This window comes from Imbroritus primus (assembly GCF_964332355.1).
GTDB classification, from domain to species: domain Bacteria; phylum Pseudomonadota; class Gammaproteobacteria; order Burkholderiales; family Burkholderiaceae; genus Imbroritus; species Imbroritus primus.
The window spans coordinates 797785-854307 of sequence record NZ_OZ201293.1 but is presented as its reverse complement, the minus strand read 5'-3'; the positions used below and the strand labels follow the sequence as shown (position 1 = coordinate 854307).

Below are 56523 nucleotides of genomic sequence, written 5' to 3'. Positions count from 1 at the left end.
AGCCATGGAAATGTTCCTTGAGGGTCGCCATCGCACCATGGCTGTCGGCCACGAAGATGACATCCTTGAAGGCCACGCCGTTCTTGAAGAACTCGCCGAAGAGCATCGGCTCGATGGCCCAGGCGCCAATGAAGATCGACGGAATCGCCAGCAGCACCAGCGGCAGCGTCACGACCCATGGCGACTCGTGCGGCTTCTCGCCCGGTGCCAGGCCATGGTGGTGATCGTCGCCTGCGTCTTCCTCAGTCTCGTGATGCGTGTCTTCCGGATGCGCATGCGGCTTGCCGAAACGCTCTTCGCCGTGGAATACGAGGAAATACAGGCGGAACGAGTAGAAGGCCGTGACGAACACGCCAGCCATCACCGCGAAGTACGCAAAGCCCGAGCCAGGAATGGTCGAGTGCTTGACGGCCTCGATGATCAGATCCTTCGAATAGAAGCCCGCGAAGAACGGCGTGCCGATCAGTGCCAGCGAACCGATCAGCGAGGTGATCCAGGTAATCGGCATGTACTTGCGCAGGCCGCCCATATTGCGCATGTCCTGGTCATGGTGCATGCCGATGATCACGGAACCTGCGGCGAGGAACAGCAGCGCCTTGAAGAAGGCGTGCGTCATCAGGTGGAACACGCCGATCTGGTAGGCCGAAGCGCCAAGTGCCACCGTCATGTAGCCGAGCTGGGACAGCGTCGAGTACGCGACCACGCGTTTGATGTCGTTCTGCACGATGCCCAGGAAGCCCATGAACAGCGCGGTGATCGAACCGATGACGATGATGAACGACAGTGCCATGTCCGACAGTTCGAACAGCGGCGACATGCGGCCAACCATGAAGATACCGGCGGTCACCATGGTGGCAGCGTGGATCAGTGCGGAAATCGGCGTCGGGCCTTCCATCGAATCCGGCAGCCAGACATGCAGCGGGAACTGTGCGGACTTGCCCATCGCGCCGATGAACAGGCAGATGCACGCCACCGTCAGCATCATCCAGTCAGTGCCCGGGAAGATCACGGTCGCCAGCTGTTCGCGTGCGGCGAACACGTCGGTGTAGTTCAGGCTGCCGCTGTAGGCCAGCAGCAGGCCGATACCGAGAATGAAGCCGAAGTCGCCGACACGGTTGACGAGGAACGCCTTCATGTTGGCGAAGATGGCGGTCGGGCGGGTGTACCAGAAACCGATCAGCAGGTACGACACCAGGCCCACGGCTTCCCAGCCGAAGAACAGTTGCAGGAAGTTGTTGCTCATGACCAGCATGAGCATCGAGAAGGTGAACAGCGAGATGTACGAGAAGAAGCGGTTGTAGCCCGGATCGTCCTGCATGTAGCCGATGGTGTAGATATGCACCATCAGCGAGACAAAGGTCACCACGCACATCATCATGGCCGTGAGCGAGTCGACCAGGAAACCGATCTCCATCTTCAGCGAACCGACCGTCATCCATTCGTAGATGGTGGCATTGAAGCTGGCGCCGTTGAGCACGTCGAGCAGCGTCATGACCGACAGCACGAACGAGATCGCCACGCCGAGAATGGTGGCGCTGTGCGAGATGGTGCGTCCGGCACGACCTTCGCTCAGCGACAGGCTGAGGAACTTGGTGCAGAACAGGCCCGCGATGATCGCGCCGACGAGCGGCGCCAGCGGGATCGCCAGCAACAGGGTGGGGTTGAGCGTGTTGGACATAGGACGCTTATTGACTCACGGTTGGCGCGGATTGCGATGTTCGGAACATGACCCGGTCAGCCCTTCAGACTGTCGAGATCGTCAACGTTGATGGTGTCCAGGTTACGGAACAGCACCACCAGAATCGCCAGACCGATCGCGGATTCGGCCGCGGCCACGGTCAGGATGAAGAAGACGAAGATCTGTCCGGCCAGATCGCCCAGATAGTGCGAAAAGGCCACGAAGTTCATGTTCACGGCCAGCAGCATCAGTTCGATCGCCATCAGCAGCACGATGACGTTCTTGCGATTCAGGAAGATGCCGACGATGCTGATGGCAAACAGGATCGCGCCGAGAACCAGGAAATGGGCAAGCGACAACATGACGGACCTCAGTTCTTCGAGTCGGCCGCGGCATCGCCGGAACCGGTGGATTCGGACGGCATCGACACGATGCGGATACGGTCCTTGGCCCGCACGCGCAGCTGCTCGGACACGTTCTGGGACTTGGCATCCTTGCGCTTGCGCAGGGTCAGCGCCACGGCGGCGACGATCGCCACCAGCAGGATGATGCCGGCCACTTCAAAGGCATAGATGTAATCGGTGTAGAGCACCTTGCCGAGTTCGGCGGTATTCGAGTAGTTCGCGCCCTTGTCGACAGCATGGACCGGCGAGGTGCGGCCGATGAAGCTGCGCACCAGCACGATGGCCATTTCCAGGATGATGATCGCGCCGACCACCGAAGCCATCGGTACGTACGTCCAGAAATCGCGGCGCAGGTGAGCGATGTCGATGTCGATCATCATCACCACGAACAGGAACAGCACCATCACCGCGCCGACATAGACGAGCACCAGCAGGATGGCCAGGAACTCGGCCTGCAGCAGCATCCAGATGGCAGCGGCTGTGAAGAACGACAGCACCAGGTACAGGGCTGAGTGCACCGGGTTCCGCGCGGTAATGACCTTCAGCGCGGCCAGCACCAGCACCGTCGCAAAGGCATAGAAAATGATTGTGATCGGTTCCATGTTTCTCTTTAGTTCCTACCCGCCCCGCAATTGCGGAGCGTCATGGCTTAAGACGCAGGAGTTCCCCGGTACGCAGCCTGCTACCGAAGCAGCCGGCTGCAGTCGACATCAGCGATACTTGGCATCCGCCGCACGGCGTTCCGCGATTTCCGGTTCGTACCGGTCGCCGACTGCCAGCAGCATGTTCTTGGTGAAGTACAGGTCGCCCCGCTTCTCACCGTGGTATTCCAGAATATGCGTTTCGACGATCGCGTCGACCGGGCACGCTTCCTCGCAGAATCCGCAGAAGATGCACTTGGTCAGGTCGATGTCGTAACGCGTGGTCCGGCGCGTACCGTCGTCGCGCTGGTCCGATTCGATGGTGATGGCCAGCGCCGGGCAGACAGCCTCGCACAGCTTGCAGGCAATGCAGCGCTCCTCGCCGTTCGGATAACGGCGCAGCGCGTGCAGGCCGCGGAAACGCGGCGACTGCGGCGTCTTTTCCTCGGGGAACAGCACTGTCACCTTGCGGGCGAACAGATACCGGCCGGTCAGCGCCATGCCCTTGAAGAGTTCCCTCAGGAGCAGGCTGTTAAAGAATTCCTTGATGGCAAGTAGCATGTCTTTACACCCAGATGTTCCACGGTGACTTGATCCAGATGGCGATGATCACCACCCAGGCCACGGTCAGCGGAATGAAGATCTTCCAGCCCAGGCGCATGATCTGGTCATAGCGGTAGCGCGGGAACGATGCGCGGATCCAGATGAAGACGGACAGCAGGAAGAAGACCTTGATCAGCAGCCAGAAGAATCCCGGAATGGCGTTCGTGACCACGCTGTCGAACGGTGCCGACCAGCCGCCCAGGAAGAAGGTAGCGGTGAGCGTCGAGATCACGATCATGTTGATGTACTCGGCCAGGAAGAACATGGCGAAAGCCATGCCCGAGTACTCGATCATGTGACCGGCCACGATTTCCGATTCGCCTTCCACCACGTCGAACGGATGACGGTTGGTTTCGGCCACGCCGGCGATGAAGTACACACCCAGCATCGGCAGCAGCGGCAGCCAGTTCCACGACAGGAACGTCAGTCCCATGTCGGCAAAGTAGCCGCGCTGCTGGGATTCGACGATGGCGCTCATGTTCAGGCTGCCCGACACCATCAGCACCGTCACCAGTGCAAAGCCCATGGCGATCTCGTACGACACCATCTGTGCCGCAGCGCGCATCGCGCCGAGGAAGGCGTATTTCGAATTGGAGGCCCAGCCAGCCAGGATCACACCGTACACGCCAATCGAACTGATAGCGATGACGTATAGCAGGCCGGCATTCACATCAGCCAGCACGGCCTCTGCCTGAAACGGGATCACCGCCCAGATCGCCAGCGCCGGCATCAGCACCATCAGGGGCGCAACGATGTACATGCCGCGGCTGACCTGGTTCGGGACCATCACTTCCTTGAGCAGCAGCTTCAGCACGTCGGCAATCGGCTGCAGCAGGCCGAACGGGCCGACGCGGTTCGGGCCGAGACGCACGTGCATCCAGCCGATCAGCTTGCGCTCCCAGAGAATCAGGTAGGCCACCGACAGCAGCAGCGGCAACACGATGCAGACGATCTTGACGAGCATCCACAGGTACGGCCACGCCGCGCCGAAGATGCCCTGACCTTGTGTGCTAATCCATTCGAGCATGTCTGTTCCTTACACCGCCTGCGACTGGACTGCGCCAGCGCCTGTAACTTCCACGGCCTGCACTTGGATGGCGCCATGCAGGCTGCCCAGGCGGGCGGCTGCCTCGGTGCCTGCCGGGATTCGCACCACGCCTTCCGGCAGGTTGGCATCGAGCTGGGCCGGCATGGTCACGGCATGCGCGCCCTGCTGGATACGCACGGCGCCGCCCTTGGCCAGGCCCAGCTGAGCAAACAGCCCAGGCGGCAGCGAGGCGAACGCGGCCTGGCGACCCAGCGTCGTCAACTGCAGCGCATCGGCGCGGCGCACCAAGGCATCGGCATGGTAGATGGCCACATCGGAGTAGCGCTCGATCCCGCCTTGTGCAGCGCCGGCCGTGGCACGTGTGCCATCGAGCATCGCGCCATTGTCCAGACGGCTCGCGATCTCGCCACCGAGGATGGCGTCGCGCACCGCTTCCGAGGTGTCGTAATCGAAGCCCGGCAGCTCGAACATATTGCCGAGCACGCGCAGCACCTTCCAGCCCGGACGGCTGTCGCCGAGGGCTCGGACCACGCCGTTGAAACTCTGTGCCGTGCCTTCGCTGTTGACGAAAGTCCCGGAGGTTTCGGTGAACGGGCCGATCGGCAGCATGACGTCGGCATACTGCATGGCAGCTTCCGAGCGGAAGGCCGACATGACCACCACCGTGCTCGCCTGCGACAGCGCGGCGAGCGCGGCCTGCGGGTCGATGCTGTCGAATTCGGGCTCGGTATTCAGCAGCACATAGGCCTTGCGCGGCTGCGCGAACAGCGCGGCTGCCGGCAATCCGGTCGTCTGCGGGAAGGCACGGGCGAGGTAGCCACCGACGGCATTCGCGCCGTCGCCGAACACGCCGAGGCGCGCGCCGGTGGCATCGGCAATCCACTGTGCCTGCGCCAGCAGGGCGCCGAACTGCGGATGCGCGGTCGCGCCATTGCCGAGGAACACGGCCTTGCGTTCGCCCGACAGCAGGCTCTTGGCCACCGCCTTCAGGCTGTCGTTGATGGCGGCCTGTGCGGCAAATGCCGGCACGGCCACGCCCTGCGCTTCGGCAACCGCACGCGCGATGCCGGCCAGTTCCGTCGTCCACGCAGACGGGGCGGCGGTAATGTAGGCAACGTTCGGCATCAGCAGATCGTCGCGCAGCGCGTTCAGCACGGTGATCTGTGCGCCCTTCTTGGCTGCACCGCGCAAACGCGCGGCCAGCAGCGGCTGTTCCTTGCGCAGCAGGCCGCCCACCACCAACACGCGTTGCAGGTCGGAGACTTCTGCGATCTTCATGCCAAGCCACGGGGCACCCTTGAAGACCACCGAGGCATCGCTCTGGCGCAGGCGGAAATCGATGTTGTCGCTGCCGATGCCGCGCACCAGTTCCTGCAACAGGAACAGTTCCTCGAGCGTGCTGTTCGCACCGGCCAGCGCGGCAATCTGCTCCGCACCATGCTCGCGGCGGATCGCGGCGAGGCCGTTGACCACATATTCCAGCGCGGTCTGCCAATCGGTTTCCTGCCATTGTCCGCCCTGCTTGATCATCGGACGGGTCAGGCGATCGTCGCTGTTCAGCGCTTCGTACGAGAAGCGGTCGCGATCGGAGATCCAGCATTCGTTGATAGCTTCGTTTTCGAGCGGCAACACGCGCAGCACACGCTGGTTCTTGCTCTGCACCACGATGTTCGAGCCGAGGCTGTCGTGCGGCGCCACCGAACGGCGGCGCGCCAGTTCCCAGGTGCGCGCGGCGTAGCGGAACGGCTTGCTGGTCAGCGCGCCGACCGGGCACAGGTCGATCATGTTGCCGGACAGTTCGGAGTCGACCGTATTGCCCACGAAGGTGGTGATCTCCGAATGCTCGCCGCGGTTCAGCATGCCGAGCTCCATCACGCCGGCCACTTCCTGGCCGAAGCGGACACAGCGCGTGCAGTGGATGCAGCGGCTCATTTCTTCCATGGAGATCAGCGGGCCGACGTTCTTGTGCAGCACGACGCGCTTCTCTTCCTTGTAGCGCGATTCCGACGCACCGTAACCCACGGCCAGATCCTGCAGCTGGCATTCACCGCCCTGGTCACAGATCGGACAATCCAGCGGGTGGTTGATCAGCAGGAATTCCATGACGGACTTCTGCGCCTTGACCGCCTTCTCGGACTGCGTGAATACCTTCATGCCGGCAGTTACCGGCGTGGCGCAGGCTGGCAGCGGCTTGGGCGCCTTTTCCACCTCGACCAGGCACATGCGGCAGTTGGCCGCGATCGACAATTTCTTGTGATAGCAAAAGTGTGGGATGTAAGTGCCAGTCTGGCGCGCGGCTTCGATTACCGTCGTGCCTTCGGCCACTTCTACCGGCTTGCCATCGATGTGAAGTTCAACCATATTCGCCACTCAGGAGTAGGTAGGCACCATGCACTGCTTGTGCTCGACGTGATACTCGAACTCGTTCCAGTAGTGCTTGAGCATGCCGCGCACCGGCATCGCCGCGGCATCGCCGAGCGCGCAGATGGTGCGACCCATAATGTTTTCGGCCACGTTGTTGAGAAGATCGAGATCTTCCTGGCGGCCCTGTCCGTGTTCGATACGGTCGACCATGCGGTACAGCCAGCCTGTGCCCTCACGGCACGGCGTGCACTGGCCGCACGATTCCTCGAAATAGAAGTACGACAGGCGCAACAGCGATTTCACCATGCAGCGCGTTTCGTCCATGACGATCACCGCGCCGGAGCCCAGCATCGAGCCGGCCTTGGCGATGCCGTCGTAGTCCATGTCGGTCTGCATCATGACGTCGCCAGGCACCACGGGCGCCGACGAGCCACCGGGAATCACGGCCTTGATCTTCTTGCCGCCGCGCATGCCGCCTGCGAGGTCCAGCAGGGCCGCGAACGGCGTGCCAAGCGGAACTTCATAGTTGCCCGGACGCTCGACGTCGCCCGAGATCGAGAAGATCTTGGTGCCGCCGTTGTTGGGCTTGCCCATCTGCAGGTAGTTTTCCGGGCCCACGGCCAAGATGAACGGCACCGCGGCAAAGGTTTCGGTGTTGTTGATGGTGGTCGGCTTGCCATACAGGCCGAAGCTCGCCGGGAACGGCGGCTTGAAGCGTGGCTGGCCTTTCTTGCCTTCGATCGATTCGAGCAGCGCGGTTTCCTCGCCGCAGATGTACGCGCCGAAACCATGGTGCGCATGCAACTGGAAGGAAAAGCCGGAACCGAGGATGTTGTCGCCGAGATAGCCAGCGGCACGTGCCTCTTCCAGCGCGGCTTCGAAGATCTTGTATTCGTTCCAGATCTCGCCGTGGATATAGTTGTAGCCCACGGTGATGCCCATCGCGTAGGCGCCGATGGCCATACCTTCGATCAGCGCGTGCGGGTTGTAGCGCAGGATGTCGCGATCCTTGAAGGTACCCGGCTCGCCTTCGTCCGAGTTACAGACGAGGTATTTCTGCCCCGGGAACTGGCGGGGCATGAAGCTCCATTTGAGGCCGGTCGGGAAGCCCGCACCACCGCGCCCGCGCAAGCCCGAGGTCTTGATGTCGGCGATGACCTGCTCCGGCGTGATCTTCTCTTCGAGGATGCGGCGTAGCTGCGCGTAGCCGCCACGCTTCACGTAGTCTTCCAGATGCCAGTTGTCACCGGTCAGCCCGGCGAGGATCAACGGCTTGATGTGGTTGTTGTGCAGACAGGTCATTTACTTGCCCTCGCCTTGCTGTGCCGCCTTGGCGCGCAGGTCGGCCACGAGCGCGTCGAGCTTGTCGTTGCTCATCCAGCTGCACATGTTGGCGTTATTGACCAGCATGACCGGCGCATCGCCGCAGGCGCCCATGCACTCGCCTTCCTTGAGGGTGAAGGTGCCGCACGGCGTGGTTTCGTTGAAATCGATGCCGAGGGTTTTCTTCAGGTGATCGGCCGCCCGCTCGCCGCCGGACAACGCACACGGCAGGTTGGTGCAGACCGTCAGCTTGAAGCGGCCGACCGGCTTGGTGTCGTACATGTTGTAGAAGGTCGCGACCTCCTGCACCCACACCGGCGGCATGTCGAGGTAGCTGGCGATGAACTGCATCGCTTCCGGCGACACCCAGCCGAGTTCCGCCTGCGCGACCTGCAGTGCCGACATCACGGCGGACTGCTTCTGGTCGGCGGGGTACTTGGCCACCGCGCGGTCGATTTCCTTGAGGGCTTCAGCTGATAGCATGGTCGTTACACTGGTTAGCGATCGATCTCGCCAAAAACGATGTCTTGGGTACCGATGATGGTGACGGCGTCGGCGATCATGTGGCCGCGTGCCATCTCGTCAAGCGCGGCGAGGTGGACAAAGCCGGGAGCACGGATCTTCAGCCGGTACGGCTTGTTGGCGCCATCCGAGATCGCGTAGATGCCGAACTCGCCCTTGGGATGTTCCACCGCTGCATAGGTCTCGCCTTCCGGCACGTGAATACCTTCGGTCGCCAGCTTGAAGTGGTGGATCAGCTCCTCCATGTTGGTCTTCATGTCGACGCGCGATGGCGGCGCAACCTTGTGGTTGTCGCTGATGACCGGGCCCGGATTCTTGCGCAGCCAGTCGATGCACTGGCGGATGATGCGATTGGACTGCCGCATCTCTTCCACGCGCACCAGATAGCGGTCGTAGCAGTCGCCGTTGACACCAACGGGAATGTCGAAATCGAGCTTGTCGTATACCTCGTACGGCTGCTTGCGGCGCAGGTCCCACTCGATGCCGGAACCGCGCAGCATGGCGCCCGTGAACCCCATCTGCAGGGCCCGCTCGGGGCTGACCACGCCGATGCCAACCAGGCGCTGTTTCCAGATCCGGTTGTCGGTCAGCAAGGTCTCGTATTCGTCGACGTACTTCGGGAAACGATCGGTGAACGCCTCGATGAAATCGAGCAGCGAACCCTGGCGCGTCTCGTTCATTTCCTTCATGGCGCGCTCGTTACGCACCTTGGAAGGCTTGAACTGCGGCATCGTATCCGGCAGGTCGCGATAGACACCACCTGGGCGATAGTAGGCCGCGTGCATGCGCGCGCCCGACACCGCTTCGTACATGTCGAACAGGTCCTCGCGCTCGCGGAAGGCGTAGAGGAAGACGGCCATGGCGCCGACGTCGAGACCGTGGCAGCCGATCCACAGCAGGTGGTTCATCAGGCGCGTGATTTCATCGAACATCACACGGATGTACTGGGCGCGGATCGGCACGTCGATGCCGAGCAGCTTCTCGATGGCCATCACGTACGCATGCTCGTTGCACATCATGGACACGTAGTCGAGACGGTCCATGTACGGCACGCTCTGAATCCACGTCTTGTGCTCGGCGAGTTTTTCGGTGGCGCGGTGCAGCAGGCCGATGTGCGGGTCGGCACGCTGGATGACTTCGCCGTCCAGCTCGAGCACGAGGCGCAACACGCCGTGTGCCGCGGGGTGCTGGGGGCCAAAATTAAGCGTGTAATTCTTGATATCTGCCATTGCCGCTTACTCCGCCACCGTGTCCGACCGAAGCCACTCGACACGCTTAATTTCGGTGAAGGCTAACCGTGGCACAGCCACGGTTAAGCCCGCAGGGCGGCCGGAGCCAAAGTTCAGCGTGTAGTTCTTGATATCTGCCATGGTGCGTCCTAGTGCTTGATGCCGCCGTACTGCTCTTCGCGGATCACGCGCGGCGTGATCTCGCGCGGCTCGATCGTCACGGGCTGGTAGATGACACGCTTCTGCTCGGGGTCGTAGCGCATTTCGACATAGCCCGACAGCGGGAAGTCCTTGCGGAACGGATGGCCGATGAAGCCATAGTCGGTCAGGATGCGGCGCAGGTCAGGATGGCCCTCGAACACCAGGCCGTAGAGATCGAATGCCTCACGCTCGAACCAGTTGGCGGCATTCCAGACCGGGATGACAGAAGGCACGACGGGCAGGTCATCATCCGGGGCGAACACGCGCGCGCGCAGACGCCAGTTGTTGGCAACCGACAGCAGGTGCAGCACTGCGGCAAAGCGCGGGCCGTTCCATGCGCCATCGGCATAGTCGCGATAGTCCACGCCGCACAGGTCGATCAACTGCTCGAAGCGCAGCGTGGCGTCATCGCGCAGCTTGGTGGCGACCGCCAGGTAGTCGGCAGCCTTCACGACCAGCGTGAGCTCGCCCACATCTTCGGTCAGCGACTGGATCTGCGCGCCCAGAGCCTTCTGCAGCGCGGCTTTCAGCGTTTCGATACGACTCGACATATCAACCCTTGCGCGCGATGGTGTTGGTGCGGCGGATCTTGGCCTGCAGCTGGATAATGCCGTAGATCAGCGCTTCGGCTGTCGGCGGGCAGCCAGGCACATAGATGTCGACGGGCACGATGCGGTCGCAGCCGCGCACCACGGAGTAGGAATAGTGGTAGTAACCACCGCCATTGGCGCACGAGCCCATCGAGATGACCCAGCGCGGCTCGGCCATCTGGTCGTACACCTTGCGCAGAGCGGGGGCCATCTTGTTGCACAGCGTGCCGGCCACGATCATCACGTCGGACTGGCGCGGCGAGGGGCGGAACACCACGCCGAAACGGTCCAGGTCGTAGCGCGCCGCGCCGGCGTGCATCATTTCCACCGCACAGCATGCCAGACCGAACGTCATCGGCCAGAGCGACCCGGTGCGGGTCCAGTTGATCAGTTTGTCGGCCGAGGTGGTGACAAACCCTTCTTGCAGAACGCCTTCGATTGCCATGTCACGTCACTCCCAGTCCAGAGCGCCTTTTTTCCAGATGTAGACAAAGCCCACAATGAACTCGAGCAGAAAAATTCCCATCGCGAAGAATCCGGGCCAGCCGATGTCCTGCAATGCCACGCCCCACGGGAAGAGGAAAGCGGTTTCGAGGTCGAACAGGATGAACAGGATGGCGATCAGGTAGTACCGCACGTCGAAACGCATGCGGGCGTCTTCGAATGCTTCGAAGCCGCATTCGTACGGCGAAAGCTTCTGGGGATCGGGATTGTTCGGACCGAGAAGCCGGCCGATGGACATCAGGGCGAGGCCAAGGAGAACGCTGACTGCCATGAACAGCAGTACAGGGAAATAGGCTTCGAGATTCACGGGGGACGCCTGCCTTATTTGATAGCAGCGGGTAGCTGCGGAAGAACCAACCTTCCTGTAACAAGCGGCGCTGCGCTGCTCACTCAAGAAACGCACTCCGCATGCATCATGCGGCGCCGCCTTGCGGGACTTGCGGACACCTGATGGCGTCCGTGAAAAATGTTTGGTGCCGACGGCGAGACTCGAACTCGCACAGCTTGCGCCACTACCCCCTCAAGATAGCGTGTCTACCAATTTCACCACGTCGGCAGGGAAACTCGAGACCGGACGGCATGCCATCCAGCCTAGCCAGATGGACTATCCGGGCATACCCGGATGGACTGTCAGGCTTTTTGTTCCAAGCCCTGCATTCTAACTTGAATGCAGGCTTTGTTCAATGCAAGTGCAGCAAAATTGTTGCCGCAAGTGCATGTAAATCGGACGGGCTTCGCGCCCCTTACTTCGGCACGGCCGGCGCAGCCGGAGCCGAGGCGCCTGCGTCCGCTGCCGGGACGCCGGACGCGGCTGCCGGAGCTGCCGCAGGCTGCGAAGTCGTCATCGAGCCCATGACGCCCGCGCCTGCTGCGGGACGGTGCGAACCCAGCATGGTCAGGCCCAGTGTCGAGAGGAAAAACACCGTGGCCAGCGCTGCGGTGGTGCGCGACAGGAAGTTGGCCGAGCCGGCGGCGCCGAACAGGCTGCCGGAGTTGCCGGAGCCGAACGCGGCGCCCATATCCGCGCCCTTGCCCTGCTGCAGCAGCACCAGCCCGATCACGCCCAGCGCCGAGCCGATCTGCAGCACGAGAAGAAGAGTCTTGAAAATACTCATTGATGATCCCGATGACTTAAACGTAAATACTCTTGGGCATCAGGCGCGGCCTGCCGCGCCGATTGCCAGGAAATCTTCCGCCTTGAGCGACGCGCCGCCGATCAGGCCGCCGTCGATGTCGGGCATGCCGAACAGCTCGCCTGCGCTTTCCGGCTTCACGCTGCCGCCGTACAGGATCTGCATGCGTTGCGCCACGCCGGCATCGCGCGAGGCAACGAGTCCGCGGAGATAAGCGTGCACATCCTGCGCCTGGGCGCTGCTAGCGGTCTTGCCGGTACCGATCGCCCAGACGGGCTCATAGGCAACGACGATGCGCCCGAGTTGCTCGACGGACAGCGCATCAAGCAAGGCTTGCAGCTGGCGGCCCACGACCTGCTCGGTCTGGCCGGCCTCGCGCTGGGCGAGGGTTTCGCCGACGCAGACGATCGGCGTGACACCATGCTCGAGTGCGCGCAGCGCCTTGGTGGCAATGACCGAATCCTGCTCGGCATGGTAGGTCCGGCGCTCCGAGTGGCCGACGATCACGAACTGGCAGCCGAACTCGGCGAGCATGGAAGCGGCCACTTCGCCGGTGAACGCGCCGCGCGCTTCGGCGGACACATCCTGCGCGCCCCATTGCACCGGGCTGCCGGCCAGCAGCGACTGGCACTGCGCCAGATATGGAAATGGCGCGCACACCGCCAACTGAACCGGTTGCAACGCTCCTGCGCCGGCTGCCACGGCCTTCAGCAATCCGCCATTGGCCTCGAGGCTGCCATGCATTTTCCAGTTTCCGACTACCAGCTTCTGTCTCACGCGCGTCCCTTCCATCGGCTGCAGGTTCAAAATCAACCCGCGATTGTACCCCGTGGAGAACGCAAGCGCCATCAACCGGCGGGGTACCTACTCCGTACTGTGATTCGGCAGAACCGCCAAGGTTGCGGAAAGCGCAATCAGATGATAATGAATCTCGTTTTAATTCGTCCCACCTCGGCAATCCGCCCGGCCCGCCCGGCCCGCTCGGCCTTTACCAGGCCAGCATGATCTTGCCTATATGCTGGCTGGACTCCATCAGCGCGTGCGCCTCGGCCGCCTGGGCGGCGGGCAGCGTGCGGTAGATCACCGGCTTGATGGTGCCGGCCTCGAGCAGTGGCCACACATGCCGCTTGAGGTTGGCGGCAATCGCTGCCTTGAACGCAATCGAGCGCGGGCGCAGCGTCGAGCCGGTGACCGTGATGCGGCGGCGCAGGATGTCGCTGAGTGGAATTTCTGCCTTGGCGCCGCCCAGCAAAGCGATGATCACGATACGGCCGTCATCGGCTACGCCACGGATCTCACGGGCCAGATAGGCGCCGCCGACCATGTCCAGAATGACATCTACGCCACGCCCTGCGGTAAGCCCCTGCGTGACCTCAACGAAATCCTCGGTCCGGTAGTTGATGCCACGTTCCGCGCCGAGCGCCTCGCAGGCCCGGCACTTCTCATCGCTGCCGGCCGTCGCGAACACGCGGTAACCCAGCGCGCGGGCGATCTGGATGGCTGTGGTACCGATGCCGCTCGAACCGCCCTGTACCAGCAGCGTTTCCTGCTTGCCCAGCGGACCCTGGCCGAGAGCGCCCCGGTCGAAAACATTGCTCCAGACCGTGAAGAAAGTTTCCGGCAATGCCGCGGCTTCGACATCGGACAAGCCCGTAGGCACCGGCAGGCACTGGCCGATAGGCGCGACGCACAACTCGGCATAGCCGCCACCTTGCACCAGTGCACAGACGCGATCTCCGACCTTGAGGCCCCAGACATTGTCAGCATGCGCGAGATCGCCGCCGATGATCTCGCCGGCCACTTCCAGCCCTGGCAGATCCGATGCGCCCGGCGGCACGGGGTAGTTGCCGGTGCGTTGAAACACATCGGGCCGGTTGACGCCGGACGCGGCCACGCGGATCAGCACTTCTCCATTACCGGCGACGGGATCGGGCCGTTCGGTCAGTTTCAATACTTCGGGGCCGCCATAGGTGGTGATTTCGATTGCTTTCATCTGATTGTCCTGTCACTGCCTGTACTGTCATGTGAATCGGCAGTGTAAACAAAAATCGCCGGCGGCGACGTCCGCTCTCCTGACACCCCGGCAGGGATGGCCGGACGGCCGCAGCCGCTGCCAAACATAAAAAAACGGCTGGACGCTGCCAGCCGTTTCGATTGCAGGTGGATGCCCAAGGCATCCGTACCGCTGCCTTATTCAGGCTGGCGACCCTGCTCTGCATCCTGCTGCTGTTGCTGCTGGCTGGCATCGCTGCCACCCGGCTGCGCGGCGGGCGCACCTTCCGCCGGCGCCTGCGGAGTCAGGCCACCGCCTTCGTCCGCCACGGCTGCCTTGATCGACAGGCGCAGACGACCCTTCTCATCAGCCTGGATCAGCTTGACGCGGACCTGCTGGCCTTCCTTCAGCCAGTCCTTGATGTCCTTGACGCGCTCATTGACGATCTCGGAGATGTGCAGCAGGCCGTCCTTGCCCGGCAGGATATTGACGATGGCGCCAAAGTCCAGCAGCTTGAGCACGGTACCGCCATAGATCTTGCCGACTTCGGCTTCGGCCGTGATGCCTTCGATGCGACGCTTGGCTTCTTCCATGCCCTCGGCCGAGGTCGAGGCGATGGTGATGGTGCCGTCTTCCTGGATGTCGATCGACGTGCCGGTTTCCTTGGTCAGGGCCTGGATGGTCGAACCGCCCTTGCCGATCACTTCGCGGATCTTGTCCGGATGGATCTTCATGGTGATCATGCGCGGCGCGTGGGCCGACAGGCCGACTTCCACGCCTTCCATGGCTGCGGCCATCTTGCCGAGGATATGCAGGCGACCCTCCTTGGCCTGGGCCAGCGCGACCTGCATGATTTCCTTGGTGATGCCCTGGACCTTGATGTCCATCTGCAGCGCGGTGATGCCGTCGGCAGTACCGGCCACCTTGAAGTCCATGTCGCCGAGGTGATCCTCGTCACCCAGGATGTCGGTCAGCACGGCGAACTTGTTGCCGTCCAGGATCAGGCCCATGGCCACACCGGCGACGTGCGCCTTGAGCGGCACGCCGGCGTCGATCATCGACAGGCAGCCACCGCACACCGACGCCATCGACGACGAACCGTTCGACTCGGTGATTTCCGACACGACACGCACGGTGTAGGCGAATTCTTCCGGCGTCGGCAGTACCGGTGCGAGCGCGCGCTTGGCGAGGCGGCCGTGGCCGATTTCGCGGCGTTTCGGCGAACCAACGCGGCCGGTTTCGCCAGTCGCGAACGGAGGCATGTTGTAGTGAAGCATGAAGCGGTCGCGGTACTCGCCCGAAAGCGCATCGATGATCTGTTCGTCACGGCCCGTGCCGAGCGTGGCCACCACCAGCGCCTGCGTTTCGCCGCGCGTGAACAGCGCGGAACCGTGGGCGCGCGGCAGCACGCCGTTGCGGATTTCGATCGGACGCACGGTGCGCGTGTCGCGGCCATCGATACGCGGCTCGCCCGACAGAATCTGGCCACGTACGATCTTGGCTTCCAGATCGAAGATCATGTTGCCGACGTCGACTTCGGTGGCTTCGATACCGGCTTCCGCCAGCTTTTCCATCACGGCCGGCGCGACCAGCTTCAGCTTCTGGCTGCGCGCCTGCTTCTCGCGGATCTGATAGGCTTCGCGCAGTTGTGGCTCGGCCACTTCGGCAACCTTGGCCAGCAGCGCTTCGTTCTTCGGCGCAGGCGCCCAGTCCCATTCCGGCTTGCCGCCTTCGCGCACGAGGTCGTGAATGGCATTGATCGCCGTCTGCATCTGCTCATGGCCGAAGACCACGGCACCCAGCATGATTTCTTCCGATAGCTGCTGCGCTTCCGATTCCACCATCAACACGGCTGCCTCGGTACCGGCAACGACCAGGTCGAGCTCCGACGTGGCTTGCTGGGTGCGAGTCGGGTTCAGCAGGTACTGGCCATCTTTGTAGCCGACGCGGGCAGCGCCCACCGGGCCATTGAACGGCAGGCCGGACACGGCCAGCGCGGCCGAGGCGCCGATCAGGGCGGGGATGTCGGCCGGCACGTCAGGGTTCAGCGACACGACATGGATCACGACCTGCACTTCGTTGTAGAAGCCTTCCGGGAACAGCGGGCGCAGCGGCCGGTCGATCAGGCGCGAGGTCAGCGTTTCGAACTCGGACGGACGGCCCTCGCGCTTGAAGAAGCCACCGGGGATCTTGCCGGCGGCATAGGTCTTCTCGAGATAGTCGACCGTCAGCGGAAAAAAGTCCTGGCCCGGCTTGGCTTTCTTGGCGCCAACGACGGTCGCCAGCACCACGGTTTCATCGACGTTCACCAGCACGGCGCCGCTGGCCTGGCGGGCGATTTCGCCCGTTTCCATGCGGACGGTATGGCCGCCCCACTGGAATTCCTTCACGATTTTCTTGAACATGTATTCTCTCCTTCATACGCGTCCGCGCACTCAGCCGCGGACATGCTGCCGGTACTGGCCAGGCGCAGTTGCAGAGAAGTGTTATGCCATTCCACGGATACGCCCCGCACTGCTGGGACATGCCTGTGGAATGACACAAAGCTCTGGTTCCTTGCCGGACCCCGGTCGTACAACCTGTTACTGCACTTCCCGCAATATCGTGACGCCCAGTCACTCGAACGACGATACCGCGGGAAATCTCGCTCGCAGTCGGCTGCCGCTTCAGCGGCCGACCACAAAAAACAAAATGCCTGCTTCAGCGCACCGAGGCAGGCATTCGTGCATCAGAACGATGCGTATTCTGTTCCTGACGCAAATCGCGCCATGATTACTTGCGCAGACCGAGGACTTCGATCAGGGCACGATAGCGGTCGGCATCCTTGCCCTTGAGGTAGTCGAGCAGACGGCGACGACGGCTGACCATCTTCAGCAGGCCACGACGGCTGTGGTGGTCCTTCATGTTGGCTTTGAAGTGCGGGGTCAGTTCGTTGATGCGGGCGGTCAGCAGGGCGACCTGGACTTCCGGGCTGCCGGTATCGTTGGCGCCGCGGGCGTGTTGCTTGACGATGTCTTGCTTGTTGATGTTGGCAAATGCCATGATGCACCTTTTTTTACTTGCGAACGCCGCAGCCGTGATGACCGCTGGCGTCGTGTTGGACAAAAATGGGGAACCCCCGGTTTGCCGCCGCCACCGCCGAAAAACCGGCGAGTACGCATTTGGCAAGGGGTGGAGTATAACTGAAACACAAACCGCCCGCCAGTCCGGCGACCCTTGCGGGCACATGCGGACCTCCCAGCGTGCGCCGCTCATTGCCAGATTCGACAGGACCGGCGGCCCGAGCCATCAGAGGTTCACAACACAATACGGCAAAATGATGCAAAAACGTCACTTTTCAAGTTACCGTCGCACCGCGATCATCGCGGCCTTGGCCGCTAGCCTGGCGGGCTGCGCCTGGATGGTGCCGCGCGAGGAGCGCGCCCAGGCATTGCTGGGCGGTACGGAGGCCGATGTGCGGGCCGCCCAGGGCTCGCCCGCGGAAATCTATCGGCTCAAGAACGGGCATACGCGCTGGCTGTATCCAACCCAGCCGTTTGGGCAATTCACCTACGCTGCCGAATTCGACAGCAACGGCAAGCTGATCTCGTTCCGCCAGGTCCTGCGCACACTTGAGTTCGCGCGCGCGGAAATCGGCAAATGGACGCGCCAGGACGTGCTGGAACAATTCGGCCGGCCGCTGGAAACCGCCTACTTTCCCCTGATGCAGCGCGAGACGTGGAGCTATCGCTTCAAGCACGAGGACGTGTGGCCGTCGCTCTATCATTTCTACTTCGATCCGACCGGAATCCTGCGGCTGACGCAGGTGAGTCCCGATCCGATGTATGAGCCGCGCGAGCGTCCGGGCTGGTAGCCCGGACGCCAATCGACGTGCCTGGCTTGCGATTGTGTCGCCGCCAGACCAACGGCTGCGCGCCAGATCACGCGCAGCCGCACTCTTACGAGATCAGATCTGCGGGTTGAGCTTTTCGCTCGACTTGTCGTGCAGCTTGTTCAGCGCCGCGAGATACGCCTTGGCCGAAGCAGCCACGATATCCGGATCCGTGCCAACCCCATTGACGATGCGGCCGGACTTGGACAGGCGGACGGTCACTTCGCCCTGCGCCTGCGTCCCGGTGGTGATGGCATTGACCGAGTACAGCAGCTGCTCGGCCCCGCTGGCGACCTTGCTCTCGATGGCATTCAGCGTGGCATCCACCGGACCGTTGCCCTCGGCTTCAGCCGACACTTCCTTGCCATCGCACTGGAACACGACGCGTGCACGCGGACGGGCGCCAGTCTCGGACTGCTGGGCCAGCGATACGAAACGGAAATAATCGTTCGCGGTATGGGACTCATCGGACACGATGGCGATGATATCCTCGTCGAAGATCTCGGCCTTCTGGTCAGCCAGTTCCTTGAAGCGCACGAACGCGGCCTGCACTTCGGCATCGCTTTCGAGCTCGATGCCGAGTTCCTGCAGGCGCTGCTTGAAGGCATTGCGGCCGGAGAGTTTGCCGAGCACGATCTTGTTGGCCGTCCAGCCCACATCTTCGGCCCGCATGATCTCGTAGGTGTCGCGCGCCTTCAGCACGCCATCCTGGTGAATGCCGGAGGCATGGGCAAAAGCGTTGGCGCCAACCACGGCCTTGTTGGGCTGCACCACGAAACCGGTAATCTGCGACACAAGCTTGGAAGCCGGCACGATCTGCGAGGTTTCCACGCCCACGTCCACGCCGAAATAGTCACGGCGCGTGCGCAGGGCCATCACCACTTCTTCGAGACTGGTGTTGCCGGCGCGCTCGCCAAGACCATTGATCGTGCACTCGATCTGGCGCGCACCGGCCTGCTTGACGGCGGTCAGCGAGTTCGCCACGGCCATGCCGAGGTCGTTGTGGCAGTGCACCGACCAGATGGCCTTGTCAGAGTTGGGAATCCGTTCGCGCACCGAGCGGATCATCGCAGCGTAGCCTTCCGGCACGGCGTAACCGACGGTATCGGGAAGGTTGATGGTAGTCGCGCCTTCTGCAATCACGGCCTCAAGCACACGGCAGAGGAAATCGGGGTCGGAGCGGCTACCGTCTTCCGGCGAGAACTCGATGTCATTCGTGAAATTGCGCGCAAAACGGACGGCGAGGCGGGCCTGCTCGTACACCTGGTCCGGCGTCATGCGCAGCTTCTTCTCCATGTGCAGCGCCGAGGTGGCGATGAAGGTGTGGATGCGGAAAGCATTCGCCGGCTTGAGCGCTTCGGCCGCGCGGGCGATGTCCTTGTCGTTGGCGCGCGCCAGCGAGCAGATGGTGGAATCCTTGACGGTCTGAGCAATCGCCTGGATCGCCTCGAAATCGCCGTTCGAGCTGGCGGCAAAGCCGGCTTCGATGACATCGACCTTCAGGCGCTCAAGCTGCTTGGCGATGCGGATCTTTTCTTCCCGCGTCATGGAAGCGCCGGGCGACTGCTCGCCATCGCGCAATGTCGTATCGAAAATGATGACTCTGTCGCTCATGTGAAGGCCTTTCGTGTGGTCGTTACTGCATTTATGTTGAACGGAGTGAAGATCCGGACGCATTCACACCGGGTGACAAATACAAAACGCCCCGGCGTGCGTACATGCAGGCCGGGGCGTCGAAATTCCGTATTACCGCGTTACTGGTCTCGTCTCAGCACGCGCGCGTCCCGTCCTGGTGCCTTAGTAGGCCACCAAGCGAAATCAGCGCTAGCGAGAGAAGCGAAAAATTCAGCAACATGAAATCACTATAACGGAGATGAGGCATGCGCGCAACTGCGGCATATGTTGCGCGCACGCATCATCCGTTCGGGTTCAGGCAGATCAGGGCTTCGGCGGAATCCGCAGCTTCTGGCCCGGATAGATCTTGTCCGGATGCGTCAGCATGGGACGGTTGGCCTCGAAAATTCCCTGGTACAGATTGGCATTGCCATAGAACTTCTTGGAGATGGCGGAGAGCGTATCGCCCTTCTCCACCGTATGCCATTGCGAGCCCGGGGCCTCGGTGCGCACACTCATCTTGTCTTCCACCTGCTCCACGCCCGCAACGTTACCGCAACACAGGATGATCTTTTCACGTGTGGCTTGGTCTGGCGCCACACCGAAGACCGTGACTAGTCCCTTGGAGGCATCGACCTGCACAGACAGCCCGGTGGCTTCGAGTGACATCGAGGCGATGTATTTCTCGATGGCCTCGCCGGCAGCCCGGTTGGCTGCGTCGGCAGCAGCAGGGTCTGCTGCGGGTGCGGCCGGTGCGGCCTGGGCCTTGCCAAACAGTTTTTCACCGGCGTCCTTGATGAATCCGAGAATGCTCATGATCGACCTCCTCCATGATGAAGCAACTGAAACAACACGATCAACGAAGTGCCCGCACCCGATGTACGGACCGGCTCGTCAAGCCGTCATTTCTGGGCGGCGTCCGGACCCGCAGGTTCACTACCCTCGGCAACGGCCGGGGCGCGCTTGAACAGGCTCGGCTTCCCTTTCATCATGCGCCAGCCCGACAGCGCATAACCCGACAACGCATACACCACGAACAGGCCGAACAGCGCCACGGGCGGATCGCTCGAGATCACGACGAAACCAATCAGCAGCAACACCATCACGCCAAACGGCACGCGATAGCGCACATCGAGCGCCTTGCCGCTGTAGAACGGCGCGTTCGAAACCATCGACAGCCCCGCGTACAGCGTGATCGTGAACGCAGCCCATGGCATCCACAGTTCACGCACTGGCAGCTTATTGTCGATGGCCAGCCAGACGAAGCCTGCGACCAGCGCAGCCGCGGCCGGGCTCGGCAATCCCTGGAAGAAACGTTTGTCGACCACACCGATATTGGCGTTGAAGCGCGCCAGTCGCAACGCGGCGCCCGCGCAATAGACAAACGCTGCCAGCCAGCCCCACTTGCCGAGGTCGCGCAGGATCCACTCGTACATCACCAGCGCCGGCGCGACGCCGAACGATGTCATGTCGGAAAGAGAATCGTATTGTTCGCCGAATGCGCTTTGCGTATGCGTGATGCGCGCCACGCGGCCATCCATGCCGTCGAGCACCATGGCGGCGAAGATGGCGATGGCCGCCGATTCGAAATTGAGGTTCATCGCCTGCACGATGGCGAAGAAACCTGCGAACAGTGCCGCCGTCGTGAACGCATTCGGCAGCAGATAGATACCGCGCCGGCGCGGACGCGGCGGCTCCAGCTCGAGCGGATCGTCTTCCGGCATGTCGCTGCGCGCCGCCTGGTTGCGGCGGAACGTGCGGGTCGGCGCAACGCCTGCGCCAAAACGTTTGTTGCGCCGGTTAAAGGCCGCCATGTCAGTCTCCCTGCGCCTCAGTCGGCGAGTCCAGCTCGGCGAGAATCGTCATGGTGGCGTACACCTTGTCGCCGATCGTCACACGCGGCCGTGCCGTCAGCGGCAGGTATACGTCCACGCGCGAGCCAAAACGGATGAAGCCGTAGCGCTGACCGCGCTCGACAGTCTCCCCGGCCCGCACATAGCAGAGGATACGCCGCGCAATCAATCCCGCAACCTGCACCGAGGTCACGATGAGCCCGTCATGGCGGCGAATCACCATGGCGTTGCGCTCGTTTTCGATCGATGCCTTGTCGAGGTCGGCATTGACGAACTTGCCCGGCGCGTAGCTCACCGACTCCACCGTGCCATCCACGGGAATACGGTTCGAGTGCACATTGAAGACATTCATAAACACGCTGATCTTCAGCGCATCGCGATTCGCATACGGATCGTTGACCTGCTCGACCGCAACGATGCGGCCATCCGCGGGCGAGAGGATCGCATTCGCCTGTGTCGGCACCGGCCGCGGCGGATCGCGGAAGAACTGCAGCACGAAGATGCTCAGCACCCAAAGCGGCCACGACCACCACAGTCCGACACTGAAATGCACCACGCAGGTCAGTGCGAAGATGATCAGCAGGAATGGCCAGCCTTCTCTTGCGATGAGGGGGTGAGGATAGTTCATGCGGTCCGGTTCAGAAAAAAAGTATGACAAGGATAACAAAAAGCCGTTCACATCCACTCAGGACGTGAACGGCTTTTCTCAGACTGCCTGCATCAGCAACGCTCCCCTGGAACGGGAACAGCAGACAACACGGTCGCTGTAGAGCGGGGGGCCGTGATCAGTTCTTGGTCTGGTCGACGAGCTTGTTCTTGGCGATCCACGGCATCATCGCGCGCAGCTTGGCACCCACTTCCTCGATCTGGTGATCGGCGGTCAGGCGGCGACGGGACTGCAGGGTCGGCGCACCAGCACGGTTTTCCAGGATGAAGCTCTTGGCATATTCACCGGTCTGGATGTCCTTCAGGCACTGGCGCATCGCTTCCTTGGTCGCGTCCGTCACCACGCGCGGGCCGGTCACGTACTCACCATACTCGGCATTGTTCGAGATCGAGTAGTTCATGTTGGCGATGCCGCCTTCATAGATCAGGTCGACGATCAGCTTGAGTTCGTGCAGGCACTCGAAGTAAGCCATTTCCGGCGCATAGCCGGCTTCCACCAGCGTTTCGAAACCGGCCTTAATGAGCTCCACGGTACCACCGCACAGCACCGCCTGCTCGCCGAACAGGTCGGTTTCAGTCTCTTCGCGGAAATTGGTTTCGATGATGCCGGCACGGCCGCCGCCGTTGGCGGTAGCGTACGACAGGGCGATGTCACGGGCGGCGCCGGACTTGTCCTGGTGCACGGCGATCAGGTGAGGCACACCGCCACCCTGGGTGTACGTATTGCGCACGGTGTGGCCCGGGGCCTTCGGCGCGATCATGATCACGTCGAGGTCGGCACGCGGGATGACCTGGCCGTAGTGCACGTTGAAGCCGTGTGCAAATGCGAGGGCAGCGCCTTCCTTGATGTTGGCGTGCACTTCCTTGTTGTACACCTCGGCGATCTGCTCGTCGGGCAGCAGCATCATGACGACATCCGCGCCCTTGACGGCCTCGGCGACTTCCTTGACCTGCAGGCCGGCATTCACGACCTTGTTCCACGAAGCGCCGCCCTTGCGCAGGCCGACGGTGACCTTCACGCCGGATTCGCTCAGGTTCAGTGCGTGGGCATGGCCCTGCGAACCATAGCCGATGATGGTGACATTCTTGCCCTTGATCAGCGACAGGTCTGCGTCTTTGTCGTAAAACACTTTCATGATGTTTTCCTTCGTTTCCTAGATAGTGGCTGGAGGCCGGCTTCGTGGGCCGGCTCCGTGTTTGTGCTGCTGAGATTAAACCTTCAGGATGCGTTCGCCGCGGCCGATGCCCGACCCACCCGTGCGCACGGTCTCGAGGATCGCGGTACGGTCGATGGCATCGAGGAATGCATCGAGCTTGCTGCCGTTGCCGGTCAGTTCAATGGTGTACGTCTTTTCCGTCACGTCGATGACACGGCCACGGAAGATATCGGCGGTACGCTTCATTTCCTCGCGCTCCTTGCCCACCGCACGGACCTTCACCAGCATCAGTTCGCGCTCGATGTGCGCGCCCTCGGTCAGGTCGACCACCTTCACGACCTCGACGAGGCGGTTCAGGTGCTTGGTGATCTGCTCGATCACGTCATCCGAACCCGAGGTGACGATGGTCATGCGCGACAGCGATTCGTCTTCGGTCGGCGCGACGGTCAGGGTCTCGATGTTGTAGCCGCGAGCCGAGAACAGGCCCACCACGCGCGACAGTGCACCCGGTTCGTTTTCCAGCAAGACTGAAATGATGTGACGCATTACAGGTCCTCCGAGCCGAGCAGCATTTCGGTGATGCCCTTGCCGGCCTGAACCATCGGCCACACGTTTTCCGTCGGGTCGGTCTGGAAATCCATGAACACGGTCCGGTCCTTCAGTTTGAATGCCTCGCGCAGCGCGCCCTCGACATCCGCAGTCTTTTCGATGCGCATGCCAACATGACCAAAAGCCTCGGCCAGTTTGACGAAATCGGGCAGTGCCTCCATGTACGAACTGGCGTAGCGGTTGTCGTACTGCAGCTCCTGCCACTGGCGCACCATTCCCAGGTAGCGGTTGTTTAGCGACACCACCTTGACCGGCGTCTTGTATTGCAGGCAGGTCGACAGTTCCTGGATGCACATCTGGATCGAGCCCTCACCGGTAATGGTGACGACGTCCTTGTCCGGGAATGCCTTCTTGATACCCATGGCGTACGGCAGACCCACGCCCATCGTGCCGAGACCGCCCGAGTTGATCCAGCGGCGCGGTTGGTCGAACTTGTAGAACTGCGCGGCCCACATCTGGTGCTGGCCCACGTCGGAACAGATGAAGGCGTCGCCGCCCGTCAGTTCCCAGATCTTTTCAATCACATACTGCGGCTTGATGATTTCCGAATTGCGGTCATACCCCAGGCAATCGGTCTTGCGCCATTCATCGATCTGCTTCCACCAGGCGGCGAGTGCATCGGTCTTCGGCTGTGCATCGCTGGCCTGCAGCTGGGCGATCATTTCCTGCAGCACGTCCTTGACATTGCCGACGATGGGAATGTCGACCTTCACGCGCTTCGAGATCGACGAGGGGTCGATGTCGATGTGGATGATCTTGCGCGGCTGCTGGGCAAAGTGGCCCGGATTGCCGATCACGCGGTCATCGAAACGCGCGCCGATGGCGATCAGCACATCGCAGTTCTGCATGGCCATATTGGCCTCGTACGTGCCGTGCATGCCGAGCATGCCAACGAACTGCTTGCTGGTGCCGGGGAATGCGCCCAGGCCCATCAGCGTATTGGTCACCGGGAAGCCGGTCATGCCGGCCAGCTGGCGCAGCTCTTCCGAGGCATTTGCCAGCACCACGCCACCGCCGCTGTAGATGAACGGGCGCTCGGCACCCTGCAGCAGGCTCACGGCCTTGCGGATCTGGCCCGAGTGACCCTTGGTCACGGGCGTGTAGGAACGCATCTCGACCGTCTTCGGATACTCGAAGCGGCAGGCATGCGCGGACACGTCCTTTGGAATGTCCACCACCACCGGGCCCGGACGGCCGGTCGCGGCGATATGGAAGGCTTTCTTGATGGTCGCGGCGAGGTCGCGCACATCTTTCACGAGGAAGTTGTGCTTGACGATCGGGCGCGTGATACCAACGGTATCGCACTCCTGGAAGGCGTCTTCACCGATGGCATTGGTCGGCACGTTGCCGGTGATGATGACCATCGGGATCGAGTCGAGGTAGGCCGTGGCGATCCCCGTGACCGCGTTGGTCACACCGGGGCCGGACGTCACCAGCGCCACACCGACCTTGCCGGTCGCGCGCGCATAGCCGTCAGCGGCATGGACCGCTGCCTGCTCGTGGCGCACCAGGATGTGCTCGAATTTGTTCTGCTTGAAGATCTCGTCGTAGATATACAGGACCGCGCCGCCGGGATAACCCCAAACGAACTCGACACCTTCGGCCGCCAGGGACCGGACGAGGATTTCGGCACCGATGATTTCGGCGCCATGGCTGCTGTTACTGTCTGCGTGGGAGAATTCCGCGCTGGGCATATTCATGACTTTTCCTTTCCAATTTTCGGCAAAAAATTGTTCTGGTGCTCTCTGCCGCACTTGTGGAGCGGGTTCGAGCGTGCGCGTCTGCATGGAAGCCCGCATGATAAGCGGGCGAATGAGACATCCAATTTTGTGAACCTGTGATATTAGCGCATCAGGCTGCTCAGGTCCAGCGCCACACGCCTGCGGGCCAGGCCCGTGTCTTGGCGCACTTTTTTTGCTAGTATCCCGGCCATCGCCCTCCCGGCATGAACCGTCCCCCCCGCCGGCCCCGGCCGTCCACGACCGCTATCCGCCCCCGCCCGCCAGCCGTATGGCAACTGAACAGGAACTGTCCGATTTCTTGCAGAGCGTCGAACGCCGCGCCTTCAAGCAGGCCGTGTTCGCGGTGCGGGATGACGATGCCGCGCTCGACATCGTCCAGGACGCCATGATCAAGCTTGCGGAAAAATATGGCGACAAGCCGGCCGCCGAATTGCCGCTGCTGTTCCAGCGCATTCTGCAGAACACCACGCACGACTGGTTCCGCCGCCAGAAAGTCCGCAGTACCTGGGTCAGCCACCTGTCGTCCCTGCGCGGCAACAACGACATGAACGACAACGACATCCTCGAGGCCCTGGAGGCCGAAGCGGGTGACGGCAACCAGGAAAGCAGCGCGGATCATGTCTCGCGGGCACAGATCCTGCAAGCAATCGACGAAGAAATCCAGCGTCTTCCGGCCCGTCAACGGGAAGCCTTCATCATGCGTTACTGGGAAGAGATGGACGTCGCCGAGACAGCCGCCCTCATGGGCTGCTCCGAGGGGAGCGTCAAGACACATTGCTCACGCGCCACACACGCCCTTGCACATGCATTGAGAGCACGAGGCATCACATTATGAACACTCAGGAACTCAAGGAACTCCGCTTTGCCGACCGCGTGCGCGCGGCCCTGAATGCGTCCGCCAACGCTGTAGAACCAGACATTGCGGCACGCCTGGCGGCCAGCCGCCGCATGGCCGTCTCGCGCAAGAAAGCCGACGCGCCGCAGATTGCGCCGGTGCTGGTACACGCACAAGCCGGCCAGCGCAGCTGGGGCAATGAAGGCCACCCCTCCTTCGGTAATTTCATGCGCCGCTTTGGCTTGATCGGCATTCTGTGCGCCATCGCGCTCTCCATCGCTGGCGTGTACGAATTCCAGCAGGAACAGCGTATCGACGAACTCGCCGATGTCGATTCGGCCATGCTGCTCGACGACCTGCCTCCGGCCGCCTATGCCGACCACGGCTTCCATCTGTTTCTGAAACGCGCTGAATGACCGGATCCGCCCGCACGCCATCCGCTTCCTCCTCCTCGCCTGTGCGCCGTTGGCGCGCCCTGCGGGTGACGGCGGTCGCGCTGGCACTGGCGGCGGGCAGCGTCGGCGTGGCGACGGAACTGGCCTCGCAGATCAAGTCACCGGCCGATGCGTCACATCCTGCGTCCGCGACGCTGCCTGCGGCACCGGCCGCGGAACCAACGGCCGCCAGCACCGCCCCCGCCAGTGCTCCGGCCATTGCCCAAGCGACGCCGGGCATGGCGAATGCCTGGCACACACTGACGCCACGGCAACAGAACATCCTGTATCCCCTGCGCCCCGAATGGAACAAGCTCAGCGACCTTAATCGCAGCAAATGGCTGAAAATCGCCGAGCGTTACCCTAAATTAAAGAAAGATCAGCAGCAACGCCTGCAGGAACGGATGCGCGACTGGGTCGCCCTCACGCCGCAGCAACGGCGGATTGCGCGCGAAAACTACCAGATCTCCAAGCAGTTGTCGGCCGAGAAAAAGGCGGAGGCCTGGCAGGATTACCAGCAACTGAGCGATGAGCAGAAACGCAAGCTGGCTGCCGCCAGCCGCGCCACCAAGCCATCGACCGCCGTCAGTGCCTTGCCGAGCAGCGGCGGCCTGGTCAAGGACGTGCGTCCCCCGCACCGCCCCGCCAGCCAGATCGACATCGACGAACTGCTGCACAGCGAGTAAAACCGTTGCTGCCAGCGCAGCTATCCGCCCCCGTCGCCGCGCCTGCGACGTTGATGCGACTTTCCGCCGCCATCCCCGGGCCGGTTTGGCATAATGCGGGCTGACCTGCCGCCGCCAGCGGCATTCCCGGCCGCCGATCCGGCCATCCTGCTTCTTCCGTACACGCTTTCATGGCCAAACCCCGCCGCGCCCCGCGCCGATCCCCGGCTCCTGCTTCGCCAACACCCTCGCCCGCGCCGTCGTCCGACAGTGCCGCGACCCCGACCATCAAGCGCCGGCTGGCCGCCCTGATCTACGAATCGATGTTGCTATTCGCGATCGTGTTCGCGGCTGGCTTCCTCTTCTCGACACTCACGCAGCAACGCCATGCCCTGCAATACCGGCACGCGCTGCAAGCCTGGCTGTTTTTCGTGCTGGCGATCTATTTCATCTGGATGTGGTGCAAGAGCGGCCAGACGCTGGCCATGAAAACCTGGCACATCCGCCTGGAAAATCGCGCGGGCGGCACGATCAGCCTGTGGCAGGCACTGCTGCGCTACCTGCTGGCATGGATCTGGGTCCTGCCGGCACTGGCGCTCGATGCGGTGCTGGGGCTGCAGGGCTGGGCCAGCCTTGGCGTCTTTTCGGCCGGCATCGTCTTGTACGCCGCCACCGCCTGGCTCGATCCGCAGCGCCAGTTTCCGCACGACCGACTGGCCCAAACCCGGCTGGTCCTGCGGCGCCCGCCGCCCAAGACGAAACGCTGAACCGCCATGTCGGCCGGCGCCATCGCGGTACGGCAGATTGCCGTCGCTCTCCAACTGGCCGCGACCTCAGGCACGGCTGCCGCGCTGTGGCGCTGGCTGGGATGGCCGCTCCCCCTGGCTGCCAGCATTGCCATACTGGCGTACGTTTTCCTGTTCGCCTTGTCGGTAGGATTGGCCTTCCTGATCACCTTGCATGGCCTTGGCGTACCACCTGCCGCCCGCCCCCGCCTGCCCGCGCACCTTCCCCTACCGGCTCCACTCAGCACTGCGGCCGCCGGTCGTTGCTGGTGGCGCGAATGTGTCGCGGTCTGGCGTATGTTCAATTTCGTCCAGCCCTTTCGCAGCGGCCGCGCCTGGCCGTCGGCCGCTGCGCCCCACGCGGCTCTCCCGCCGTTGCTGCTGATTCATGGTTACGGCTGCAACCATGCCGTGTGGCAGGATCTCCAGCCGAAACTGGCGCACGCCGGCTACCGTTGCGAATGGCTTGATCTGCATCCGCTGCTCGGCGATATCGATGACTATGGCCGGCAGATTGCCGACCACGCAGCACGCGTGCACGCCCGTTATGGCCAGGCGCCCATCCTGCTCTGCCACAGCATGGGTGGACTGGCGGGGCGCGCAGCGCTGCGTGTCGGACGCCACGCCGATGGCGGCACGCGCATCGCCCATCTCGTCACGCTCGGCACACCACACCAAGGCACCGCGCTGGCCCGCCACGGGCAGGGATGCAATGCGCGCCAGATGCGCTGCGGCAGCCACTGGCTTGCCCAGCTGGCACGCGAAGAGACACCGGATGAGCGCGCCCGCATCACCTCGATCTTCTCCTGGCATGATTCCATTGTCGGCCCTCCGGGTACCGGCTGGCTCGACGGCGCGCAGCACCTCCCGCTGAGCGGCCTCGGACACGTGTCGCTTCTCACGGAAAACCTCGCCCACGAGACCGTGCTGTCCGCACTCGCCAGGCTGCACGCGCCACAACACGTCATGTGACATTCATCGCAGCGTCACGCTGGCGTCATTTGCGGCTGGCTAAATCCGGGCAATGACACTCCGGATCGATCCATGGCGCTGCCTGCCAAGCTGAGCTCAAGCATCGTCACTGCCCTGCTGCCGACCAGCAGCCGCAAGGCGGTCCCGCCGACCGCGCAGGAACCGCCCGCCCCAACCGCACCGCAACCGCCCGCCGCACCGGCACACACAGTGCATCAGTACCGCGCCATCTGGGTCTCCGATGTCCATCTGGGCACGGCCGGCTGCCAGGCGCACTTCCTGCTCGACTTCCTGAAGCACAACGAATCCGACACCCTGTACCTGGTCGGCGACATCATCGATGGCTGGCAGCTACGCAAAGGCTGGTACTGGCCGCAAGCGCACAACGACGTGGTGCAGAAGATCATGCGCAAGGCGCGCAAGGGCACGCGCGTGATCTACGTGCCGGGCAACCACGATGAAGCAGCGCGCCAGTTCAATGGCCTGGCCTTCGGCGACATCGAGGTACATGAAGATTTCGTCCACGTGACCGCCACCGGCCGCCGCTTGTGGGTCACGCACGGCGATCTGTTCGACAGCGTGATGCAGCATGCGCGCTGGCTCGCCTACGTGGGCGACTCGCTGTACACCGTGATCCTCGCGCTGAACCGCTACTTCAACCAGATCCGCATTCGCTGCGGGTTTTCGTACTGGTCACTGTCGCAGTTCCTCAAGCACCAGGTGAAGAACGCGGTGAGCTATATCAATTCCTTCGAGCGCGCCATGATCGAAGAGGCGCGCCACCGCGGTTGCGAAGGCGTGATCTGCGGCCACATCCACAAGGCCGAGATCCGCGAGATCGACGGCCAGCTGTATTGCAACGACGGCGACTGGGTCGAAAGCCTGTCCGCGCTCGTCGAAACCCTGGAAGGTGAACTCAAGATCGTCTACTGGACCGAACTGCGCGACCCTCCGGTCGCCATGAGCCGCCGCGCACGGCGCAGCAGTCAACGTAGCAGCCAGCACGCCAACCAATCCATCGACCAGGCAATCCCACAGGACGTCCGCCCGACCGAACCGGTCTGAGGACACTCGAGAACGCTTCAGAACGATACGCGGCCCGGCGCCGCAACAGAGGAGATACCGTGAACATCATGATCGTCACCGACGCATGGGAGCCGCAGGTCAACGGCGTCGTGCGCACCCTGACCTCGACCGTGCGCGAACTGAAACACATGGGGCACACGATCGACATGATCACCCCGCTCGAGTTCAGGACCGTACCCTGCCCGACCTATCCGGAAATCGCGCTATCGCTGTTCCCCAGCCGCAAGGTGCACGCGCGCATCGCCAGCTTTGCGCCGCACGCCCTGCACATCGCCACCGAAGGTCCGCTCGGTCTCGCGGCACGGCGCTACGCCATCCGCCATAAGCTGCCGTTCACCACCGCCTACCACACACGTTTTCCCGAGTACGTGCAGGCGCGCTTCGGCATTCCCCTGAGCTGGACCTACCGCTTCCTGCGCTGGTTTCACGGCCCCGCAAAAGCCGTCATGGCGCCCACGCCCGTGGTATTGCAAGATCTGCAGGCCTACGGCATCACCAACGGCGTACTGTGGACACGCGGTGTCGATCTCGACGTCTTCGTCCCGCAGAAGGCCAACGTGCTCGACTCCGCGCACCCGATCTTCCTCTACGTGGGACGCGTCGCCATCGAGAAGAATGTCGAGGCCTTTCTCGCGCTCGACCTGCCCGGTTCGAAATGGGTGGTGGGCGATGGCCCCGCGCTGCCGGCGCTCAAGGCGCGCTACCCGAACGTCAACTATCTTGGCGTGCTGAGGCAACCCGAGCTTGCCAAGGTGTACGCCTCGGCCGATGTCTTCGTCTTCCCCAGCAAGACCGATACTTTCGGCCTCGTGCTGCTGGAAGCGCTCGCCAGCGGCCTGCCGGTGGCCGCCTATCCGGTGACCGGGCCGATCGACGTGCTCGGCGATTCGCATGCCGGCGCCATGCGCGAGGACCTGCGCGAGGCCTGCCTGGAAGCGCTGCGCATCGACCGCGCGACGGCACGCGCGCACGCCGAGCGGTTCTCGTGGCGCACCGCCTCGGAGCAGTTCGCCAACCACCTGCGTCCGGTGGAAGAGACGCGTGCCGAGACCCTCGCGGCGCAAGGCTCCACACCGGCCTGACCGTGCGCTCCCCAGCCCAACTCCACGCCTACGCATGAGCGCTCCCAAGCCACCGCCGGACCAGTATTCGGCGGACCAGAATCCCTACAAGCACAATCGCGGACTGACACGCGCGTGGCATGCCGCGAAGAATTCGCTAAGCGGCATCCGCTTCGCCATTCACGAAGAAAGCGCCTTTCGCCAGGAGCTTACGCTGTGCCTGATCCTGCTGCCATGCGCATTCGTGGTGCCCGCCACGGTGGTGGAGCGCATCCTCATGCTCGGCACGCTGGTCCTCGTGCTGATCGTCGAACTGCTGAACTCGAGCGTCGAGGCCGCGGTCGACCGCATTTCGCTGGAACACCACGGGCTGTCCAAACGCGCGAAGGATTTCGGCAGCGCCGCCGTGATGCTCGCGCTTATCCTGTGCGGCGGCACCTGGGCCGCGGTGGCCGGGCCATGGCTGTGGCATCTCTGGCGGACCTAGCACCAGCCAGTTGCGGCTGAGCGGCTGATGGACGCGTCGCCGCCTGCGGCGCCGGCGTCCACTCGCCGGGTGCCATGATGGCGATCTCTTATAATCGCGGCATCATCTTCTCCCGGCCACCGCGAAGCCTCATGGAAAACAAGCCCTCAGCCGCGTCCGCTACCCCGAGCGGCCCGCGCCGCACACGCGACAGGATCCTGGCCGTGTCGCTTCGCCTGTTCAATGACCTGGGTGAACCGAACGTCACGACCACGACCATTGCAGAAGAAATGGAGATCAGCCCCGGCAATCTCTACTACCACTTCCGCAACAAGGACGACATCATCAACTCGATCTTCGCCGGCTTCGAGCAGGAGATCGAACGGCGCCTCAAGCTGCCGAGCGACCACAAGGCCACGCTCGACGAAACCTGGGGCTATCTGCAGTACATGTCGGAGTTCCTGTGGAACTACCGTTTCCTGTATCGCGACATCAATGACCTGCTGGCGCGCAACCGCCTCGTCGAAATCAACTTCAAGCGCATCGTCGAGCAGAAGAAACGCTTCGCCATGGACATGTGCCAGGTGTTCATCGCCGATGGCGAGATGGACATCACGCCCCAGCAGCTCGATGCCGTATGCACCAACATCGTCGTGGTCGCTACCTACTGGCTGAGCTTCCAGTTCGTGCAGCAGCCGCGCAAGTACAACGACCCCGAAGCGATCCGCGCCGGCCTGCACGGCGGCAGCTATCACATCCTCTCCATCCTCGCGCCATATCTGCGCGGCAAGCAGCGCGCCGCCTACGACCGGCTGGCCGCCGCATACGCGGCCTCGCTGGCCGCCGGAACCACAGCCGCTCCCGCTTCCCGTACCACGCCATGAAATCGATCTGTGTCTATTGCGGCGCCCGGCCGGGCGCACGTCCCGCCTATGCCGAACATGCCAAGGCGCTCGGGCGCACACTCGCCGAACGCGGCATCACGCTGGTATATGGTGGCGGCAATGTCGGCCTGATGGGCATCATCGCCGATGAAGTCATGCGCTGTGGCGGCGAGACCGTGGGCATCATCCCGGAAGCGCTGATGAAGAAAGAGATCGGCCATGCCGGCCTCACCGAGCTGCATGTCGTGAGCAGCATGCACGAGCGCAAACAGATGATGGCGGACCGGTCGGATGGTTTTATCGCCATGCCCGGCGGCATCGGTACGTATGAGGAACTGTTCGAGACCTTCACGTGGCTGCAGCTCGGCTATCACACCAAGCCGATCGGCCTGCTGAATGTCGAAGGCTTCTACGATGGCCTGCTGAGTTTCCTGCGCCACGCCTGCGACGAAGGGTTTATGCAGGCGGCCCATGCCGGCCTGCTACGAGTATCCCCCGACCCCGGCCAGCTCGTCGACCAGTTGGCCCAGTGGCAGCAGCCGCGCGTGGACCGCTGGGAACAGGCGCGCGAGCAGATCTGACGATACACACGGCGGCTTACACGGCAAGCCGCACAGGCAGGCACAGGCTCAGCTGCCTGCGGCATCCCTAGAACGATGAACCTGGCTGCGCGAGAAACGCCTGTTCCTCGAGCGTCGAGCTGCGGCCCAGGATGGCATTGCGATGCGGGTACCGCCCAAAGCGCACGATCACGTCGCGATGCAACCGTGCCCAGTGCAGCACCTCGCCCATCCCTGCCGCGGCATCCGTCTCGTCGCGCAACTGCGTGAACAGGCGGATCGCCTCATCCTGGCTGACCAGCGACTCGTCATGTTCGAACGGCATGTAGCAGAACTGGCGGTGATACGGCGTCGGCAAGGCTCGATCCGCGGCGTGCGCCACCATCTCACGCGCGGCACGCAGCGCCAGCGCATCGGTGGCGAATGACTCGGGCTGGCCACGGAACATGTTGCGCGACAACTGATCGGTCACGATGATGTAGGCACAGATCCCTTCTGGCGTGGCGCGCCAGTCCTCGCAGGCTCCGGCGCGGACCTGCTGCCAGGTGGCGAGGAAGCGTGCGCGGATCAGCGCATCGGTGGCGTCCGACTTGGTGAACCACAGCGGACGTACGTGGTTCCATTCCAGCGAGTCAGGCGTGCCAAACCAGAAATCGAGCACCGCCTGCGCGGCTGCCGGCACCGGCGTGGCGGCATCAGCGGGGCACATTGCGCATCCAGTCAGCCGTCTTGAGAAAACCGTCCATCAGGCGCATCTGCAGCGGCTCGGGCACGTTCTGGTCCTGCATCGCCAGCGCCATGCAGCGCACCCACTGATCGCGCTCGGCGATACCGATCTCATACGGCAAATGGCGCGCCCGCAGCATGGGATGCCCAAAGCGGTCGACGAAATGATTGGGACCGCCAAGCCAGCCGCACAGGAACCAGAAAAGCTTGTCGCGCGAGCCGTCTAGGGTGGTCGGGTGCATGGCCCGCAAAGGTGCGAATTCTGGTTCGAGATCCATCAGATCGTAGAACCGGTCGACCAGGTCGCGTACCTTCTGCTCACCGCCAATCAGGTCGAAGGCAGTGACGTCGGTGGAAGCAGGGGTGGAATCGGAAGTCATGGCAGCAAGGAAACACGGAATACCACGATGGTATCAGCATCGCGGCAGACGGTGCCCCACGCGCCCTTGCCGCGACCTGAGGAGGCTGGCGGCAAGGCAAGGCGGTAAGGGATCGGATGCGGTCAGAACGTCGATCGTTGCTTGATCGCAATTTGATCGTCACCCGGGCTGCCGGGGAGAGATTACTTGGCCGACGGGAAAAACAACTGCTGGCCCTCCACCTTGAAATCGGCGATGGCAGCCTGCCCCTCCTTCGACGTGATCCACTCGATCAGCTTCATCGCATCAGCATGCTTGACCGACGGATGCTTGGCCGGGTTCACGGCGATGATGCCGTAAGGATTGAACATGCGCTTGTCACCCTGCAGCGCGATATCGAGGCCAGTGCGCGCCTTGTACGCGCCATACGTGGCCCGGTCGGTCAGCGTATAGGCCTGCATCTCACCCGCCATGGTCAGCACCTCGCCCATCCCGAGACCGGCGTTGACGTACCACGGCTGGCCCTTGGGCTCGATGCCGGCAGTCTTCCAATAACCTTTTTCCATCACGTCGGTACCGGAGTTGTCGCCGCGCGAAATAAAGCGCGTCTTGGTGGCGGCGATCTTCTCGAAACCCTTGATCACATCCTTTTCGCCGCGCAGCTTGGCGGGGTCGGATACGGGGCCGACCACGATGAAGTCGTTGTACATCACGTCGCGGCGATTCACGCCGAAGCCGTCGGCCACGAATGCGTCCTCCTGCTTGCGCGCGTGCACGAGGATCACGTCGACGTCGCCCGCTTCTCCCAGCTTGATGGCCTTGCCGGTACCGACCGAGATCACATTGACCTTGACGCCGGTCGCCGCTTCGAACTTGGGCAGGAGCACCTTGAGCAGACCGGAGTTTTCCGTGCTGGTGGTGGTCGCCATGCGGATCTCGGCGGCCTGGGCGGCCACGCCGACAGCCAGCAGGCCCAGCGTCGCCACGGTTCGTTTGATCCAGGTTTTCATATCTCTCCCCAAGTTATGAAATAGACAACATAATTGCTTCTATTTGCACTTTGCAACAGAATGCGTGGGCAGATTGTTGCCGCCAAAAACAATGATGTAAATATGATATCGACCACATATGACGTTCCGTTTTGAACTCTTTCCTGTGATCAGCCAGGACGACAATCCGCGTGCCAACGGCAAACTGTTCAAGCTGCTGCGGGCCGTGCGCGAAACCGGTTCGCTGCACCAGGCGGCGCCCGGCGTCGGCCTCTCCTACCGGCATGCCTGGGGCATCATGCGCACCTGGGAAGAAACGCTCGGACGCAGCCTGCTGGACATGGAGCGCGGGCGCGGCGCGAGCCTCACCACCTTCGGCGAGCGCCTGCTGCGCGCCGAAACCCGGCTGCACGACGAACTGACACCCGCCATCCAGCAGGCCCTGCTGCATTTCCTCAATGAGCTGGAAGATGCCGCCAAGCCGGAAAAGGTCATCCGCTTCTCGGGCAGCCACGATCCGGCGGTCGAGTTGCTGGCCAACGTCCTCGGCAAGACGACCGGCGCGCCCGATCTCGACACAGTGTTCTGTGGCAGCGTGGAAGGCCTGATCAGCCTGCAGGAAAAGCAGTGCGAACTCGCCGGCGTCTATGTCTCTCCGGTGCAGGCCGCCGGCTCGGTGGCCCACCTGACGCTGCGCAAGTGGATGAAGCCGAACGCCATCCGCCTGATCCGCGTGGCCGACCGCGAGCAGGGACTGATCGTCAGCCCACGCTATGTCACGCAGATCCATACGCTCGCCGATCTCGCCAGGACCCGCGCCACTTTCGTCAACCGCCAGCGTAGTTCCGGCACGCGCATGCTGTTCGATCAGTTGCTGGCCAGCCATGGCCTGTTCCCCGACGAGATCGCAGGCTACGACAACCAGGAGTTCAGCAACGAACGCGTCGCGCAAGCCGTCGCCGAGGGCCGTGCGGACGTCGGCTTCGGCCTGCGCGTGAATGCCGAGGCGCTTGGCCTCGGTTTCGTGCCGATGACGCGCGAGGACTACTTTCTCGCCATCCGCCGCCACGACCATCTGGCGGCGTGGGTGCGGCAATTGCTGGAGGTCATCAGCTCCCCGGACTTCGCTGCGCAGATCGCCCGCTTGCCCGGCTATTCCGCCAATCCGGCGGCCAGCGTCCTGACGCCGGAAGAAGCCCTGCCCTGGTTCGACGGCAACACGCGCTGACTTCCCACGCGGAACGTCCGCGGCAAAGTATGTTCCAATGCCAGTTCGGACGTCCCGCATGCCGCATGCATGCCGGGCGCCTTCTGTTCACTGGAGCCTGACCATGCTCGAAACCGCGGCGCTGGGCGCCGGGCTCTCCTGGGCCAGCGGCATTCGCCTGTATTTCACCGTCCTGCTGGCCGGGCTGCTGGCGCGCTTTGGCGTGCTCGAGCTGCCCGACAGCCTGCGCGTGCTGACCTCGGATTGGGTCCTCATCGCCGCAGGCGTTCTTACCGTCGCGGAATTCGTCGCGGACAAGGTACCGGCCTTCGACTCCGTCTGGGATGCCGTGCACACCTTCATCCGCATTCCGGCCGGTGCGATCCTCGCCGCGGGCGCCTTCGGCCAGCTCGCGCCTGAGTGGACCATCGTCGCCGGCCTCGTCGGCGGCACGCTGGCCGGGGTCTCGCACGCTGCGAAAAGCGGCACGCGCGCCCTGCTCAACACGTCGCCCGAACCGTTTTCCAACTGGACCGCCTCCGCCGTGGAGGACGTCGCCGTGCCGGGCAGCCTGCTCCTGGCCATCTTCACACCAGTCCTGTTCTTCTGCCTGCTGCTGGTCGCCCTGATCGCCGCATTCTGGCTGCTGCCCAAGCTGTGGCGCGGCGTGCGCGGCATCTACCAGCGACTGGTCCGACGCTTTCCGCAACGATGACTGCTTCCGCTCCGACTTCCCGCCCATCCTCCGCACCCGCGCCGTCCGGCAACTTCTCCGCACTCGCCCACGGCTGGCGCATGGCGCGCCGCGACTGGCGCGCCGGTGAGCTGAACCTGCTGCTGTTCGCCATCGTGCTCGCCGTGGCCGCGCTGACCAGCGTGAGCTTCCTGTCGGACCGCATGCGCCTCGGCCTGGAGCGCGATGCCCGCAACCTGATCGGCGCAGATGTAGTGATCGTGGCCGACACACCGCTGGATGCCGCCTTTGCCGAGCGCGCCCGCGCGGATGGCCTGCAGCTTGCGCGCACGGCCGCGTTCCCGAGCATGGCCACGGTCGAACAGCACGGCGGCAATCCCGACGATGCCCCCGCGCGGCTCGCCTCGCTCAAGGCCGTGGAGCCGGGCTACCCGCTGCGCGGCACGCTGGAAACGACTGCCGACCTCGCCACGGACGGCGCGCCGACACGCGACACCCCGGCGCCCGGTACTGTCTGGGTCGATCGCGCGCTGCTCAGCGCCCTCAACCTGAAGATCGGCGATGCCCTGCTCCTCGGCACGCGGCGCTTCACCATCGACCGGGTCATCACGCGCGAGGACGACCGCGGCACCGGCTTCATGAACTTTGCGCCGCGCGTCATGCTGCCGATGGCCGACCTTCCCGCCACGGGCCTGATCGGCTACGGCAGCCGCGTCACCTATCGCCTGCTGGTGGCTGGCGAGACTGCAGCGGTGGCACGCTACCGCGCCTGGGCCGAAGGCGAAATTGATGCTCGCAAGCTGCGCGGCGTCCGCCTTGAATCGTTGGAATCAGGCCAACCGCAGATGCGCCAGACACTCGACCGCGCAGAGCGTTTCCTGTCGCTGGTGGCCCTGCTGGCCGCGATGATCGCCGCCGTCGCCATCGCCATGGCCGCGCGGCGCTACATGCAGCGCCACACCGATGCCTGCGCCATCTACAAATGCCTTGGGCTGCGGCGGCGCGACATCCTGCTCGGATTTGCCGTCGAGTTCCTGCTGGTGGGCCTTGGCGCGGCACTGTTGGGCGTGGCGCTCGGCTACGCCTCGCATTACGTGCTGCTGCTGTCGCTGGGCGACCTGATGAAGATCAGCCTGCCGCAACCCTCGTTGTGGCCCGCGCTCAGTGGCCTGGCTTCCGGCCTGGTACTGCTCGCCGGCTTCGCCATGCCGCCGCTGCTCGCGCTGACGCGCGTCGCCCCACTGCGCGTGCTGCGCCGCGATGTCGGCGCACCGCCGGTGTCCGCATGGCTGGCCTACGGCCTGGGTCTCGGCGCCTTCACTGGCCTGCTGCTGGTGGCGGCGCGCGATCTCAAGATGGGCGCGCTCACTGCAGGTGGCTTCCTTGCCGCAATGCTGATCTTCGCCGTGCTGGCAGCTGTGCTACTGACCGTCCTGGGGCGCGTCCTGCGCGGCCGGCGCATTCCGCTCGGGTGGCGCTTTGCGCTCGCCGTCGTCGAACGCCGACGGGGCATCACCGTGCTGCAGACGGTGGCCCTCGCCATCGGCCTGATGGCCCTGCTGCTGCTCGGCATCACGCGCCACGACCTGGTCAACGCGTGGCGCAGCGCTACGCCGGCGGACGCACCAAACCGCTTCATCATCAACATCCAGCCCGACCAGCGCGCACCGCTCCAGGCCACGTTGCAGAACGCCGGCCTGCGCGACGGCATCCTGTTTCCGATGATTCGTGGCCGCCTCACGCACATCAACGACAAGGCAGTCGACCCGGACGCCTACCAGGAAGACCGCGCCCGCCGCCTGGTGGACCGCGAATTCAACCTGTCCTACGGCGCCGAACTGCCCGCGCAGAACAGCATCATCGCCGGCCGCTGGTTTGCCGCGGGTGTACCGAATGTGCGAGAAGCCTCCATGGAAGAAGGCATCGCCACCACGCTCGGCGTCAAGCTCGGCGACCGCCTGCGCTTCGATATCGCCGGACAAACGGTGGAGGCGCCTGTCACCTCGCTGCGCAAGCTGGACTGGAGTTCGATGCGCGTCAACTTCTTCGTGATCTTCAGCCCGGCGGCCATGCAGAACATGCCGGAAACCTGGATCACCGCCTTCCACCTGCCGCCCGCGCAGGCAGCACTCGACAACTCGCTGATCCATGACTATCCGAACATCACCATCGTCAATACCGAACTGATTCTGCGACAGGTGCAGGCCATCCTCGACCAGGTGATCGCCGCCGTCGAGTTCCTCTTCCTGTTCACGCTCGCCGCCGGCATCGTGGTACTGTACGCCGCGCTTTCAGGCGCGCGCGACGAACGCCGCCGCGATGCCGGACTGCTGCGCGCGCTCGGCGCCTCGGGTGCGCTGGTGCGGCAGATCCAGGTGGCTGAATTCCTCATCGTCGGCGGACTGGCCGGGCTCATGGCCGGCGGCGGCGCACTGACCATCGGCTGGGCACTGGCGAATTTCGTCTTCGAATTTCCGTACCACTTCAACCTCTGGATACTGCCGGCCGGCATCGCGGCTGGTATGCTGTGCGCCTTTGCCGGCGGCTGGCCCGGATTGCGCGAGGTGCTGCGCCAGCCGGCATTGGCGACGCTGCGCGAAGGTTGAAGCCGGCGGGGCAGGCCACGCGCGCACCCGCGCCATGCCTGCCCCGCACGATCGCCACGCCACACGGGAGATTGCCACGCCATGACGCCATCGCTGACCGACCAAATCTGCTCCAGCCCCAAGGCGGAACTGCACATGCATATCGAAGGCTCGCTCGAGCCCGAACTGATCTTCGCCCTGGCACAGCGCAATGGCGTCAGCCTGCCGTATCCGTCGGTGGAAGCGCTGCGTAGCGCTTATGCCTTTACCGACCTGCAATCGTTTCTCAACATCTACTATGCCGGCGCAAGCGTACTGCTGACCGCGCAGGACTTCTACGACATGACCATGGCCTATGTACAGCGGGCCTTAGCCGACAACGTGCGTCATGCCGAGATCTTTTTCGATCCACAAACCCATACGGCACGCGGCGTCGAGCTGGGCGTGGTGTTCGACGGCATCGGGCGGGCGCTGGACGATGCGCGTGCGCAACACGGTTTGTCGAGCGCGCTGATTCTCTGCTTTCTGCGGCACCTGCCGGAAGACGATGCCATGGCGACACTGGAGGCAGCGCTGCCCTACCGCGACCGCTTCATCGGCGTGGGACTCGATTCGTCGGAGCGCGACCATCCACCGGCCAAGTTCGCACGCGTCTTCGCGCGCTGCCGCGCCCTCGGCTTCCGGCTGGTCGCGCATGCAGGCGAAGAGGGTCCGGCCGACTATGTGCGTGATGCGCTCGATATCCTGCAGGTCGAGCGCATTGACCACGGCGTGCGCGCCATCGACGACGATGCCCTGGTGGCGCGCCTGGCGCGGGAACGCACTCCGCTCACGGTCTGCCCGCTCTCCAACCAGAAGCTCGGCGGCTATCCCGACCTGCGCCAGCATTCACTCAAGCGGCTGCTGGATGCCGGCGTCGTCATCACATTGAACTCCGATGACCCGGCCTATTTCGGCGGCTATATGAACGCCAATTGGCTGGCAGCCTGCACGGCGCTCGATCTCGATGCCGACGATGCCTGGCGGATGGCCCGCAACAGCTTCGAGGCCGCATTCCTTCCCGCAGCCGAGAAGCGCGCCTTCCTGGACGACGTTGACCGCCACTGGCAACGTGCTGCAGCGGCACTACCTGCATCCACACCACCTGTCGCATGACCATCCCGCCGTTTCCTTCGCGCGCTTCCAGCGGCATGCATGCCTATCGCGGCCGCGTGCTGCACTTTCTCGGCGATCCGCAATTTGATCCGCAGGCCCATGCCTGCTGGGACGACGGGCTGCTGATCGTAGCCGATGGCAAGGTCGTCAATGCGGGGGATGCCACGCAACTCCTGCGCACGCTGCCGCCGGGCACTACTGTGACCGACTATCGCGGCAAGTGGATCGTACCGGGATTCATCGACACCCACGTGCATTACCCGCAGACCGACATCATCGCCTCGCCGTCGCCGGGCCTGCTGCACTGGCTGGATACCTACACCTTTCCGGAAGAACAGCGCTTTGCCGATGGCAACCATGCCACCGGCGTCGCCAGTTTCTTTCTCGATACCCTGCTGCGCCACGGCACCACCAGCGCCATGGTCTGGAGCACCGTGCACAAGGTGTCGGCAGAGGCCCTGTTCACCGAAGCAGCCCGCCGCGACATGCGCCTGATCACCGGCAAGGTGCTGATGGACCGCAACTGCCCGGACGCGCTGCGTGACACGGCCGAGAGCGGCGCCCGCGATTCGGCGGACTTGATTGCGACATGGCACGGCACGCAGCGCCTTGCCTACGCGCTGACGCTGCGCTTCGCCCCGACCTCAAGCGATGCCCAGTTGGCCGCCTGCGGCGAGCTCGCGCAGCAGCATCCCGATGTTTTCATCCAGACCCATGTCGCAGAAAACCACGACGAGGTTCGCTGGGTCGCGGAGCTGTTCCCGGATGCGCGCAGCTATCTCGATGTTTACGACCGCGCCGGCCTGCTGCGCAAGCGGGCGGTTTACGGCCATGCCATCCATCTCGATGATGGCGACCGCCAGCGCCTGGCCGAATCGGGTGCCGCCGTGGCACATTGCCCGACCTCCAACCTGTTCCTCGGCAGCGGCCTGTATGACTTCCATGCCAGCGATGCCCACCGCCTCGCCCTGACGCTGGCGACCGACGTGGGCGGCGGTAACAGCTTCTCGATGCTGGGCGTCATGAACGAAGCGCACAAGGTTGCACGCCTGGGTGGCTACCACTTGAGCGCACTGCGCATGTTCTACCTGGCCACGCGCGGGGCTGCCGAAGCCTTGGGATGGGCCGACCGCATCGGCAGCTTTGCGCCGGGCTGCGAGGCCGACTTCATCGTGCTCGATCCGCACTGCACACCATTGCTGGTCCGCCGCAGCGCCCATTGCCAGACGCTCGAGGAACACCTGTTCGCGCTGGCCCTGCTCGGCGATGAACGTGCCGTGCACGCAACGTATCTGCAAGGGATGCGTGTGCATCAGGCATAACCCGGCACAGGACGCACAAGATGCGTCCGTGGACAAGCAGACTCTTCAGGAATAGCCTTTGCGCTTCGATGCCGGACAGGCATCCCCGCCAGCCGCTCCCATGACTTCCCGTTCCGGCAACCTGTTCTTCGTCGACCTGATCAAGGTCTTCGCCGCCCAGCTCATCATCCTCCACCACCTCGCCTTCTACGGGCCGATGTCGGATCTTGCCGCGCCGCTGGCGCCCAACCTGATGGCATGGCTGAGCGAACATGGGCGCATGGCAGTCCAGGCTTTTCTCGTTGTTGGCGGATTTCTCGCGGCCCGCAGCCTGGCACCCGATGGCGCGGCAACCTTCACCAACCTGCTGATCGTTGCCCGCAAACGCTACCAGCGGCTGTTGCCGCCCCTGGTCGCAGCTCTGCTGATCTGCATCGCCTGCTCGGCCGTGGCCCGCGCCTGGATGACGCACGACTCGATCCCCGCCGCGCCGACGTGGCTGCAAGTGGCGACCCATCTCGTGCTGCTGCAGGACATTCTCGGGGTCGACGCGCTGTCGGCGGGCGTCTGGTATGTCGCCATCGATTTCCAGCTGTACGTGCTGCTGGCCGGCCTGCTGTGGCTCGGGCGGCGCATCGGCGGATCACCCCTGTTCGCGCCGCGCATGACGCTGCTGCTGGTGATCGCGTCGCTGTACAACTTCAATCTGGAACAGGGATGGGACAGCTGGGCGCTGTATTTTGCCGGCGCCTACGGACTTGGCGCGCTGGCCTACTGGAGCCTGCGCGAGCAGGACTGGCTGGAGCGCCTGGCGGTGCTCATCGTGGTGACGGGAATCGCGCTGGAGGTGGAATTCCGCGAGCGCATCGCAGTAGCACTGGCTGTAGCGGTCCTCCTGATCGTGGCCATGCGGCCACGCGCGCTCGCCATCAACGGCCGTATGGCGCGGACGCGCCTGGGGCAGGCCATCACGTGGCTGTCCGTGCGGTCCTATCCAGTGTTTCTGGTGCACTTCGCGGTATGCCTGCTGGTCAACGCGCTCTTTGTCCGCCTGGACATCGATGCGCCGCTGTTCAATCTGGCAGGGATGGGATTGGCGTGGCTGGCCAGCAATGCGGCCGGCGCGGCACTGCATGCCACGCTGGCCTGGTTGCCGTGGCAGCGCGCAGCCCATGCTGGAGCAACCTGAAGGGGGACCTGGAGGGCGACCTGACGGGCGCCCGCGCGGTCAACTCATGGGTCAGGAAACGACCTGGTAGTAGATGTTCTGCGGGTGGTTGGCCTGGGCAAAGAACACCCAGCGCTCGGCGATCAGGCCGACGTACTGCACCACCACCGCAAGACCCAGCAGCGCGACGCTATCCTGGTACCAGCTCAGCAACAGCAACAGTGCCGGCACGACAAAGCCCAGCAGCATCATGGTGGCACGGGCACGTGTCACGAAAGCCATGCTCTTGCCGTGGAAGAATTCGCGCGTATTGAACGAGCCGCCCATTGCGCCCTGCGCCTTTTGCTGGATGCGCGGATTCTTGATGCCAATAGCCGACTGGACGGTCGACTTCGGCTTGAGCTGCGCATTGCGGCGCAGGCTGATCAGGCGCACCACGGCCGCCACCACGATGGCGATGATCGCCAGCGGGATCCACAGTCGCACTTCAGGCTGCGTCACACCGAAGAAGAACGCGGCGAGCGTGAAGCCCGAGGCCAGGCCGATCAGGTTGTAGTTGGCAATGGTCAGCGGATGCGCCCATTCCTGCAGAAAACGCAGGCAGGCGTAGATCATCGCGGTGCAGTACCACAGCGCGAAGGTGAGCACGAAGCCCACGATCGACAGCCACTGCACGGCCGGCGAGCCAAACCAGTGCGCCACGCTCCAGAAGAAGATGGCGGCCATGGTCGCCGGCATGACGATGACCTCGCGCGACATCCACGAGGTGCGCCACATGGCGGCAGCGCGCCAGGCGCGCATCTTCTGTCCGAGGTGGAAGAACGAGGCGAACAGGCCGATGCCGATAAACACCAGCGAGACCGCACCGCCCGCGGCGAACTGCGCGGGCGAGACGACCGGCTGTTCAGCGGAAGCGGTCAGCCATTGCGTGATCAGCAGGGCGATGAACAGCCCCTGGCCGAAACCGGCCGTCACGGTAAAGATCAGGATGGAAGGTGCGGCGTGCATGTGCGTGCTCGATTCTTCAGTGGTTCAATCAGTGGTTCGAAGCCGACTGGCGGCGCGTCGTTTTTTCGGCAGCGTCGAGGGTTGCCTGCTGGGGCGCATCACCCACGGCCTGGCGGATCTCGCGCGGCAGGTAGTGGTTGGCCGGCTGCGTATCCCATTCGGGCATCAGCTGGTAACCGCCACGCTCGGCGATGGCCTTCGACACTTCCGATTCCGGATCATGCACGTCGCCAAACAGGCGGGCGCTGGTCGGACAGGCCAGCACGCACGACGGCTTGCGTTCGGCTTCGGGCAGGGTCGGGCTGTAGATGCGGTCCACGCACAGCGTGCACTTGGTCATCACCTGCTCTTTCTCGTCGAGTTCGCGCGCGCCGTACGGGCAGGCCCACGAACAGTACTTGCAGGCGATGCACTTGTCGTAGTCGACCAGCACGATGCCGTCTTCCTTGCGCTTGTACGAAGCACCGGTCGGACACACCGGTACGCACGGCGGCTCTTCGCAGTGCAGGCAGCTCTTGGGGAAGTGCACCGTCTGGGTGTTGGGGTACTGGCCAACCTCAAAGGTCTGCACACGGTTGAAGAACGTACCGGTCGGATCGGCGCCGTACGGATTTTCATCCGCCAGCGGGCCGGCCGAACCGCTGTCGTTCCACTGCTTGCAGTTGGTCACGCAGGCATGGCAGCCAACGCAGACGTTGAGGTCGATAACTAGGGCGAGTTGCTTGGACATGATTCTTTCCTGAAGACTTGGCGGCTGAGCGGCGTTGAACGACGCTTAACGGCGCAGCAGGCGGCGCAGCAGGTTATTGCCCGTACCGGGCAGCGGCTCCATCGGCGCGAACTGCGGGTAGCTCTCCGCAGGTTCATCTGCAGCGGCAGGACGGATCGACACGCGCACGTCGTACCAGGCAGCCTGCCCCGTGATCGGATCGCTGTTCGATACCGTGCCGCCGCCGTTGGCCGGCAGTTCCTCGGAAATCAAGTGGTTCAGCAGGAAGCCCTTGCGGCTCTCGTCCGCATCGTCGGTCAGGCGCCATGCGCCCTTCGACTTGCCAATGGCGTTCCAGGTCCAGACCGTGCCGGGTTCCACGGCTTCCGAATAGCGCGCCAGGCAGCGCACCTTGCCCCACTGGCTCTCCACCCACATCCAGCCGCCGTCCTCGATGCCGGCCGCCTTGGCGGTGACCGGATTGACGTGCAGGAAGTTGTGGCTGTGGATCTGGCGCAGCCAGGCGTTCTGCGAATCCCACGAGTGGTACATGGCCATCGGCCGCTGCGTCACGGCATTGAGCGGATAGCGTTTGAGGTCCGTAGCAGCTTCTTCAAGCGGCGCATAGTAGAACGGCAGCGGATCGAAGTAATGCTCCACGCGCTCGCGCGACAGTTCCGGCGGACGACGGCCGGGCCACTTGCCCTGTGCCGCGAGGCGGAATTTCTGCATGACGTCGGAGTACAGGTGGATCACTACCGGATCGCTCGAGCCGCGGAAGCCCGCGCCAGCGGCGAACTCCAGGTAGCCTTTGTTCCAGTTACGCATGTACTGGTGCTCGGGCGGCGTCACGTAGTGGAAGACGCAGTTGTTCTTGGCGTACATCTCCCACTGGTTCGGGTTCGGCTCGCCACGCAGGGACTTGCTGCCATCCTTGCCGCGCCAGCCGGCGAGGAAACCGATGCCCGAGCCGGGCGCGGTTTCGAAGTTGACCACGAAGTCTTTGTAATCCGCATACTTGCGCGTGCCTTCCGGCGTGGTGAAGGCCGGCAGCTTGAGGCGCGAGCCGAGTTCCACCAGCATGTCCTGGAACGGACGCACGTCGCCGGTCGGCGGTACCACGGGAATGCGCACTGCATCGACAAGGCCATCGTACTCGGAGATCGGACGATCGAGCACGCTCATTGCGTCATAGCGCTCGAGGTAAGTGGTGTCCGGCAGAATGAGGTCGGCGTAGGCCGTCATCTCGCTCTGGAAGGCATCGCACACCACGATGAACGGGATCTTGTACTCGCCGTTCTCGTCGCGGTCGTTCAGCATCTTGCGGACTTCGCTGGTGTTCATGGTGGAGTTCCACGCCATGTTCGCCATGAAGATCAGCAGGGTATCGATGCGGTACGGGTCACCGCGCCACGCATTGGTGATGACGTTGTGCATCAGGCCGTGCGCCGACAGCGGGTGATCCCACGAGAAGCCCTTGTCGATGCGGATCGGGCTGCCGTCCACGTCCACCGCCAGGTCGTCCGGGGTCGCCGGGAAGCCGAGCGGCACGCCGTTCAGCGGCGTGTTCGGCTTGATGTCGTCCCACGACTTGGGCGTCTTGACGTTAGGCGGAATTTCCTTCGGATACGGTGCCTTGTGGCGGAAGCCGCCCGGGCGGTCGATGGTACCGATCAGGCTCATCACGATGGCGAGCGAGCGGATCGTGTGGAAGCCATTGCTGTGCGCCGCGAGACCGCGCATCGCGTGGAACGCGACCGGACGGCCCTGCACGGACTTGTGCGTCTTGCCCCAGCTGTCGGTCCACTCGATCGGCAGTTCGAAGGCCTGCTCCTTGGCCACCGTACCGATCTCGCGGGCCAGCTGCTCGATGCGCGCGGCGGGAATGCCGGTGATCTCGGCCGCCCATTCCGGCGTGTAGGTCGCGTGGCGCTCCTTCAGCAGCTGGAACGCAGTCTTGACCGGCAGGCCGTTGGGCATCTGGTACGCACCCTCGAGCGTCGGCTCGACGCCTTCGCCATACACCGAAGCCGGCTGGTTGGTGCGGGCATCCCACACCCACTTGTTGTGCGGGTACGCGGCATTGAGCGGATCGCCATCCGGATCCATCACGAACAGGCCGTGCTCGGCGTGCGACGGGTCATCGTTGACCAGTTGCGGGCCGTTGGTATAGCGCTTGGTGAAGTCGTGGTCGATCAGGTTGTCGCGGATCAGGACATGCGTGATGGCCATCAGCAGCGCACCGTCGGTGCCCGGCTTGATCGGGATCCATTCGTCCGCGATGGCAGAGTAGCCGGTACGCACCGGATTGATCGACACGAAACGGCCGCCCGAACGCTTGAACTTGGAGATAGCGATCTTGAGCGGATTGCTGTGGTGGTCTTCCGCCGTGCCGAGCATGATGAACAGCTTGGCGCGGTCGAGATCCGGACCGCCGAATTCCCAGAACGAACCGCCGATCGTGTAGATCATGCCAGCGGCCATGTTGACCGAGCAGAAGCCGCCGTGCGCCGCGTAGTTGGGCGTACCGAAGTTGCGCGCGAACAGGCCGGTCAGGGCCTGCATCTGGTCACGGCCGGTGAACAGCGCGAAACGCTTGGGATCCGTCGCGCGGATCTTGCCGAGGCGCTCGGTCAGGATGCTGAAGGTTTCTTCCCACGAGATCGGCTCGAACTGGGCATCGCCACGAGCTGCATTGGCCTTGCGGCGCAGCGGCTGCGACAGGCGCGCGGGCGAGTACTGCTTCATGATGCCCGAGCCGCCCTTGGCGCAGATCACGCCCTGGTTCAGCGGGTGATCCGGGTTGCCTTCGATGTAGCGCACCTCGCCTTCTTTCACGTGCACGCGGATGCCGCAGCGGCAGGCGCACATGTAGCAGGTGGTGTTGTGGGTCGTGGCGCCGCCATTCCGGTCCTCGGTGATCGAGATCGGATCATAGATCGGCGTGACGCCTGTGGTCGTGGTCGTGGGGGGCATATCGTGTCTCGCTTATCAGAAGCACTGTCCAAATGAAGCGAAACCGTACGGGGAGACATTCTTGGGTGTCCGCCCGTTCATCGCGGCTGGGGTGCCGGCGAGGCCAGAATCATTTCGAAAGCGCTTCTTATGCCAGTGATGGCTACTTTGGGTGGATGTTATGACATGCTCAACCATTTGAATAGTTACGTTTTTAGATACAAAATATAGGTTCAACTTATATATAAAACGCCATGACACCCGACCAGCTCCTGACCTTCGCAATGGTGGCCCAGCACCGCAATATCAGCCGTGCCGCCCAGCTGCTGCACCTCTCCCAGCCGGCGGTATCCGGGCAACTGCGCCTGCTGCAGGAATCGCTGGGCGAACCCCTGTACCACCGCGAGGGGCGTGGCATCGAACTGACACCCACCGGCCAGCAACTGGCGCAATATGCCCAGCGCGCGCAGGCCGCCTATGCCGAGGCGCAGGCCTTCCGGCGCGCGCTCAAGGGCATCGAGGCCGGCACGCTGCGCCTCGGCGCCAGTACCACGCCCGCCAGTTATGTATTGCCCTACCTGGTGGCGGACTTCCATGGCCGCCATCCGGGCATCCGCATCGAGATGCTCGACGGCAACACGGCGGAAATCATGCGCGAGATCACCGAGCTCGATATCGCCTTCATCGAAGGCGGCGTGCCCGCCAACCTCTCGCCGGAAATCGGGGTCTATCCGTGGCACCGCGACAACATCGTGGCCATCGTGCCCAACACGCACCCGCTGGCGCGTACCGGCACCGTGTCGGTCCCGCTGGAAACGCTGGCGAGCTACCCGCTGATCTGGCGTGAGCCGGGGTCGGGGGTGCGTCAGGTCGTGGAAGATGCGTTCGCGGCCCGTGGCCTGGAAGCGCGGATCGCCCTCGAGCTGGCAGGCGTCGAGGGCGTGAAGGAGGCGGTGCGGGCTGGCATGGGTATCGGCTTCGTGTCAGCCATGTCGATGCGACATGGTGACGATATCCTCACCAGCCTCGCCATCCGGCCGGCTGCGCTGCTGAGCCGCCAGTTCAGCATTCTGGTGCCGAATGCTGCCAGCGGCGGCTCGCATGCGAGCCGGGCCTTCCTGGCACTGAGTCAGGCCGGCCTGCCGGCCGGCATTCCACCAGCCAGGCAGGGTTGACCGGGATCAGCCCCGGTCACCGGTTCAGGCGCGTGCCGGGACGACACCCTCGACCGGCTTGCTGCGGCCGATGGCGGCTGCACACAGGGCGGAGACGATGCCCGCGAAGGCCACGTACATACAGACTTGCCACGGATCGCCGTTACCGGTCTTCAGCAGCGCCGTCGCGATCATCGGTGTGATACCCGAGGCGAAGATGCCCGAGAACTGGTACACGAACGAGATACCCGTATAGCGGACGCTCGCGTCGAACAGTTCACAGAACAGTGCAGCTTCCGGACCGTACACCGAGGCGTACAGGATGCCGAACGGAATCACGATGGACAGCCACAGCACCGTGACGTTCTCCGGATTGTTCATCATGAGCCAGAAGGCCGGGAACGCCGAGAACGCGGTAATCAGCGAACCCCAGAAGTACACGCGGGTACGGCCCACCTTGTCGGACAGGTGACCGAAGAACGGGATGAAGAAGATCATCACGATTGCCGCGGCCATCACGCCGATCAGCGCATCGGTACGGCTGATCTTGATGGTCTGCGTCAGGTACGTGATCGAGAACACACCGAAGATGTTGAAGAACACACCGTCGATATAACGCGCGCCCATGCCCTTCAGCACGTTGCCCGGATAGCGCTTGATCATGTCCATGAAGGGAATCTTGGTCTCGGCATTGGTTTCCTTGACCTTGGTGAATTCCGGCGTTTCCTTCACATGCAGGCGGATGTAGGTACCAACGAACACCATACCGGCCGACAAGATGAAGGCGACACGCCAGCCCCACGACAGGAACTGCTCGTCGGTCAGCGAGTAAGACAGCAGGCCCACCACGCCCGAGGCCAGGCACAGGCCGATGGCCAGGCCCACCTGCGGCAGCGATGCATAGAAGCCGCGGCGTTCCTTCGGCGCATATTCATACGCCATCAACACCGCACCGCCCCACTCGCCACCCAGGCCGATACCCTGGAAGATCCGCAGCACCAACAGCAGGATCGGCGCAGCAATGCCGATCTGCTCGTAGGTCGGCACCAGGCCGATCAGGAAAGTGGCGATGCCCATGATCATGAGGGTCATCACCAGCATGCTCTTGCGACCGATCTTGTCACCGAAGTGACCGAAGATCACGCCGCCCAGCGGACGCGTCACGAAGCCGACGGCAAACGTGGCGTACGCCAGCAGCGTCGAGATCAGCGGGTCGCCGGCCGGGAAGTACAGCTTGTTGAACACGATGCCGGCGACCACGCCGTACAGGAAAAAGTCGTACCACTCGATGGTCGCGCCGATCACCGAGGACGATACGACCTTGCGGATGGCCTTTTCATTGTGTGTTGCTTGATGGTTTGACATGTCGTCTCCTCAAACCGGGTGGTTGAATGGCCCTGTTTTAATTCTGAATACCGTCAGGGCGTACTTCTCGCCCGGCACAGGGGTATGCGTGCCGGGCAAAAACAGTGGCATGGGCCGATCAGGCCCGCTTGGCATCTTCCAGGATGAACTCGGCAGCGCGCTCCGCGACCATGACGATAGGCACGTTGGTGTTGCCGGACACGAGGGTCGGCATGATGGAGCAATCGACGACACGCAGCCCGTCGATACCGTACACGCGCAGGCGGTTGTCGACAACCGCCATCGGATCGCTGGCGACGCCCATCTTGGCGGTCCCGGAAGGGTGGAAAATCGTGGCACCGTATTCACGGCAGAAATGCAGGATCTCGTCATCGGTGCGGACGTCCTTGCCCGGCCGGAACTCGCGCTTCATCAGCGCATTCATCGGTGCGGTCTCAGCCACGCGACGCGCGAACTTGACACCGGCGATTGCCGTGCGGCGGTCGAGGTCGGTGCTCAGGTAGTTCGGCTGCATCGAGGGTGCCTCGAACGGATCGCGCGACTTGATCTGCACGCTGCCACGCGACTCGGGGCGCAGCTGGCACACCGAATATGTGCAGCCCGAGAAGGGATGCACATCGCCGCCCGCCATGTCGGCCGACAACGTAGCGAAGTGGAACTGGATATCGGGCGTGGCTGCCTCCTGCGGCAGTGCGCGGCAGAACATCGCTCCCTGGTTGATACCAACCGCCAGCGGACCGCTGCGGGTCAGCAGCCACTGCAGGCCGATCTTGGCCTTGCCGAAGATTGAATGCAACTGGTCGTTGGTGGTAATCGGCTGGCTGACTTCATAGATCAGACGGATCTGCAGGTGGTCCTGCAGGTTCGCACCGACACCCGGGAGGTCATGCACCACCGGCACGCCGTGCGATTGCAGCAGGCTGGCCGGGCCGATACCCGACAGCTGCATGAGTTGCGGTGACTGGAGGGCGCCGGCCGACAGGATCACCTCGCGGCGCGCCCGCAATTCGATGGTCTTGCCGCCCTTGACGTAGCGCACGCCCACCGCGCGGCGGCCTTCCATGATGATCTGCGTGGTATGGGCATCGGTCTCGATACGCAGGTTCGGGCGGCGTTCGGCCGGCCGCAGGTACGCCACCGCGGTGGAGCAACGCTTGCCGTTACGCGTCGTCAGCTGGTAGTAGCCGACCCCTTCCTGTACACCGTCGTTGAAGTCCTGGCGGCGCGGCACGCCGAGCTTCTGGCCGGCCCCGATGAAGGCCTCCACGAGCGGATGCTTGGCCTTGATCGAGGTCGCGTTCAGGGGCCCGTTGGTACCGCGCGTGGGACCTTCGCCCAGGTCGTTGTTCTCCAGCTTGCGGAAATACGGCAGGCAATCGTCCCAGCTCCAGCCTGCATTGCCCAGCTCGGCCCAGTGGTCGTAGTCGGCCTTCTGGCCACGCACAAAGATCAGGCCGTTGATCGAACTCGAACCGCCCAGGGTCCGGCCACGCGGCCAATAGATCTTGCGGTTCAGCATGTTCGGATCGGGGTCGGTATAGAAACCCCAGTTCAGCGTCTTGTGGAACATGGTCTTGCCGTACCCGATGGGGATATGGATCCACATCGACTTGTCGGCCGGACCGGCCTCGAGCAGGCAAACACTGTTACGGGAATCTTCCGAGAGACGGTTGGCGAGAACACAACCGGCCGAGCCGGCGCCAACCACGATGTAATCCACTTCCTGCGACATGGTCGCTGTCTCCTGTTGCGGTTCGTGGCACTGCGCATTGCGCTGCGGCTCACGACTCTTATAATGAAACTGAAACAATACGTTCCACTATCGAACTTAAACCATAAAAAGCCAAGCACGATCGCGATAGGAGACAGGAAATGAAACGTAATTCTGACAAACCGTTTCAGAATCGCACTGCAACATCGGTCAGCCGCGATCCCGAGGCGGACGATTCCCCCGCCACACCGGACGAAGCACGCGGACTACGTGCCCTGACCGTCCTCGAACTGCTCGCCCAATCCGCCCAGCCGCAGTCGCTGGCGCAGCTGGCGCACCGCATGCACGTGCCCAAGACCACGCTGATGCGCCTGCTGGCCGCCATGGAGCAACATGGCTACGTCCAGCACACGCCCGCCGAGCGCGGCTTCATTCCCGGTCCGCGGGCCAACGGCCTGGCACTGACCACCCTGCGTGGCCCGACACTACTGCGGGAATGCCGCGTCATCCTGCGCGGCCTGGTGCAAAAACTCGGGGAAACCTGCAATCTCACCGTGCCCGACCTCGACCGCGTGCTGTATGTCGACCGCGTAGAGACCAACGAAGCCCTGCGGCTGCACTTCACGCCAGGCACACGCGTGCCGATCCACTGTACGGCCAGCGGCAAGCTCTTCCTGGCCTCGCTGTCGCGGCTCGAGCGGCAGCGCACGCTGGCCCACCTGCCGCTGCCCCGCGCCTCGCCCCACACCATCGTCGACCGCCAGGCGCTGGATGCCGAACTCGACCGTATCGCGCAACGCGGCATCGGTGTCGACAACGAGGAGTTCATTCGCGGCATGGTCGCCGTGGCGGTTCCTGTGACCGGCCCCGATGGCAAGGTGGCGGCCGCCGTGGCCTGCCATGCGCCAACGGCCCGCATCTCGCTCGAGGAATTGCTGACCGTGGTGCCGCACCTGCGCAACGCGGCGGAAGCCATGCGCACGATGCTGTTTCCTGCGGCCTGAAACCAGCGCGCAGGGATACCACCCTGTTCTCAGCCCCTCGTCAGCGAAAAAGAAGGCAGCCCGCAGGCTGCCTTTTCTTACCACTGTTCCGCAATCTTCAATCGCTGCACCTTGCCGGATGGCCCCTTGGGCAGGTCATCCAGGATGCGGATGCATTGCGGCGTCTTGTATTTGCCGAGCCGGTCCAAGCAAAACCCACGCAGGTCTTCCTCGCTGACCTGGGTATCCGGCTTGAGCACCACCGCCGCATGGATCTCCTGGCCATAGTTGGGATCCGGCAGGCCGATGGCCGCCGCTTCCAGCACGGCCGGATGCTGCAGCAGAACCTCGTCGATCTCGCGCGGCGCGATGTTTTCGCCACCCTTGATGATCAGCTCCTTGATGCGCCCGGTGATGAAGTAGTAGCCCTCGGCATCACGGTGCCCCAGGTCGCCGGTATGCAGCCAGCCCTCGGCATCAATCGTACGGGCCGTTTCTTCCGGATTCTTGTGATAGCCGCGCATGACGTTGGCGCCGCGCAAGGCGATCTCGCCTGTCACGCCATCGGGGAGCGGCTGACCGTCGGGACCGATGATGCGCGCCTCGACGCCGCAGGGCAGGCCCGGCGATCCGTAGCGTTGTGCACCCTTCTCGTGCGGATTGCAGAACACCATCGAAGCGGTTTCGGTCATGCCCATGCCTTCGATCACCGGCACGCCGAAACGCTGCTCGAAGGCGCGATGATGCTCGACCGGCAGTGGCGCAGAGGCCGAGCGGCCGAAGCGCACCCAGGGAATCGGACGGTCGTTCTCGGCCGGGGCATTGAGCAGGTAGGCGATGATAGTCGGCACCATATTGAGCCAGGTGCAGTGATACTTTTCTACCAGGCTCCACCACTGGCTCGCGCTGAACTTGCGCGGCGCGACGATGCTGCCGCCGGAGCAGAATGGCGTCAGCGTACCGATCACCTGCCCGTTGATGTGGTACAGCGGTAGCGCGGAGAGCACGCGGTCGTCCGGCGTCAGGCTGTGCCACGCGCCCATGGCGCGCGCTGCGTGCAGCAGGTTGGCGTGCGTCAGCGGCACGCCCTTGGGCAGGCCCGTGGTGCCGGAGGTGTACATCAGCAGGCCGACATCGCTGGCGTCCGGCTCGATGCTGTCGACCAGTTCCGTGTCCGCGGCAAACGTCAGTTGCGCCTCGTCCGGATCGATCTCGATGATGCGCGGCGCGGCGCCACTCTCGGCCAGCTTGCCGGCGATCTCCGCCACGCGGGGTGCCAGTTCGGCACAGGTGAACAGCACGGCGGCATCGCTATGCACCAGGGCATGATGCAGCTGCGCCGGCGTGGACAGCAGGTTGAGCGGCACCGTGACGCGGCCGGCCACCATGGTGGCGAGAAACAGCAACGCCGCCTGCGCACCGTTCGGCAGGAACAGCGCTACGCGCGCACCGCGCGGCACACGGGCGGCCGTGAGCCAGGCATCGAACAGGCGCGCCTGTTGCGCCAGCTCGCCATAGGTAAAGGTACGCCCCGTTTCCGGCGCGATCAGCAATTCCGCATCGGGCCGCAGGCGGACATGTTCCTGCAACACGGCGCTGAGCGTCGCCGGCAGCGTAGACGATTGAGATACGTCGGACATCATGCAACTCCCGCCAGGCTCAGCGCCCGTACTTGTCGAAGAACGCCCCGAAGATGTCCGCGTCGGACGGCATGCGGGGGGCGATGGGATACGCGATGCGCGTGATGTTCATGTAGTTCGACACATCCATGTTCGACGAGAAATTGTTCCCGCCCCAGGTGCCGCAGCCCATCGACAGCGAGAACGGCAGGCCGTTGTCGAAGTTGCCGCCGGTGGCGATGGCATGCGGCTGGTTGACGATGACGCGCGCCACCGGCATGGTCAGGCCGATCTGCAGTGCGCCTTCGGTCGCTGCCTTGCCCTGCGCATGCAGGCTCACCGAGTGACCCGCACCCTGGTAGGCGTAGATGTCGGAAACGATGCGCGCCGCATCCTCCAGGCTCTTGGCGCGATAGACCGTGAGCACCGGCGAGAGCTTCTCGCCGGAGTACGGATACTGCGGGCCCGTGCCGGTCTCCTCGACCAGCAGGGCGCGCGCCTGGCGCGTGGCCGGCGCTTCGAGCTTGGCGATCTCCGCGATCTCGCCAGCGGCGCGCGCCGTCACGTCGGACGACAGCTTGCCGCCCGGCCACATGGTTTTCTGCAGACGCTCCTTGTCGCCCGCATCGAGCAGCACCGCGCCCTGCTTGGCCAGCGCAGCCAGCATGGCATCGGCAACCGGTTCGACCAGGATGACGCTGTTTTCCGACGAGCAGCTGGTGGCGTTGTCGAAAGTCTTGGACTGCATGATCTTGGCAGCCGCAGCTTCCACATCGGCGCTGGCGTCGACGATGGAGGCAACGTTGCCCGCACCCACGCCGAAGGCCGGCGTGCCGCTCAGGTAGGCAGCGCGCACATTGGCCTGGCTGCCGGTGGCGACCACCAGGTCGGCCTGCATCATAAGCGCATGGGTCAGCGACTTGGACACCGGGATCGGCAGCATCTGCACCAGGTCACGCGCCACTTCGGCATCGAGCCCGGCACGCTCAAGTTCGGCGTGCACGTACTTGAGCAGCTGTGCGCATGTGCTCGCGCCCTTGGGCGAGGGCGCGACAATCACGGCGTTGCGGCACTTCACGGCATTGATGATCTTGTTGGCCGGCGTCGCCCCGGGGTTGGTGGACGGCGTCACCGCCGCCACCACGCCCGCGGGACGGGCAATCTCGATCAGGCCGAGTTCCGGCTTTTCCGCAATCACGCCGACCGTGCGGCGGCCTTTCAGGTCGCGCAGCAGGCCGAGGGTCTTGCGGTAGTTCTTGGCGATCTTGTCATCGACATTCCCCAGGCCGGTGTCGCGCACCGCCATTTCCGCGAGGACGCGATTGCGGCCCGGCTCCATGAT

General features: G+C 63.6%; 54 protein-coding genes and 1 tRNA gene (2 of these 55 cut by a window edge). 19 read left to right on the top strand and 36 right to left on the bottom strand.

Annotated features, from left to right (window positions below; all coding sequences use genetic code 11):
* From nuoL to rpsO, 19 genes are all read right to left on the bottom strand, one after another.
* Positions 1–1678, bottom strand: partial view of an NADH-quinone oxidoreductase subunit L gene (gene nuoL, locus ACQ3C8_RS03875; protein WP_428852523.1) — the 5' portion only. The gene continues 401 nt to the left of window position 1, outside the view; the window shows 1678 of its 2079 coding nt (coding positions 1–1678); the start codon lies at positions 1676–1678; its stop codon lies beyond the left edge, outside the window.
* 56 nt (positions 1679–1734) lie between these two features.
* Positions 1735–2040, bottom strand: a complete 306-nt coding sequence (gene nuoK, locus ACQ3C8_RS03870; RefSeq protein WP_009521988.1) for an NADH-quinone oxidoreductase subunit NuoK — start codon at positions 2038–2040, stop codon at positions 1735–1737.
* Between the two features lie 8 nt (positions 2041–2048).
* Complete coding sequence (locus tag ACQ3C8_RS03865; RefSeq protein ID WP_009521987.1) at positions 2049–2684, bottom strand: NADH-quinone oxidoreductase subunit J; 636 nt, start codon at positions 2682–2684, stop codon at positions 2049–2051.
* A 108-nt stretch (positions 2685–2792) separates the two neighbouring features.
* Positions 2793–3284, bottom strand: a complete 492-nt coding sequence (gene nuoI, locus ACQ3C8_RS03860; protein WP_009521986.1) for an NADH-quinone oxidoreductase subunit NuoI — start codon at positions 3282–3284, stop codon at positions 2793–2795.
* A gap of 4 nt (positions 3285–3288) precedes the next feature.
* Entirely contained in the window at positions 3289–4353 is a 1065-nt protein-coding gene (nuoH, locus tag ACQ3C8_RS03855; RefSeq protein WP_009521985.1) for an NADH-quinone oxidoreductase subunit NuoH, read from the bottom strand.
* 9 nt (positions 4354–4362) lie between these two features.
* Positions 4363–6735 (bottom strand): NADH-quinone oxidoreductase subunit NuoG, encoded by a 2373-nt coding sequence (nuoG, locus tag ACQ3C8_RS03850; RefSeq protein WP_428852522.1) that lies wholly within the window; start codon positions 6733–6735, stop codon positions 4363–4365.
* 9 nt (positions 6736–6744) lie between these two features.
* Positions 6745–8040, bottom strand: coding sequence for an NADH-quinone oxidoreductase subunit NuoF (gene nuoF, locus ACQ3C8_RS03845; RefSeq protein ID WP_009521983.1), 1296 nt, complete (start codon positions 8038–8040; stop codon positions 6745–6747).
* Positions 8041–8544 carry an NADH-quinone oxidoreductase subunit NuoE gene (gene nuoE / locus ACQ3C8_RS03840; RefSeq protein ID WP_009521982.1) on the bottom strand — a complete coding sequence of 168 codons (504 nt, stop codon included), beginning with the start codon at positions 8542–8544 and terminating at the stop codon, positions 8041–8043.
* Between the two features lie 14 nt (positions 8545–8558).
* The gene (locus ACQ3C8_RS03835; protein ID WP_009521981.1) at positions 8559–9812 is read right to left on the bottom strand and encodes an NADH-quinone oxidoreductase subunit D; all 1254 of its coding nucleotides are present in this window, start codon (positions 9810–9812) and stop codon (positions 8559–8561) included.
* A 6-nt stretch (positions 9813–9818) separates the two neighbouring features.
* Positions 9819–9953: a hypothetical protein gene (locus ACQ3C8_RS03830; protein WP_428852521.1), complete on the bottom strand. Its 135-nt coding sequence runs from the start codon at positions 9951–9953 to the stop codon at positions 9819–9821.
* An 8-nt stretch (positions 9954–9961) separates the two neighbouring features.
* Positions 9962–10564: an NADH-quinone oxidoreductase subunit C gene (locus ACQ3C8_RS03825; RefSeq protein WP_428852520.1), complete on the bottom strand. Its 603-nt coding sequence runs from the start codon at positions 10562–10564 to the stop codon at positions 9962–9964.
* A 1-nt stretch (position 10565) separates the two neighbouring features.
* The gene (locus ACQ3C8_RS03820) at positions 10566–11048 is read right to left on the bottom strand and encodes a NuoB/complex I 20 kDa subunit family protein (RefSeq protein WP_009521978.1); all 483 of its coding nucleotides are present in this window, start codon (positions 11046–11048) and stop codon (positions 10566–10568) included.
* Between the two features lie 6 nt (positions 11049–11054).
* The gene (locus ACQ3C8_RS03815) at positions 11055–11414 is read right to left on the bottom strand and encodes an NADH-quinone oxidoreductase subunit A (RefSeq protein ID WP_037029611.1); all 360 of its coding nucleotides are present in this window, start codon (positions 11412–11414) and stop codon (positions 11055–11057) included.
* A gap of 164 nt (positions 11415–11578) precedes the next feature.
* Positions 11579–11663, bottom strand: a tRNA-Leu gene (locus tag ACQ3C8_RS03810).
* A gap of 187 nt (positions 11664–11850) precedes the next feature.
* A complete protein-coding gene (gene secG / locus ACQ3C8_RS03805; RefSeq protein ID WP_009521976.1) occupies positions 11851–12222 on the bottom strand; it encodes a preprotein translocase subunit SecG in 372 nt (123 codons plus the stop codon).
* Positions 12223–12261: 39 nt separating this feature from the next.
* Positions 12262–13032, bottom strand: a complete 771-nt coding sequence (gene tpiA / locus ACQ3C8_RS03800; protein WP_050981039.1) for a triose-phosphate isomerase — start codon at positions 13030–13032, stop codon at positions 12262–12264.
* Positions 13033–13228: 196 nt separating this feature from the next.
* Positions 13229–14233, bottom strand: coding sequence for an NAD(P)H-quinone oxidoreductase (locus tag ACQ3C8_RS03795; RefSeq protein WP_428852519.1), 1005 nt, complete (start codon positions 14231–14233; stop codon positions 13229–13231).
* Between the two features lie 197 nt (positions 14234–14430).
* Positions 14431–16638 carry a polyribonucleotide nucleotidyltransferase gene (pnp, locus tag ACQ3C8_RS03790; RefSeq protein ID WP_428852518.1) on the bottom strand — a complete coding sequence of 736 codons (2208 nt, stop codon included), beginning with the start codon at positions 16636–16638 and terminating at the stop codon, positions 14431–14433.
* Between the two features lie 367 nt (positions 16639–17005).
* Entirely contained in the window at positions 17006–17275 is a 270-nt protein-coding gene (rpsO, locus tag ACQ3C8_RS03785; RefSeq protein ID WP_428852517.1) for a 30S ribosomal protein S15, read from the bottom strand.
* 274 nt (positions 17276–17549) lie between these two features.
* Here rpsO and ACQ3C8_RS03780 point away from each other — a divergent pair, with 274 nt between their 5' ends.
* Positions 17550–18086 (top strand): hypothetical protein, encoded by a 537-nt coding sequence (locus ACQ3C8_RS03780; RefSeq protein ID WP_428853025.1) that lies wholly within the window; start codon positions 17550–17552, stop codon positions 18084–18086.
* A gap of 93 nt (positions 18087–18179) precedes the next feature.
* On the opposite strand, the gene ACQ3C8_RS03775 is transcribed toward ACQ3C8_RS03780, so the two are convergent.
* The 7 genes from ACQ3C8_RS03775 to ACQ3C8_RS03745 all read right to left on the bottom strand — a co-directional run bounded on the left by ACQ3C8_RS03775 (position 18180) and on the right by ACQ3C8_RS03745 (position 25703).
* Positions 18180–19718 carry a 2-isopropylmalate synthase gene (locus ACQ3C8_RS03775; protein ID WP_009521970.1) on the bottom strand — a complete coding sequence of 513 codons (1539 nt, stop codon included), beginning with the start codon at positions 19716–19718 and terminating at the stop codon, positions 18180–18182.
* Positions 19719–20042: 324 nt separating this feature from the next.
* Entirely contained in the window at positions 20043–20534 is a 492-nt protein-coding gene (gene lysM, locus ACQ3C8_RS03770) for a peptidoglycan-binding protein LysM (RefSeq protein WP_009521969.1), read from the bottom strand.
* Between the two features lie 86 nt (positions 20535–20620).
* Complete coding sequence (gene pssA / locus ACQ3C8_RS03765) at positions 20621–21532, bottom strand: CDP-diacylglycerol--serine O-phosphatidyltransferase (protein ID WP_428852516.1); 912 nt, start codon at positions 21530–21532, stop codon at positions 20621–20623.
* A 1-nt stretch (position 21533) separates the two neighbouring features.
* Positions 21534–22199 carry a phosphatidylserine decarboxylase gene (locus ACQ3C8_RS03760; protein ID WP_009521967.1) on the bottom strand — a complete coding sequence of 222 codons (666 nt, stop codon included), beginning with the start codon at positions 22197–22199 and terminating at the stop codon, positions 21534–21536.
* 157 nt (positions 22200–22356) lie between these two features.
* On the bottom strand, positions 22357–23373 hold the full coding sequence (gene ilvC, locus ACQ3C8_RS03755; RefSeq protein WP_009521966.1) for a ketol-acid reductoisomerase: 1017 nt from the start codon (positions 23371–23373) through the stop codon (positions 22357–22359).
* Between the two features lie 75 nt (positions 23374–23448).
* Positions 23449–23940, bottom strand: coding sequence for an acetolactate synthase small subunit (ilvN, locus tag ACQ3C8_RS03750; protein WP_009521965.1), 492 nt, complete (start codon positions 23938–23940; stop codon positions 23449–23451).
* Positions 23940–25703, bottom strand: a complete 1764-nt coding sequence (locus ACQ3C8_RS03745) for an acetolactate synthase 3 catalytic subunit (RefSeq protein WP_009521964.1) — start codon at positions 25701–25703, stop codon at positions 23940–23942. Before ACQ3C8_RS03745 ends, ilvN begins: the two co-directional genes overlap by 1 nt.
* Positions 25704–26013: 310 nt before the next feature.
* Between ACQ3C8_RS03745 and ACQ3C8_RS03740 the strand changes: the two genes are divergently transcribed.
* From ACQ3C8_RS03740 to ACQ3C8_RS03695, 10 genes are all read left to right on the top strand, one after another.
* On the top strand, positions 26014–26580 hold the full coding sequence (locus ACQ3C8_RS03740) for an RNA polymerase sigma factor (protein WP_428852515.1): 567 nt from the start codon (positions 26014–26016) through the stop codon (positions 26578–26580).
* Positions 26577–26996 (top strand): DUF3619 family protein, encoded by a 420-nt coding sequence (locus tag ACQ3C8_RS03735; protein ID WP_428852514.1) that lies wholly within the window; start codon positions 26577–26579, stop codon positions 26994–26996. The genes ACQ3C8_RS03740 and ACQ3C8_RS03735 overlap by 4 nt, the downstream gene beginning before the upstream one ends.
* On the top strand, positions 26993–27700 hold the full coding sequence (locus ACQ3C8_RS03730) for a DUF3106 domain-containing protein (protein WP_428852513.1): 708 nt from the start codon (positions 26993–26995) through the stop codon (positions 27698–27700). The genes ACQ3C8_RS03735 and ACQ3C8_RS03730 overlap by 4 nt, the downstream gene beginning before the upstream one ends.
* A gap of 170 nt (positions 27701–27870) precedes the next feature.
* Positions 27871–28446: an RDD family protein gene (locus ACQ3C8_RS03725; RefSeq protein ID WP_428852512.1), complete on the top strand. Its 576-nt coding sequence runs from the start codon at positions 27871–27873 to the stop codon at positions 28444–28446.
* A gap of 6 nt (positions 28447–28452) precedes the next feature.
* Positions 28453–29436, top strand: a complete 984-nt coding sequence (locus ACQ3C8_RS03720) for an esterase/lipase family protein (RefSeq protein WP_428852511.1) — start codon at positions 28453–28455, stop codon at positions 29434–29436.
* A 72-nt stretch (positions 29437–29508) separates the two neighbouring features.
* Complete coding sequence (locus tag ACQ3C8_RS03715) at positions 29509–30501, top strand: UDP-2,3-diacylglucosamine diphosphatase (protein ID WP_428852510.1); 993 nt, start codon at positions 29509–29511, stop codon at positions 30499–30501.
* Positions 30502–30569: 68 nt separating this feature from the next.
* A complete protein-coding gene (locus ACQ3C8_RS03710; protein WP_428853024.1) occupies positions 30570–31604 on the top strand; it encodes a glycosyltransferase family 4 protein in 1035 nt (344 codons plus the stop codon).
* Between the two features lie 34 nt (positions 31605–31638).
* On the top strand, positions 31639–32070 hold the full coding sequence (locus tag ACQ3C8_RS03705; RefSeq protein ID WP_428852509.1) for a diacylglycerol kinase: 432 nt from the start codon (positions 31639–31641) through the stop codon (positions 32068–32070).
* A gap of 131 nt (positions 32071–32201) precedes the next feature.
* On the top strand, positions 32202–32933 hold the full coding sequence (locus ACQ3C8_RS03700) for a TetR/AcrR family transcriptional regulator (RefSeq protein WP_428852508.1): 732 nt from the start codon (positions 32202–32204) through the stop codon (positions 32931–32933).
* Entirely contained in the window at positions 32930–33514 is a 585-nt protein-coding gene (locus ACQ3C8_RS03695; protein ID WP_009521954.1) for a TIGR00730 family Rossman fold protein, read from the top strand. The genes ACQ3C8_RS03700 and ACQ3C8_RS03695 overlap by 4 nt, the downstream gene beginning before the upstream one ends.
* Before the next feature lie 67 nt (positions 33515–33581).
* Here the strand turns inward: ACQ3C8_RS03695 and ACQ3C8_RS03690 are convergent, their stop codons facing one another.
* The 3 genes from ACQ3C8_RS03690 to ACQ3C8_RS03680 form a co-directional block, all read right to left on the bottom strand.
* Complete coding sequence (locus tag ACQ3C8_RS03690) at positions 33582–34202, bottom strand: DUF924 family protein (protein WP_428852507.1); 621 nt, start codon at positions 34200–34202, stop codon at positions 33582–33584.
* Positions 34189–34599: a group II truncated hemoglobin gene (locus ACQ3C8_RS03685; RefSeq protein ID WP_428852506.1), complete on the bottom strand. Its 411-nt coding sequence runs from the start codon at positions 34597–34599 to the stop codon at positions 34189–34191. The genes ACQ3C8_RS03690 and ACQ3C8_RS03685 overlap by 14 nt, the downstream gene beginning before the upstream one ends.
* A 182-nt stretch (positions 34600–34781) precedes the next feature.
* Entirely contained in the window at positions 34782–35588 is an 807-nt protein-coding gene (locus ACQ3C8_RS03680) for an extracellular solute-binding protein (RefSeq protein ID WP_009521951.1), read from the bottom strand.
* A 118-nt stretch (positions 35589–35706) separates the two neighbouring features.
* Between ACQ3C8_RS03680 and ACQ3C8_RS03675 the strand changes: the two genes are divergently transcribed.
* The 6 genes from ACQ3C8_RS03675 (at position 35707) to ACQ3C8_RS03650 (ending at position 43698) form a co-directional block, all read left to right on the top strand.
* Positions 35707–36795, top strand: a complete 1089-nt coding sequence (locus ACQ3C8_RS03675) for a substrate-binding domain-containing protein (protein WP_428852505.1) — start codon at positions 35707–35709, stop codon at positions 36793–36795.
* A 103-nt stretch (positions 36796–36898) separates the two neighbouring features.
* Positions 36899–37489, top strand: coding sequence for a DUF4126 domain-containing protein (locus ACQ3C8_RS03670; RefSeq protein WP_428852504.1), 591 nt, complete (start codon positions 36899–36901; stop codon positions 37487–37489).
* A complete protein-coding gene (locus ACQ3C8_RS03665; RefSeq protein ID WP_428852503.1) occupies positions 37486–40074 on the top strand; it encodes an ABC transporter permease in 2589 nt (862 codons plus the stop codon). The genes ACQ3C8_RS03670 and ACQ3C8_RS03665 overlap by 4 nt, the downstream gene beginning before the upstream one ends.
* 81 nt (positions 40075–40155) lie before the next feature.
* Complete coding sequence (locus ACQ3C8_RS03660; protein WP_428852502.1) at positions 40156–41208, top strand: adenosine deaminase; 1053 nt, start codon at positions 40156–40158, stop codon at positions 41206–41208.
* Complete coding sequence (gene guaD / locus ACQ3C8_RS03655) at positions 41205–42530, top strand: guanine deaminase (protein WP_428852501.1); 1326 nt, start codon at positions 41205–41207, stop codon at positions 42528–42530. The genes ACQ3C8_RS03660 and guaD overlap by 4 nt, the downstream gene beginning before the upstream one ends.
* Before the next feature lie 100 nt (positions 42531–42630).
* Complete coding sequence (locus ACQ3C8_RS03650) at positions 42631–43698, top strand: acyltransferase family protein (RefSeq protein WP_428852500.1); 1068 nt, start codon at positions 42631–42633, stop codon at positions 43696–43698.
* 51 nt (positions 43699–43749) lie between these two features.
* Here ACQ3C8_RS03650 and ACQ3C8_RS03645 read toward each other — a convergent pair whose 3' ends face one another.
* Genes ACQ3C8_RS03645 through ACQ3C8_RS03635 form a run of 3 tightly spaced genes read right to left on the bottom strand, consistent with a single transcriptional unit; the run spans position 43750 to position 48370 of the window.
* On the bottom strand, positions 43750–44685 hold the full coding sequence (locus ACQ3C8_RS03645; RefSeq protein ID WP_428852499.1) for a dimethyl sulfoxide reductase anchor subunit family protein: 936 nt from the start codon (positions 44683–44685) through the stop codon (positions 43750–43752).
* Positions 44686–44713: 28 nt separating this feature from the next.
* The gene (locus ACQ3C8_RS03640) at positions 44714–45415 is read right to left on the bottom strand and encodes a 4Fe-4S dicluster domain-containing protein (protein WP_009521943.1); all 702 of its coding nucleotides are present in this window, start codon (positions 45413–45415) and stop codon (positions 44714–44716) included.
* Positions 45416–45460: 45 nt separating this feature from the next.
* The gene (locus ACQ3C8_RS03635) at positions 45461–48370 is read right to left on the bottom strand and encodes a molybdopterin-dependent oxidoreductase (protein ID WP_428852498.1); all 2910 of its coding nucleotides are present in this window, start codon (positions 48368–48370) and stop codon (positions 45461–45463) included.
* Positions 48371–48603: 233 nt separating this feature from the next.
* On the opposite strand from ACQ3C8_RS03635, the gene ACQ3C8_RS03630 reads away from it, so the two are divergent.
* Positions 48604–49524, top strand: coding sequence for a LysR family transcriptional regulator (locus ACQ3C8_RS03630; protein ID WP_428852497.1), 921 nt, complete (start codon positions 48604–48606; stop codon positions 49522–49524).
* 24 nt (positions 49525–49548) lie between these two features.
* On the opposite strand, the gene ACQ3C8_RS03625 is transcribed toward ACQ3C8_RS03630, so the two are convergent.
* Both ACQ3C8_RS03625 and ACQ3C8_RS03620 read right to left on the bottom strand, forming a co-directional pair.
* Positions 49549–50868: an MFS transporter gene (locus tag ACQ3C8_RS03625; RefSeq protein WP_428852496.1), complete on the bottom strand. Its 1320-nt coding sequence runs from the start codon at positions 50866–50868 to the stop codon at positions 49549–49551.
* Positions 50869–50986: 118 nt separating this feature from the next.
* The gene (locus ACQ3C8_RS03620) at positions 50987–52600 is read right to left on the bottom strand and encodes a GMC family oxidoreductase (RefSeq protein WP_428852495.1); all 1614 of its coding nucleotides are present in this window, start codon (positions 52598–52600) and stop codon (positions 50987–50989) included.
* A 140-nt stretch (positions 52601–52740) separates the two neighbouring features.
* Between ACQ3C8_RS03620 and ACQ3C8_RS03615 the strand changes: the two genes are divergently transcribed.
* Positions 52741–53583, top strand: coding sequence for an IclR family transcriptional regulator (locus ACQ3C8_RS03615; RefSeq protein WP_009521938.1), 843 nt, complete (start codon positions 52741–52743; stop codon positions 53581–53583).
* 77 nt (positions 53584–53660) lie between these two features.
* Here ACQ3C8_RS03615 and ACQ3C8_RS03610 read toward each other — a convergent pair whose 3' ends face one another.
* Both ACQ3C8_RS03610 and sauS read right to left on the bottom strand, forming a co-directional pair.
* Positions 53661–55202, bottom strand: a complete 1542-nt coding sequence (locus tag ACQ3C8_RS03610; RefSeq protein ID WP_009521937.1) for an AMP-binding protein — start codon at positions 55200–55202, stop codon at positions 53661–53663.
* Between the two features lie 19 nt (positions 55203–55221).
* Positions 55222–56523 carry the 3' portion of an acylating sulfoacetaldehyde dehydrogenase gene (gene sauS / locus ACQ3C8_RS03605; RefSeq protein WP_009521936.1) on the bottom strand. The gene runs 153 nt beyond the window's last position, so only the last 1302 of its 1455 coding nucleotides appear in the window; its start codon lies off the right edge, out of view; it ends in the stop codon at positions 55222–55224.

Bases quoted from the DNA above. Each gene is read 5' to 3' on its own strand.
- ACQ3C8_RS03740 (WP_428852515.1), top strand. From the start codon at position 26,014: ATGGCAACTGAACAGGAACTGTCCGATTTCTTGCAGAGCGTCGAACGC.
- guaD (WP_428852501.1), top strand. From the start codon at position 41,205: ATGACCATCCCGCCGTTTCCTTCGCGCGCTTCCAGCGGCATGCATGCC.
- ACQ3C8_RS03780 (WP_428853025.1), top strand. From the start codon at position 17,550: ATGATGCAAAAACGTCACTTTTCAAGTTACCGTCGCACCGCGATCATC.
- ACQ3C8_RS03680 (WP_009521951.1), bottom strand. From the start codon at position 35,588: ATGAAAACCTGGATCAAACGAACCGTGGCGACGCTGGGCCTGCTGGCT.
- ACQ3C8_RS03615 (WP_009521938.1), top strand. From the start codon at position 52,741: ATGAAACGTAATTCTGACAAACCGTTTCAGAATCGCACTGCAACATCG.
- ACQ3C8_RS03745 (WP_009521964.1), bottom strand. From the start codon at position 25,703: ATGAATATGCCCAGCGCGGAATTCTCCCACGCAGACAGTAACAGCAGC.
- ACQ3C8_RS03725 (WP_428852512.1), top strand. From the start codon at position 27,871: ATGGCCAAACCCCGCCGCGCCCCGCGCCGATCCCCGGCTCCTGCTTCG.
- ACQ3C8_RS03670 (WP_428852504.1), top strand. From the start codon at position 36,899: ATGCTCGAAACCGCGGCGCTGGGCGCCGGGCTCTCCTGGGCCAGCGGC.
- ACQ3C8_RS03660 (WP_428852502.1), top strand. From the start codon at position 40,156: ATGACGCCATCGCTGACCGACCAAATCTGCTCCAGCCCCAAGGCGGAA.
- ACQ3C8_RS03645 (WP_428852499.1), bottom strand. From the start codon at position 44,685: ATGCACGCCGCACCTTCCATCCTGATCTTTACCGTGACGGCCGGTTTC.
- pnp (WP_428852518.1), bottom strand. From the start codon at position 16,638: ATGTTCAAGAAAATCGTGAAGGAATTCCAGTGGGGCGGCCATACCGTC.
- ACQ3C8_RS03820 (WP_009521978.1), bottom strand. From the start codon at position 11,048: ATGGCAATCGAAGGCGTTCTGCAAGAAGGGTTTGTCACCACCTCGGCC.
- nuoF (WP_009521983.1), bottom strand. From the start codon at position 8,040: ATGACCTGTCTGCACAACAACCACATCAAGCCGTTGATCCTCGCCGGG.
- ACQ3C8_RS03830 (WP_428852521.1), bottom strand. From the start codon at position 9,953: ATGGCAGATATCAAGAACTACACGCTGAACTTTGGCTCCGGCCGCCCT.
- nuoG (WP_428852522.1), bottom strand. From the start codon at position 6,735: ATGGTTGAACTTCACATCGATGGCAAGCCGGTAGAAGTGGCCGAAGGC.
- pssA (WP_428852516.1), bottom strand. From the start codon at position 21,532: ATGGCGGCCTTTAACCGGCGCAACAAACGTTTTGGCGCAGGCGTTGCG.
- ACQ3C8_RS03795 (WP_428852519.1), bottom strand. From the start codon at position 14,233: ATGAAAGCAATCGAAATCACCACCTATGGCGGCCCCGAAGTATTGAAA.
- secG (WP_009521976.1), bottom strand. From the start codon at position 12,222: ATGAGTATTTTCAAGACTCTTCTTCTCGTGCTGCAGATCGGCTCGGCG.
- ilvN (WP_009521965.1), bottom strand. From the start codon at position 23,940: ATGCGTCACATCATTTCAGTCTTGCTGGAAAACGAACCGGGTGCACTG.
- ACQ3C8_RS03665 (WP_428852503.1), top strand. From the start codon at position 37,486: ATGACTGCTTCCGCTCCGACTTCCCGCCCATCCTCCGCACCCGCGCCG.
- ACQ3C8_RS03650 (WP_428852500.1), top strand. From the start codon at position 42,631: ATGACTTCCCGTTCCGGCAACCTGTTCTTCGTCGACCTGATCAAGGTC.
- nuoK (WP_009521988.1), bottom strand. From the start codon at position 2,040: ATGTTGTCGCTTGCCCATTTCCTGGTTCTCGGCGCGATCCTGTTTGCC.
- ACQ3C8_RS03710 (WP_428853024.1), top strand. From the start codon at position 30,570: ATGATCGTCACCGACGCATGGGAGCCGCAGGTCAACGGCGTCGTGCGC.
- ACQ3C8_RS03760 (WP_009521967.1), bottom strand. From the start codon at position 22,199: ATGAACTATCCTCACCCCCTCATCGCAAGAGAAGGCTGGCCATTCCTG.
- ACQ3C8_RS03685 (WP_428852506.1), bottom strand. From the start codon at position 34,599: ATGACTTCCGATTCCACCCCTGCTTCCACCGACGTCACTGCCTTCGAC.
- ACQ3C8_RS03825 (WP_428852520.1), bottom strand. From the start codon at position 10,564: ATGTCGAGTCGTATCGAAACGCTGAAAGCCGCGCTGCAGAAGGCTCTG.
- ACQ3C8_RS03640 (WP_009521943.1), bottom strand. From the start codon at position 45,415: ATGTCCAAGCAACTCGCCCTAGTTATCGACCTCAACGTCTGCGTTGGC.
- ACQ3C8_RS03705 (WP_428852509.1), top strand. From the start codon at position 31,639: ATGAGCGCTCCCAAGCCACCGCCGGACCAGTATTCGGCGGACCAGAAT.
- nuoH (WP_009521985.1), bottom strand. From the start codon at position 4,353: ATGCTCGAATGGATTAGCACACAAGGTCAGGGCATCTTCGGCGCGGCG.
- ACQ3C8_RS03865 (WP_009521987.1), bottom strand. From the start codon at position 2,684: ATGGAACCGATCACAATCATTTTCTATGCCTTTGCGACGGTGCTGGTG.
- ACQ3C8_RS03635 (WP_428852498.1), bottom strand. From the start codon at position 48,370: ATGCCCCCCACGACCACGACCACAGGCGTCACGCCGATCTATGATCCG.
- ACQ3C8_RS03715 (WP_428852510.1), top strand. From the start codon at position 29,509: ATGGCGCTGCCTGCCAAGCTGAGCTCAAGCATCGTCACTGCCCTGCTG.
- ACQ3C8_RS03775 (WP_009521970.1), bottom strand. From the start codon at position 19,718: ATGAGCGACAGAGTCATCATTTTCGATACGACATTGCGCGATGGCGAG.
- ACQ3C8_RS03630 (WP_428852497.1), top strand. From the start codon at position 48,604: ATGACACCCGACCAGCTCCTGACCTTCGCAATGGTGGCCCAGCACCGC.
- ACQ3C8_RS03700 (WP_428852508.1), top strand. From the start codon at position 32,202: ATGGAAAACAAGCCCTCAGCCGCGTCCGCTACCCCGAGCGGCCCGCGC.
- nuoE (WP_009521982.1), bottom strand. From the start codon at position 8,544: ATGCTATCAGCTGAAGCCCTCAAGGAAATCGACCGCGCGGTGGCCAAG.
- ACQ3C8_RS03690 (WP_428852507.1), bottom strand. From the start codon at position 34,202: ATGTGCCCCGCTGATGCCGCCACGCCGGTGCCGGCAGCCGCGCAGGCG.
- ACQ3C8_RS03735 (WP_428852514.1), top strand. From the start codon at position 26,577: ATGAACACTCAGGAACTCAAGGAACTCCGCTTTGCCGACCGCGTGCGC.
- lysM (WP_009521969.1), bottom strand. From the start codon at position 20,534: ATGAGCATTCTCGGATTCATCAAGGACGCCGGTGAAAAACTGTTTGGC.
- ACQ3C8_RS03610 (WP_009521937.1), bottom strand. From the start codon at position 55,202: ATGTCCGACGTATCTCAATCGTCTACGCTGCCGGCGACGCTCAGCGCC.
- ilvC (WP_009521966.1), bottom strand. From the start codon at position 23,373: ATGAAAGTGTTTTACGACAAAGACGCAGACCTGTCGCTGATCAAGGGC.
- nuoI (WP_009521986.1), bottom strand. From the start codon at position 3,284: ATGCTACTTGCCATCAAGGAATTCTTTAACAGCCTGCTCCTGAGGGAA.
- ACQ3C8_RS03620 (WP_428852495.1), bottom strand. From the start codon at position 52,600: ATGTCGCAGGAAGTGGATTACATCGTGGTTGGCGCCGGCTCGGCCGGT.
- ACQ3C8_RS03695 (WP_009521954.1), top strand. From the start codon at position 32,930: ATGAAATCGATCTGTGTCTATTGCGGCGCCCGGCCGGGCGCACGTCCC.
- ACQ3C8_RS03625 (WP_428852496.1), bottom strand. From the start codon at position 50,868: ATGTCAAACCATCAAGCAACACACAATGAAAAGGCCATCCGCAAGGTC.
- tpiA (WP_050981039.1), bottom strand. From the start codon at position 13,032: ATGGAAGGGACGCGCGTGAGACAGAAGCTGGTAGTCGGAAACTGGAAA.
- ACQ3C8_RS03835 (WP_009521981.1), bottom strand. From the start codon at position 9,812: ATGGCAGATATCAAGAATTACACGCTTAATTTTGGCCCCCAGCACCCC.
- ACQ3C8_RS03730 (WP_428852513.1), top strand. From the start codon at position 26,993: ATGACCGGATCCGCCCGCACGCCATCCGCTTCCTCCTCCTCGCCTGTG.
- ACQ3C8_RS03720 (WP_428852511.1), top strand. From the start codon at position 28,453: ATGTCGGCCGGCGCCATCGCGGTACGGCAGATTGCCGTCGCTCTCCAA.
- ACQ3C8_RS03675 (WP_428852505.1), top strand. From the start codon at position 35,707: ATGACGTTCCGTTTTGAACTCTTTCCTGTGATCAGCCAGGACGACAAT.
- rpsO (WP_428852517.1), bottom strand. From the start codon at position 17,275: ATGGCATTTGCCAACATCAACAAGCAAGACATCGTCAAGCAACACGCC.